This window comes from Pseudomonas sp. 13B_2.1_Bac1 (assembly GCF_025466155.1).
GTDB lineage: Bacteria > Pseudomonadota > Gammaproteobacteria > Pseudomonadales > Pseudomonadaceae > Aquipseudomonas > Aquipseudomonas aylmerensis.
Window position 1 is genome coordinate 57,672 of the sequence record NZ_JANLOH010000049.1, and the last position, 54,585, is coordinate 112,256.

General features: G+C 61.9%; 55 protein-coding genes and 1 pseudogene (1 of these 56 cut by a window edge). 34 read left to right on the forward strand and 22 right to left on the reverse strand.

Annotated elements, in window-relative coordinates:
- Positions 1-116 precede the first annotated feature (116 nt).
- Positions 117-350, forward strand: coding sequence for a 50S ribosomal protein L28 (gene rpmB, locus NTD80_RS11370; RefSeq protein ID WP_003176907.1), 234 nt, complete (start codon positions 117-119; stop codon positions 348-350).
- 11 nt (positions 351-361) lie between these two features.
- On the forward strand, positions 362-517 hold the full coding sequence (gene rpmG / locus NTD80_RS11375) for a 50S ribosomal protein L33 (protein ID WP_003176906.1): 156 nt from the start codon (positions 362-364) through the stop codon (positions 515-517).
- A 70-nt stretch (positions 518-587) separates the two neighbouring features.
- Here rpmG and NTD80_RS11380 read toward each other — a convergent pair whose 3' ends face one another.
- Entirely contained in the window at positions 588-950 is a 363-nt protein-coding gene (locus NTD80_RS11380; protein WP_065902480.1) for a cupin domain-containing protein, read from the reverse strand.
- A gap of 230 nt (positions 951-1,180) precedes the next feature.
- Between NTD80_RS11380 and NTD80_RS11385 the strand changes: the two genes are divergently transcribed.
- Together NTD80_RS11385 and NTD80_RS11390 are read left to right on the forward strand one after the other, a co-directional pair.
- Positions 1,181-2,674: an aldehyde dehydrogenase gene (locus NTD80_RS11385; protein ID WP_262133631.1), complete on the forward strand. Its 1,494-nt coding sequence runs from the start codon at positions 1,181-1,183 to the stop codon at positions 2,672-2,674.
- Between the two features lie 188 nt (positions 2,675-2,862).
- The gene (locus NTD80_RS11390) at positions 2,863-4,005 is read left to right on the forward strand and encodes an MFS transporter (protein ID WP_120450503.1); all 1,143 of its coding nucleotides are present in this window, start codon (positions 2,863-2,865) and stop codon (positions 4,003-4,005) included.
- A gap of 60 nt (positions 4,006-4,065) precedes the next feature.
- On the opposite strand, the gene NTD80_RS11395 is transcribed toward NTD80_RS11390, so the two are convergent.
- Positions 4,066-5,634: a phospholipase D family protein gene (locus NTD80_RS11395; RefSeq protein WP_262133632.1), complete on the reverse strand. Its 1,569-nt coding sequence runs from the start codon at positions 5,632-5,634 to the stop codon at positions 4,066-4,068.
- Between the two features lie 62 nt (positions 5,635-5,696).
- Positions 5,697-7,121 (reverse strand): PLP-dependent aminotransferase family protein, encoded by a 1,425-nt coding sequence (locus NTD80_RS11400; RefSeq protein WP_262133634.1) that lies wholly within the window; start codon positions 7,119-7,121, stop codon positions 5,697-5,699.
- A 166-nt stretch (positions 7,122-7,287) separates the two neighbouring features.
- Between NTD80_RS11400 and NTD80_RS11405 the strand changes: the two genes are divergently transcribed.
- A complete protein-coding gene (locus NTD80_RS11405) occupies positions 7,288-7,512 on the forward strand; it encodes a DUF1127 domain-containing protein (protein ID WP_120450501.1) in 225 nt (74 codons plus the stop codon).
- On the opposite strand, the gene NTD80_RS11410 is transcribed toward NTD80_RS11405, so the two are convergent.
- On the reverse strand, positions 7,513-8,805 hold the full coding sequence (locus tag NTD80_RS11410) for an NAD(P)/FAD-dependent oxidoreductase (protein ID WP_262133637.1): 1,293 nt from the start codon (positions 8,803-8,805) through the stop codon (positions 7,513-7,515).
- A 115-nt stretch (positions 8,806-8,920) separates the two neighbouring features.
- Between NTD80_RS11410 and NTD80_RS11415 the strand changes: the two genes are divergently transcribed.
- Positions 8,921-9,274, forward strand: coding sequence for a YkgJ family cysteine cluster protein (locus NTD80_RS11415; protein ID WP_016975913.1), 354 nt, complete (start codon positions 8,921-8,923; stop codon positions 9,272-9,274).
- A 98-nt stretch (positions 9,275-9,372) separates the two neighbouring features.
- Here NTD80_RS11415 and NTD80_RS11420 read toward each other — a convergent pair whose 3' ends face one another.
- Positions 9,373-9,861 carry an Lrp/AsnC ligand binding domain-containing protein gene (locus NTD80_RS11420; protein WP_003176896.1) on the reverse strand — a complete coding sequence of 163 codons (489 nt, stop codon included), beginning with the start codon at positions 9,859-9,861 and terminating at the stop codon, positions 9,373-9,375.
- Positions 9,862-10,017: 156 nt separating this feature from the next.
- Here NTD80_RS11420 and dadA point away from each other — a divergent pair, with 156 nt between their 5' ends.
- From dadA to NTD80_RS11450, 6 genes are all read left to right on the forward strand, one after another.
- Positions 10,018-11,319 carry a D-amino acid dehydrogenase gene (dadA, locus tag NTD80_RS11425; RefSeq protein ID WP_262133639.1) on the forward strand — a complete coding sequence of 434 codons (1,302 nt, stop codon included), beginning with the start codon at positions 10,018-10,020 and terminating at the stop codon, positions 11,317-11,319.
- Positions 11,291-11,644, forward strand: a complete 354-nt coding sequence (locus NTD80_RS11430) for a RidA family protein (protein WP_034110260.1) — start codon at positions 11,291-11,293, stop codon at positions 11,642-11,644. The genes dadA and NTD80_RS11430 overlap by 29 nt, the downstream gene beginning before the upstream one ends.
- Positions 11,645-11,724: 80 nt before the next feature.
- Complete coding sequence (gene alr, locus NTD80_RS11435) at positions 11,725-12,798, forward strand: alanine racemase (RefSeq protein ID WP_262133643.1); 1,074 nt, start codon at positions 11,725-11,727, stop codon at positions 12,796-12,798.
- Between the two features lie 116 nt (positions 12,799-12,914).
- Entirely contained in the window at positions 12,915-13,463 is a 549-nt protein-coding gene (locus tag NTD80_RS11440) for a cupin domain-containing protein (protein WP_003176893.1), read from the forward strand.
- A 182-nt stretch (positions 13,464-13,645) separates the two neighbouring features.
- Entirely contained in the window at positions 13,646-14,056 is a 411-nt protein-coding gene (locus tag NTD80_RS11445; RefSeq protein WP_106802302.1) for a c-type cytochrome, read from the forward strand.
- A gap of 136 nt (positions 14,057-14,192) precedes the next feature.
- Complete coding sequence (locus tag NTD80_RS11450; protein WP_262133645.1) at positions 14,193-16,115, forward strand: acetyl-CoA hydrolase/transferase C-terminal domain-containing protein; 1,923 nt, start codon at positions 14,193-14,195, stop codon at positions 16,113-16,115.
- A gap of 57 nt (positions 16,116-16,172) precedes the next feature.
- On the opposite strand, the gene NTD80_RS11455 is transcribed toward NTD80_RS11450, so the two are convergent.
- Together NTD80_RS11455 and rep are read right to left on the reverse strand one after the other, a co-directional pair.
- A complete protein-coding gene (locus NTD80_RS11455; protein ID WP_003195447.1) occupies positions 16,173-16,745 on the reverse strand; it encodes a xanthine phosphoribosyltransferase in 573 nt (190 codons plus the stop codon).
- A gap of 58 nt (positions 16,746-16,803) precedes the next feature.
- Positions 16,804-18,813, reverse strand: coding sequence for a DNA helicase Rep (gene rep / locus NTD80_RS11460; RefSeq protein WP_065902456.1), 2,010 nt, complete (start codon positions 18,811-18,813; stop codon positions 16,804-16,806).
- A gap of 267 nt (positions 18,814-19,080) precedes the next feature.
- On the opposite strand from rep, the gene NTD80_RS11465 reads away from it, so the two are divergent.
- Entirely contained in the window at positions 19,081-20,745 is a 1,665-nt protein-coding gene (locus tag NTD80_RS11465; RefSeq protein ID WP_065902454.1) for a putative bifunctional diguanylate cyclase/phosphodiesterase, read from the forward strand.
- A 67-nt stretch (positions 20,746-20,812) separates the two neighbouring features.
- On the opposite strand, the gene NTD80_RS11470 is transcribed toward NTD80_RS11465, so the two are convergent.
- Complete coding sequence (locus NTD80_RS11470; protein WP_262133647.1) at positions 20,813-22,216, reverse strand: NorM family multidrug efflux MATE transporter; 1,404 nt, start codon at positions 22,214-22,216, stop codon at positions 20,813-20,815.
- A gap of 152 nt (positions 22,217-22,368) precedes the next feature.
- Here NTD80_RS11470 and NTD80_RS11475 point away from each other — a divergent pair, with 152 nt between their 5' ends.
- Together NTD80_RS11475 and NTD80_RS11480 are read left to right on the forward strand one after the other, a co-directional pair.
- Positions 22,369-23,289, forward strand: coding sequence for a LysR substrate-binding domain-containing protein (locus tag NTD80_RS11475; RefSeq protein ID WP_065902450.1), 921 nt, complete (start codon positions 22,369-22,371; stop codon positions 23,287-23,289).
- 178 nt (positions 23,290-23,467) lie between these two features.
- Positions 23,468-25,444 carry a methyl-accepting chemotaxis protein gene (locus tag NTD80_RS11480; protein ID WP_262133649.1) on the forward strand — a complete coding sequence of 659 codons (1,977 nt, stop codon included), beginning with the start codon at positions 23,468-23,470 and terminating at the stop codon, positions 25,442-25,444.
- 51 nt (positions 25,445-25,495) lie between these two features.
- Here NTD80_RS11480 and NTD80_RS11485 read toward each other — a convergent pair whose 3' ends face one another.
- Complete coding sequence (locus NTD80_RS11485) at positions 25,496-26,992, reverse strand: YifB family Mg chelatase-like AAA ATPase (RefSeq protein ID WP_106802305.1); 1,497 nt, start codon at positions 26,990-26,992, stop codon at positions 25,496-25,498.
- A gap of 163 nt (positions 26,993-27,155) precedes the next feature.
- On the reverse strand, positions 27,156-27,416 hold the full coding sequence (locus NTD80_RS11490) for an accessory factor UbiK family protein (RefSeq protein ID WP_027608312.1): 261 nt from the start codon (positions 27,414-27,416) through the stop codon (positions 27,156-27,158).
- A gap of 422 nt (positions 27,417-27,838) precedes the next feature.
- Between NTD80_RS11490 and glnK the strand changes: the two genes are divergently transcribed.
- From glnK to sutA, 4 genes are all read left to right on the forward strand, one after another.
- Positions 27,839-28,177 (forward strand): P-II family nitrogen regulator, encoded by a 339-nt coding sequence (gene glnK / locus NTD80_RS11495; protein WP_002555808.1) that lies wholly within the window; start codon positions 27,839-27,841, stop codon positions 28,175-28,177.
- A 34-nt stretch (positions 28,178-28,211) separates the two neighbouring features.
- Complete coding sequence (locus NTD80_RS11500) at positions 28,212-29,552, forward strand: ammonium transporter (protein ID WP_065902443.1); 1,341 nt, start codon at positions 28,212-28,214, stop codon at positions 29,550-29,552.
- Positions 29,553-29,763: 211 nt separating this feature from the next.
- Positions 29,764-30,189: a secondary thiamine-phosphate synthase enzyme YjbQ gene (locus NTD80_RS11505; RefSeq protein WP_106802306.1), complete on the forward strand. Its 426-nt coding sequence runs from the start codon at positions 29,764-29,766 to the stop codon at positions 30,187-30,189.
- 102 nt (positions 30,190-30,291) lie between these two features.
- A complete protein-coding gene (gene sutA, locus NTD80_RS11510; protein ID WP_015886504.1) occupies positions 30,292-30,618 on the forward strand; it encodes a transcriptional regulator SutA in 327 nt (108 codons plus the stop codon).
- Positions 30,619-30,719: 101 nt separating this feature from the next.
- Here sutA and NTD80_RS11515 read toward each other — a convergent pair whose 3' ends face one another.
- From NTD80_RS11515 to lptM, 6 genes are read right to left on the reverse strand one after another with little or no spacing between them, the layout of a single operon-like run.
- On the reverse strand, positions 30,720-31,421 hold the full coding sequence (locus NTD80_RS11515; RefSeq protein WP_262133653.1) for an HAD family hydrolase: 702 nt from the start codon (positions 31,419-31,421) through the stop codon (positions 30,720-30,722).
- Positions 31,418-32,317 carry a tyrosine recombinase XerC gene (xerC, locus tag NTD80_RS11520; RefSeq protein WP_065902437.1) on the reverse strand — a complete coding sequence of 300 codons (900 nt, stop codon included), beginning with the start codon at positions 32,315-32,317 and terminating at the stop codon, positions 31,418-31,420. Before xerC ends, NTD80_RS11515 begins: the two co-directional genes overlap by 4 nt.
- A gap of 2 nt (positions 32,318-32,319) precedes the next feature.
- On the reverse strand, positions 32,320-33,036 hold the full coding sequence (locus tag NTD80_RS11525; RefSeq protein WP_120450487.1) for a DUF484 family protein: 717 nt from the start codon (positions 33,034-33,036) through the stop codon (positions 32,320-32,322).
- Positions 33,037-33,049: 13 nt separating this feature from the next.
- Positions 33,050-33,880 (reverse strand): diaminopimelate epimerase, encoded by an 831-nt coding sequence (dapF, locus tag NTD80_RS11530; protein WP_065902435.1) that lies wholly within the window; start codon positions 33,878-33,880, stop codon positions 33,050-33,052.
- 3 nt (positions 33,881-33,883) lie between these two features.
- The gene (gene lysA, locus NTD80_RS11535; RefSeq protein WP_262133654.1) at positions 33,884-35,131 is read right to left on the reverse strand and encodes a diaminopimelate decarboxylase; all 1,248 of its coding nucleotides are present in this window, start codon (positions 35,129-35,131) and stop codon (positions 33,884-33,886) included.
- 9 nt (positions 35,132-35,140) lie between these two features.
- Entirely contained in the window at positions 35,141-35,308 is a 168-nt protein-coding gene (gene lptM, locus NTD80_RS11540) for an LPS translocon maturation chaperone LptM (protein ID WP_017845169.1), read from the reverse strand.
- Between the two features lie 238 nt (positions 35,309-35,546).
- Here lptM and cyaY point away from each other — a divergent pair, with 238 nt between their 5' ends.
- The 3 genes from cyaY to rnk all read left to right on the forward strand — a co-directional run bounded on the left by cyaY (position 35,547) and on the right by rnk (position 36,646).
- Positions 35,547-35,879 (forward strand): iron donor protein CyaY, encoded by a 333-nt coding sequence (cyaY, locus tag NTD80_RS11545; protein ID WP_065902433.1) that lies wholly within the window; start codon positions 35,547-35,549, stop codon positions 35,877-35,879.
- Between the two features lie 2 nt (positions 35,880-35,881).
- On the forward strand, positions 35,882-36,100 hold the full coding sequence (locus NTD80_RS11550) for a DUF1289 domain-containing protein (RefSeq protein WP_120450485.1): 219 nt from the start codon (positions 35,882-35,884) through the stop codon (positions 36,098-36,100).
- A 132-nt stretch (positions 36,101-36,232) separates the two neighbouring features.
- On the forward strand, positions 36,233-36,646 hold the full coding sequence (gene rnk, locus NTD80_RS11555; RefSeq protein WP_262133655.1) for a nucleoside diphosphate kinase regulator: 414 nt from the start codon (positions 36,233-36,235) through the stop codon (positions 36,644-36,646).
- On the opposite strand, the gene NTD80_RS11560 is transcribed toward rnk, so the two are convergent.
- The 3 genes from NTD80_RS11560 to NTD80_RS11575 all read right to left on the reverse strand — a co-directional run bounded on the left by NTD80_RS11560 (position 36,643) and on the right by NTD80_RS11575 (position 40,376).
- The gene (locus NTD80_RS11560) at positions 36,643-39,483 is read right to left on the reverse strand and encodes a class I adenylate cyclase (RefSeq protein ID WP_262133656.1); all 2,841 of its coding nucleotides are present in this window, start codon (positions 39,481-39,483) and stop codon (positions 36,643-36,645) included. The genes rnk and NTD80_RS11560 overlap by 4 nt on opposite strands.
- Positions 39,484-39,651: 168 nt before the next feature.
- A complete protein-coding gene (locus tag NTD80_RS11565) occupies positions 39,652-39,906 on the reverse strand; it encodes a TIGR02647 family protein (protein WP_010207442.1) in 255 nt (84 codons plus the stop codon).
- A gap of 185 nt (positions 39,907-40,091) precedes the next feature.
- Positions 40,092-40,376 (reverse strand): hypothetical protein, encoded by a 285-nt coding sequence (locus tag NTD80_RS11575; RefSeq protein ID WP_106802312.1) that lies wholly within the window; start codon positions 40,374-40,376, stop codon positions 40,092-40,094.
- 126 nt (positions 40,377-40,502) lie between these two features.
- Here NTD80_RS11575 and NTD80_RS11580 point away from each other — a divergent pair, with 126 nt between their 5' ends.
- Positions 40,503-41,162, forward strand: a complete 660-nt coding sequence (locus NTD80_RS11580) for a glutathione S-transferase family protein (RefSeq protein WP_262133659.1) — start codon at positions 40,503-40,505, stop codon at positions 41,160-41,162.
- A 92-nt stretch (positions 41,163-41,254) separates the two neighbouring features.
- Here the strand turns inward: NTD80_RS11580 and argH are convergent, their stop codons facing one another.
- Positions 41,255-42,649, reverse strand: a complete 1,395-nt coding sequence (gene argH, locus NTD80_RS11585) for an argininosuccinate lyase (protein WP_262133661.1) — start codon at positions 42,647-42,649, stop codon at positions 41,255-41,257.
- A 389-nt stretch (positions 42,650-43,038) separates the two neighbouring features.
- Here argH and NTD80_RS31335 point away from each other — a divergent pair.
- The 8 genes and pseudogenes from NTD80_RS31335 to NTD80_RS11620 form a co-directional block, all read left to right on the forward strand.
- Positions 43,039-43,155: pseudogene (locus tag NTD80_RS31335) on the forward strand (sensor histidine kinase); the annotation flags it as partial.
- The gene (locus tag NTD80_RS11590; RefSeq protein ID WP_065902423.1) at positions 43,152-43,898 is read left to right on the forward strand and encodes a LytR/AlgR family response regulator transcription factor; all 747 of its coding nucleotides are present in this window, start codon (positions 43,152-43,154) and stop codon (positions 43,896-43,898) included. The pseudogene NTD80_RS31335 and the gene NTD80_RS11590, both read left to right, overlap by 4 nt.
- Before the next feature lie 138 nt (positions 43,899-44,036).
- Complete coding sequence (hemC, locus tag NTD80_RS11595) at positions 44,037-44,978, forward strand: hydroxymethylbilane synthase (protein ID WP_262133662.1); 942 nt, start codon at positions 44,037-44,039, stop codon at positions 44,976-44,978.
- A complete protein-coding gene (locus NTD80_RS11600; RefSeq protein WP_065902419.1) occupies positions 44,975-45,724 on the forward strand; it encodes a uroporphyrinogen-III synthase in 750 nt (249 codons plus the stop codon). The genes hemC and NTD80_RS11600 overlap by 4 nt, the downstream gene beginning before the upstream one ends.
- Before the next feature lie 38 nt (positions 45,725-45,762).
- Positions 45,763-46,878 (forward strand): uroporphyrinogen-III C-methyltransferase, encoded by a 1,116-nt coding sequence (locus NTD80_RS11605; protein WP_262133664.1) that lies wholly within the window; start codon positions 45,763-45,765, stop codon positions 46,876-46,878.
- 5 nt (positions 46,879-46,883) lie between these two features.
- Positions 46,884-48,125 carry a heme biosynthesis protein HemY gene (locus NTD80_RS11610; RefSeq protein ID WP_262133665.1) on the forward strand — a complete coding sequence of 414 codons (1,242 nt, stop codon included), beginning with the start codon at positions 46,884-46,886 and terminating at the stop codon, positions 48,123-48,125.
- Positions 48,126-48,362: 237 nt separating this feature from the next.
- Positions 48,363-48,884 (forward strand): disulfide bond formation protein B, encoded by a 522-nt coding sequence (locus tag NTD80_RS11615; RefSeq protein WP_065902411.1) that lies wholly within the window; start codon positions 48,363-48,365, stop codon positions 48,882-48,884.
- Between the two features lie 210 nt (positions 48,885-49,094).
- A complete protein-coding gene (locus NTD80_RS11620; RefSeq protein WP_065902409.1) occupies positions 49,095-49,553 on the forward strand; it encodes an Rsd/AlgQ family anti-sigma factor in 459 nt (152 codons plus the stop codon).
- Between the two features lie 54 nt (positions 49,554-49,607).
- On the opposite strand, the gene NTD80_RS11625 is transcribed toward NTD80_RS11620, so the two are convergent.
- A complete protein-coding gene (locus tag NTD80_RS11625; RefSeq protein WP_262133667.1) occupies positions 49,608-50,285 on the reverse strand; it encodes an FKBP-type peptidyl-prolyl cis-trans isomerase in 678 nt (225 codons plus the stop codon).
- A gap of 193 nt (positions 50,286-50,478) precedes the next feature.
- On the opposite strand from NTD80_RS11625, the gene NTD80_RS11630 reads away from it, so the two are divergent.
- Positions 50,479-51,696, forward strand: a complete 1,218-nt coding sequence (locus NTD80_RS11630) for an AlgP family protein (RefSeq protein ID WP_262133669.1) — start codon at positions 50,479-50,481, stop codon at positions 51,694-51,696.
- On the opposite strand, the gene NTD80_RS11635 is transcribed toward NTD80_RS11630, so the two are convergent.
- The gene (locus NTD80_RS11635; protein WP_262133671.1) at positions 51,693-52,160 is read right to left on the reverse strand and encodes a TIGR02444 family protein; all 468 of its coding nucleotides are present in this window, start codon (positions 52,158-52,160) and stop codon (positions 51,693-51,695) included. The two genes, NTD80_RS11630 and NTD80_RS11635, sit on opposite strands and share 4 nt — an antisense overlap.
- A 50-nt stretch (positions 52,161-52,210) precedes the next feature.
- Between NTD80_RS11635 and NTD80_RS11640 the strand changes: the two genes are divergently transcribed.
- Positions 52,211-54,121 (forward strand): ATP-binding cassette domain-containing protein, encoded by a 1,911-nt coding sequence (locus NTD80_RS11640; RefSeq protein ID WP_065902402.1) that lies wholly within the window; start codon positions 52,211-52,213, stop codon positions 54,119-54,121.
- Positions 54,121-54,585, forward strand: partial view of a mechanosensitive ion channel family protein gene (locus NTD80_RS11645; protein WP_065902400.1) — the 5' portion only. It continues 108 nt past the right edge of the window; 465 of the gene's 573 nt are visible here — the first part of the coding sequence; the start codon lies at positions 54,121-54,123; its stop codon lies off the right edge, out of view. Before NTD80_RS11640 ends, NTD80_RS11645 begins: the two co-directional genes overlap by 1 nt.

Here is a 54,585-nt window from a genome sequence, read left to right on the forward strand (position 1 = left end):
GCTTGTAGGTGTAGCCGGTAAGACCCTAAAGAAACGCGGCGCCTGGCGCCAAATGACTGAGAGATTAAGCGGCCAACCCATGCCGGGTTGGGCATGTGGTTTTAGAGGGCTGAGGCATGTCGAGAGTCTGTCAAGTTACCGGTAAGGGTCCGGTGACTGGGAATAACATTTCCCACGCAAATAACAAAACCCGTCGTCGTTTCCTGCCGAACCTGCAGCATCACCGCTTCTGGGTTGAAGAAGAGAAACGTTTTGTACGCCTGCGTGTATCCGCCAAAGGCATGCGCATCATCGACAAGCGTGGCATTACTGTCGTGCTGGCCGAAATCCGCGCCGCTGGCAAGATCTAAGGAGCTCTATCATGCGTGAATTGATTCGAATGATCTCTAGCGCCGGTACTGGTCACTTCTACACTACCGACAAGAACAAGCGTACTACCCCGGACAAGCTCGAAAAGAAAATGTTCGACCCGCGCGTTCGCAAGCACGTGATCTACAAAGAAGGCAAAATCAAGTAATTGATTTTCCTCCTTGTGAAAAAGCCCGTATCTCACGATACGGGCTTTTTTTTGCCTCGGATTTGCCTGATCAGGCTTTCTGCTCGAACACCACGTAGATCTTGCGGCACGGCTCCAGCACTTCCCAGGTGCCGCTGAAGCCGGCGGGGATCACGAATCGGTCGCCGGCGCGCAAGGTCTTGGCGTTGCCCTCGGCATCGCGCAGCACGGAAACACCCTGCACGATCTCGCAGTACTCGTGCTCGGTGTAATTGACCTTCCATTGCCCGACTTCACCTTCCCAAACCCCGGCACTCATCTGGCCGCATGGACTGTTGTAGTGGTTGTAGATCGTTTGCTCGGGGTCGCCCTTGAGGATTTTTTCCGCGGCGGGGCGGTAGCGGTCTGGGGCGGTGTTGGCCTGGCTGAAGTCGACGATGTCCTGGATGCTCATGTGCGTGTCCCGTCTGGCCTGCGGTTGGAGAGCCCAAAGTCTATGTTTATTAAAATGAACATCGCAAGGGTGTTTACCGGCGTTATGTCAAATATATTGAAACATCCCCAGCCGCTGGTTTAGGGTGGTAGCCGCCTTGAGCCGAACAGCAGGCTGGCCGGGCAAGAATTCTTTGAGGCTGCCGGGGGACATCACCTGGCCCTTGTATTCAATAAGAGGAGGACACTCGCATGACCACCCTGACCCGTGCCGACTGGGAACAACGCGCCAAGGATCTGAAGATCGAAGGTCGCGCCTACATCAACGGCGAATACACCGCCGCCGCTTCCGGCGACACCTTCGAATGCATCAGCCCGGTCGATGGTCGCCTGCTGGCCACCGTTGCCAGCTGTGACGTCGCCGACGCCCAGCGTGCGGTAGAAAATGCCCGCGCCACCTTCAATTCCGGTGTGTGGTCGCGCCTTGCGCCGGCCAAGCGCAAAGCCACGATGATTCGTTTCGCCGCGCTGCTCAAGGACAATGCCGAAGAGTTGGCGCTGCTCGAAACCCTCGACATGGGCAAGCCCATCAGTGACTCCCTCGGCATCGACGTGCCCGGCGCTGCCAACGCGCTGAGCTGGAGCGGCGAGGCGATCGACAAGATCTACGACGAAGTCGCCGCCACCCCACACGATCAACTGGGCCTGGTGACCCGCGAGCCAGTGGGTGTTGTCGGTGCCATCGTGCCGTGGAACTTCCCGCTGATGATGGCCTGCTGGAAACTCGGCCCGGCGCTGTCCACCGGTAACTCGGTCATCCTCAAGCCGTCTGAAAAATCCCCGCTGACCGCCATTCGCATCGCGGCCCTGGCTGTTGAAGCCGGTATCCCGAAAGGCGTTTTCAACGTGCTGCCGGGCTACGGCCATACCGTGGGCAACGCGCTGGCGCTGCACATGGACGTCGACACCCTGGTGTTCACCGGTTCCACCAAGATCGCCAAGCAGCTGTTGATCCGCTCCGGCGAGTCGAACATGAAGCGCGTGTGGCTGGAAGCCGGTGGCAAGAGCCCGAACATCGTGTTTGCCGATGCGCCGGACCTGCAAGCCGCCGCCGAATCCGCCGCCGGGGCGATCGCCTTCAACCAGGGCGAAGTCTGCACTGCGGGTTCGCGCCTGCTCGTCGAGCGCTCCATCAAGGATAAATTCCTGCCGCTGGTGATCGAGGCCCTCAAAGGCTGGAAGCCGGGCAATCCGCTGGACCCGGCGACCAACGTCGGCGCATTGGTGGACACCCAGCAGATGAACACCGTGCTCTCGTACATCGAAGCTGGCCATGCTGACGGCGCCAAGCTGGTGGCGGGCGGCAAGCGCACCCTGGAAGAGACCGGCGGCACCTACGTCGAGCCGACGATTTTCGACGGTGTGACCAACGCTATGAAGATCGCCCAGGAAGAAATTTTCGGCCCGGTGCTCTCGGTGATCACCTTCGACAGCGCTGAAGAGGCGATCGCCATCGCCAACGACACCCAATACGGCCTGGCCGCAGCGGTGTGGACGGCGGATATCTCCAAGGCGCACCTGACTGCCAAAGCCCTGCGCGCCGGTAGTGTGTGGGTCAACCAGTACGATGGCGGCGACATGACTGCGCCGTTTGGTGGCTTCAAGCAGTCGGGCAATGGTCGCGACAAGTCGCTGCACGCGTTCGACAAGTACACCGAGCTGAAGGCGACCTGGATCAAGCTGTAAGCCTGTAGGCAACACCGCCGGCCAAATGTGGGAGCCGGCTTGTGTAGGAGCTGGCTTGCCGGCGATAGCATCACCTCGGTGCAACTGAAAAACCGAGGTGCCTGCATCGCGGGCGAGCCCGGCTCCCACATAAGCCCGCTCCCACGCTGTTTTGTGTGAACTCGAAAATTATCCACAGGAGCGTGGACATGCGTTGGGCGACTTACTTCGCCGTGCTGGCCTCGGTGCTCAGCGTCGGCCTGGCGCTGGGCGTGAGCATGCCGTTGGTATCGCTGCGCCTGGAGGGCTGGGGCTATGGCAGTTTTGCCATCGGCGTGATGGCGGCGATGCCGGCCTTCGGCGTGCTGCTGGGTGCGAAAGTCTCCAGCCGGCTGGCCGCGTGGCTGGGCACCGCCAACCTCATGCGCCTGTGCCTGTGGGCCGGCGCGGTGTCTATCGGCTTGCTGGCGATACTGCCCAGCTATCCGGTGTGGCTGGTGCTGCGCCTGATGATCGGGGTGATCCTGACCATCGTGTTCATTCTCGGTGAAAGCTGGATCAACCAGTTGGTGGTGGAGCAGTGGCGCGGCCGCCTGGTGGCCCTGTATGGCTGCAGCTACGCCTTGAGCCAGCTGTCGGGGCCGTTGCTGCTGGGCCTGATTGGCACAGACCATGACTACGGTTTCTGGGTCGGCGTCGGCTTGTTGATGGTCGCACCGTTGCTGTTGCTGGGGCGCTCCGGCGCGCCGACTGCCGAGTCGTTCAGCGTGACCTTCGGCGACCTGTGGCGCTTCTGCCTGAGCCTGCCGGCGATTGCCTGGGCGGTGGCACTGTTCGCCGCCTTCGAGGCGATGATTCTCACCCTGCTGCCGGTGTATTGCCTGCAACAGGGCTTCACTGCCGAGATTGCCCTGGCGATGGTCAGCACAGTGGTGGTCGGCGATGCGTTGCTGCAGTTGCCCATCGGCGCGTTGGCCGATTACCTGCCACGGCGCACGCTGTTCCTGGGTTGTGCGCTGCTGTTGCTGGTCTCGAGCCTGGCGATTCCGCTGTTGATGCACACGCCGCTGATCTGGCCGGTGTGGGTGCTGTTCGGGGCGAGTGCCGGTGGGTTGTTCACGCTGTCGCTGATCCTGATCGGCGAGCGCTACCGCGATGACGCGCTGGTGCGCGCCAATGCCCACGTGGCGCAGCTGTGGGGGATCGGATGCCTGATCGGCCCTCTGGTGGCCGGTGCCGGCAGCCAGTGGATCAGCGGGCATGCACTGCCGTTGCTGATGGCGGCGGGCTCGCTGGGCCTGGTTGTGCTGTTGCTGCGTCAAGGCGCATTCGGCGCCGCACAACCGGCCTGACTTGAAATGCATTCACCGTAGGCGCTGGCTTGCCAGCGCCCACAGTTGATTTGTGTCGTTTTAGAGCATGCGTTCCAGCCCCACCGAGGTGGCGAACCAGGCATTGAAGCGACGCCACCAACTGCCGGGTTCTTCGGTGATTGTGTGTAACTGGCCGTTATCTTCGGTCACCCACACCACGTTGCCGTCCTGCAGTTTCGCCTCATAGCTCAAGGCTGGGGCCATGCCTTGCAGCGCCAGGTTGCGCACGTGTTCCGCCAGTTCGGGGCTGTCGACCAGCACGCCGACTTCGGTGTTCCACAGCACTGAGCGCGGGTCGAAATTGAACGAGCCGATAAACGATTTCGCGCGATCGAAGATCATCGCCTTGCTGTGCAGGCTGGAGTCCGAGCCGCGAAAGGTGCCGCGTCGGAACAGGTGCGGCCCACTGCCTGCGCTGGGGTCGCCCGGTTGGCGGCGCAGTTCATAGAGTTTCACCCCATGCTCCAGCAGCGCCTTGCGGTAGGGCGCGTAGCCGCCATGCACGGCGGGCACGTCGGTGGCTTCCAGGGAGTTGGTGAGCAGGCTCACCGACACACCGGCGTCGGCGCGCCCGGTCAGGTACACCAGGCCCGGTTGCCCCGGCACGAAGTACGCCGAAATCATCATCAGCTCGTGATTGACGCCCTCAAGTTCCGGCGCCAGCTGTGTGGTGAGCAGCAATCGCGGGTCCGGATCGGCTTTGGCCAATACCTTGCTCGGTGCGTCCCACAGCGCCTGGTTCCAGGCCCAGATCAGCTCGCGGCGCCAAGTGTCCATGCGCGGTTGGGTCTGGTAGGTGCGCAAGCGGTTGTACAGCGCGTGATTCTGCTGGCGCGACTCGGCCAGGGAGTCTTGCAGGCGTACACGGGCAGCGGCCAGGTCGCCTTTGGACGGCGTGTTGGCGACAAAGTCGTCGATGGGCTTGCTCAGCGCGCTGTTCCAGTACTGGTCGAAGCTGTGGCCGAGTTGCTCGGCCACCGGCCCGACGCTGAGCATGTCGATGTCGGTGAAGTTCAGGTTGGGCTCGGCATCGAAATACTCATCGCCCAGGTTGCGCCCGCCAACGATGGCCACGCTGTTATCTGCCAGCCACAGTTTGTTGTGCATGCGCCGGTGTTGCAGCGACAGGTTGAACAGTCGCCCCATGGCCCGCGTCACGCCGGTGCTGCGCCCCAGGTGCAGGGGGTTGAACAGGCGGATCTCGATCTTGGGATGAGCGGCGAGGGTGGCGATGATCTGGTCGAGACCGTCGCTGGTGGTGTCGTCGAGCAGGATGCGCACGCGCACGCCACGGTCGGCGGCCTTGAGCAGTTCATCCACGAGCATCCGCGTGCTGATGCCGTCGTGGACGATGTAGTACTGCAGGTCGAGGCTGGTCTGGGCATTGCGGATCAGCTCAGCGCGGGCCATGAACGCTTCGCTGCTGTTGGGCAGCAGGCGAAAGCCGGAGCGACCTTGATAGGGCGCCGCCTGGGCCTGGATCGAGCGACCGAAGGAAGACTGCTCAGCGGGCAGGGCATCGCTGGGGATGCGTGGGGAATCGATGGTTGCGCAGCCGCCCAGCGTCAATGCGCCCAGCAGTAAAAACGGTAAAAGCCGTCGAATCATCAAGGGCACTGCTTCCAGGTCAGGGCGGTTGTGGGTATATGACGGCTATTTTCGGTGAAAGGTCAGTCTGCAACCTCGGCCAGCATCTTGATTGCGGCGGCACCGACCTTGCGTACCGCTTCTTCGATCTGCGGGGTTGGCTTGGCAGCGTAGTTCATGCGCAGGCAATTGCGGTACTTGCCGGACGCAGAAAAGATACTGCCTACCGCCACCTGTACACCTTGTTCCATCAGGACGCGGTTGAGCTTCAAGGTATCGAAGCCTTCCGGCAGCTCGACCCACAGCATGAAACTGCCTTGCGGGCGGCTGGCGCGGGTACCTGCCGGGAAATAACGGCTGACCCAATCAAGCATCAAGTCGCGATTGCGCTGGTATTGGGTGCGCATCCGCCGCAAATGCGGTTCGAAATGGCCGCCCTTGAGAAACTCTGCAATCGCAATCTGCGGCTGGGTGGCGGTGGAGCCGGTGCTGATGTATTTCATGTGCAGCACCCGCTCGAGGTAGCGTCCCGGCGCGACCCAGCCAATGCGCAGGCCCGGCGCGAGGGTTTTCGAGAACGAGCTGCACAGCAGCACGCGGCCGTCTTCGTCGAAGGATTTGATGGTGCGCGGGCGCGGGTAGCTGTAGGCCAGTTCGCCATACACATCATCTTCGATGATGGCCACGTCGAAACGCTGGGCCAGGGTCAGCAACGCCCGTTTGCGCACCTCGGGCATGATGTAGCCGAGCGGGTTGTTGCAGTTGGGGGTCAGCTGGATGACCTTGATCGGCCACTGCTCCAGCGCCAGTTCCAGGGCTTCGAGGCTGATCCCGGTGAGCGGGTCGGTGGGGATTTCCAGGGCTTTCATGCCCAGGCCCTTGAGGGTCTGCATGGCGCCGTGAAAGCTCGGCGAGTCCACTGCGACGATGTCGCCCGGCTCGCAGATCGCGTGGATGCTGGCCGACAGCGCTTCATGGCAGCCGGTGGTGATCACGATGTCTTCGGCGGTGAGTTGGCAACCGGAATCCAATGACAGCCGTGCAATCTGCGCGCGCAGCTCCATACAGCCAAGGATGTTGTCGTAATACAGCCCTGGCAGATCCTGGCGCCGGCTGACGCGTGCAAGGCTGCGCAGCAGCGGCTTCAGGGTGGGCGACAATACATCCGGCATGCCGCGACCCATCTGTATGACATCTTTGCGCGGTACTGCGCGAATCAGCTCGAGCACCTGGTCCCACTGGGAAATCTCCACCGGCCGTTGGGCCGGGCGACCGATCTCGGGCAAGGCCGGCAGCTCACGGCTGACCGGTACAAAGTAGCCGGACTTGGGCTTGGGCATGGCCAGACCGTTGTCTTCGAGCATCCGATACGCCTGCTGCACGGTGCTAAGGCTGACCCCATGTTCGACGCTCAAGGCCCGCACGGAGGGAAGTCGATCACCGGGGCGATAGAAGCCTTGCTCGATGCGCGTGCCCAGCAGTTCGGCGAGATTGATGTAAAGCGTCATGGCGGTCGCTCCCGGGAGACCAGTACAGATACGGGGAAAATACAGGATTCAGCCGCGCATAGGCAGTGTCTGTATGGATTTAATAAAAGTTGGTTGAATCTGTAATGGTTTTGCCCGCTCACCCATTCTAGTCACTCATGGCAACAGGCAATTGAGGGGCAAGACAATGAACGGCATGAGCGATGTGCGACTGATGTTACACAGTCAGGAATTGCAGGCAGGGCAGGAGCGGGCGACGGCGCCGCGCGATATCAGTCGCTGGAGTCTGTTCTGGCACCGCCGCCACACGCGCAAGGCCTTGCTGCACCTGACCCGCGAGCAATTGCGTGATGTCGGATTGTCTGCTGAACAGGCGCGCCAGGAGGGGTTGAAACCGTTCTGGCGGGATTGATCAGAGCAGCTCTTTGAAGCGATGCCAGAGCATGCCCAGCGCCAGCAGCGGCGAGCGCAAGTGCTTGCCGCCGGGGAAGGTGATGTGCGGCACCTGGGCGAACAGATCGAAACGCCCCTGTTGCTGGCCGCTGATGGCCTCGGCCAATAGCTTGCCCGCCAGGTGCGTGGCGTTGAGGCCGTGGCCCGCATAGGCCTGGGCGTAATACACATTGGGTTGATCGGCGAGCCGGCCGATCTGCGGCAGGCGGTTGGCGCCGATACCGATCATGCCGCCCCACTGGTAATCGATGTTCGCCTCGGCCAGCTGGGGGAACACTTGCAACATCTTCGGCCGCATATAGGCGCCGATATCCTTGGGATCGCGTCCGGAATAGTGGCAGGCACCGCCGAACAGCAGGCGACGGTCGGCGGACAGGCGGAAGTAATCCACCGTCACGCGTTGGTCGCACACCGCCATGTTCTGTGGCAACAGCTCGGCGGCCTGGGCTTCGCTCAACGGCTCCGTGGCGATGATGTAGCTGCCGGCGGGCAACACTTTGCCGCTCAAGTGGGGGTTGAGGCCATTGAGGTAGGCATTGCAGGCCAGTACCAGGGTCTTGGCGCGTACATTGCCGTGGGCGGTGTGTACGTTGACTTCAGGGCCGTAGTCGATGCGCGTGACTTCGGACTGTTCGAACAGCTTCACGCCCAATTGCTGCGCGGCGGCGGCTTCACCCAGCGCCAGGTTCAACGGGTGCAGATGGCCGGAGCCCATGTCGATCATGCCGCCCACGTAGCGTTGGGAGCCGATCACACTGCCCATTTCGCTGGCTTGCAGCAGGCGCACCTCATGGCGATAGCCCAGGCTGCGCAGTTCTTCGGCGTCTTCGGCGAGGCCTTGCAGGTCCCGCGGTTTGTTGGCCAGGTCGCAGTAGCCCCAGGTCAGGTCGCAGGGGATCTGGTAGCGCTCGACGCGTTCACGCACGATCTCCACGGCTTCCAGGCCCATCAGCTTTATCTGTCGCACGCCGTCGCTGCCGATGATCGGGGTGAATTGCTCCAGGCCGTGGCCGACGCCGCGAATCAGCTGGCCGCCATTGCGCCCACTGGCGCCCCAGGCGATCTTGCGCGCTTCCAGCAACACCACGCTGAAGCCGCGCTCGGCCAGCTCCAAGGCGGTGTTGAGCCCGGAGAAACCACCGCCGACCACGCACACATCGGCGCGCACATCACCCGTCAACACCGGGTAATCGGGCTGCGGCACGCTGCTGGCGGCGTAGTAGGAATTGGTGTGCCGGGCGCTGGCAGTCATCGGGAGCATCCCTGTTTGGAAAATTTGACGCAGGATACAGCGGTCGGACGAAGCTGTCTGCGCAGAGCGTTTTGCGTCAGAATCCACGCCTATTCGCCGTTCGGTACGTGTTTCGATGAGTTGCAACAGTCAGAAAATCAGCGCGCTGCGTCGACAGATTCCTTCGTTCGAGTGTGTCCCCGGTTGCCATGATTGCTGTGGGCCGGTGACGACTTCGCCCGAGGAAATGTCGCGCCTGCCACGCAAGACTGCCGCCGAGCAGGACGCGGCCATGGATGAGCTGAACTGTGTGCACCTGGGCCCCAATGGCTGCACCGTGTATGACGAGCGCCCGCTGATCTGTCGCCTGTTCGGCACGACGAAGACCTTGCCATGCCCGAATGGGCGGCGGCCGGTGGAGCTGATTCACCCGCGGGTCGAGAAGCAGATTCACGAATACATGGCGAGCACCCGGCAGGTGCTGGTGTAACCCGCTCAAGCGGTAGACGCAGGCCTGCCGATGAAGATATCGACGGTAAAATCGCTAGCGCCGGCAAGCCGGCGCCTACAGTGATCTGCGCTGTGAGGTCAGTCCGGGATCGGCAGGTTCAGGCTCTCTTTCACCTCTTCCATCACGATATAGCTCTTCGACTCCCGCACGTGGGGCAGCTTGAGCAGGATATCGCCGAGCAATTTGCGGTACGAGGCCATCTCGGAAATCCGCGCCTTCACCAGGTAGTCGAAGTCGCCTGACACCAGGTGGCATTCCAGCACGTGGGGCAGTTTCAGCACGGCGCGGCGGAACTCTTCAAAGGTATCGCCGGACTTGTAATCCAGGCTGATCTCGACAAATACCAGCAAACTCCCCTTCAAGTGCTGCGGATTGAGCCGTGCGTTGTAGCCCATGATGATCCCTTCACGCTCCAGCCGACGGACCCGCTCGGTGCACGGCGTGGTCGACAGCCCGACCTTTTCTCCCAGCTCCGTGAACGAAATACGCCCATCGGTCTGCAAGATGCGCAGGATATTGCGGTCGATCTTGTCCAGCTCCCGCTTGGTCTGGGTGTTGGTACGCATAGGGGATACGCCTCTGTGAAAAGGGTTTTTGCCGAGAATTGTCGCCAAATATAGGCATTTATATAGTGAAATGCACTGGCGATTGCTTTTTATACTGCGCCCATCATTGCTCGAATAACACACGTCAGCGGCTAAGCCCGTGATGAGGATATAAAAATGCGCGTTCTGGTCTTGGGTAGCGGCGTCATTGGTGTGACCAGTGCCTACTATTTGGCTCGGGCCGGTTTCGAGGTGGTTGTCGTCGACCGCCAGCCCGCCGCGGCCATGGAGACCAGTTTCGCCAACGCCGGCCAGGTGTCCCCAGGTTATGCGTCGCCATGGGCCGCGCCGGGCGTGCCGCTCAAGGCCATCAAGTGGTTGCTGCAGCGCCACGCGCCCCTGGCCATCAAGGCCACCGCCGATATCGATCAATACCTGTGGATGGCGCAGATGCTGCGCAATTGCACCGCCAGCCGTTATGCGGTGAACAAAGAGCGCATGGTCCGCCTGTCCGAGTACAGCCGCGACTGCCTCGACGAATTGCGCGCCGAGACCGGCATTGCCTACGAAGGCCGCAGCCTGGGGACTACCCAGCTGTTCCGCACCCAGGCCCAGTTGGATGGGGCTGCCAAGGACATCGCGGTCCTCAAGGAGTCCGGCGTTCCGTTCGAACTGCTCGATCGCGCCGGCATTGCCCGCGTTGAACCCGCCCTGGCCAGCGTCACCGATATCCTCGCCGGTGCCCTGCGCCTGCCGAACGACCAGACTGGCGACTGCCAGATGTTCACGACGCGCTTGGCCGACATGTGCAAGCAGTTGGGTGTGGAGTTCCGTTTTGAACAGGACATCCAGCGCCTCGACTACGCCGGCGACCGCATCAACGGCGTCTGGATCGACGGCAAGCTGGAAACGGCCGACCGCTACGTGCTGGCGCTGGGCAGCTACTCGCCGAAGTTGCTCAAGCCGTTGGGGATCAAGGCCCCGGTGTACCCGCTCAAGGGTTACTCGCTGACCGTGCCGATCATCAATCCGGCGATGGCCCCGACGTCGACCATTCTCGACGAGACCTACAAGGTCGCGATCACCCGTTTCGACAACCGCATTCGCGTCGGCGGCATGGCTGAAATAGCCGGTTTTGACCTGTCGCTTAACCCGCGTCGGCGCGAAACCCTGGAGATGATCGTCAACGACCTTTATCCTCAGGGCGGCGATTTGACCGAAGCCACATTCTGGACCGGCCTGCGCCCGACCACCCCCGACGGCACGCCGATTGTCGGTGCCACCCCGTTCAAGAACCTGTTCCTGAATACCGGCCACGGCACCCTCGGCTGGACCATGGCCTGTGGCTCCGGTCGTTTGCTGGCTGATTTGATGGCGAAGAAAACACCGCAAATCAGCGCCGAAGGTCTCGATATTTCCCGTTATGGCAACCACCAGGAGTCCGCAAAACATGTCAATCCAGCGCCAGCTCACCAATGAGCGCATGAGCCAGATCGTCGTTCACAGCGGTACCGTGTATCTGGCCGGGCAAGTCGGCGACGACATGAATGCCGGGATTGAACAGCAGACCCGTGAAACCCTGGCCAATATCGAGCGGCTGCTCGACCTGGCCGGTACCGACAAGACCAAGCTGCTGTCGGTGACGATTTACCTGAAGGACATCGACGCCGATTTCGCCGGCATGAATGCGGTATGGGACAAGTGGCTGCCCAAAGGCGTCGCTCCGGCCCGTGCCACGGTCGAGGCGAAGCTGTGCGAGCCGCAAATCCTGGTCGAGCTGTCCGTCGTGGCCGCGCTGCCTTAAACAACGATCCCTCTCCCGGTGCCGAAGTGGTTGGTCGGTGCCGGTTTTTTCTTCACTCTGCCGCCTAGAAGCCTGCCGCCATGCGTCCTGCCCGTGCCCTGATCGACCTTGAAGCCCTGCGCCACAACTACCAATTGGCCCGTGAAGTGACCGGGGCAAAAGCCCTCGCCGTGGTCAAGGCGGATGCCTATGGCCATGGCGCCGTTCGCGTTGCCCAGGCGTTGGAAGCCGAGGCGGATGGGTTTGCCGTGGCGTGCATCGAGGAGGCATTGGAGCTGCGCGCTGGCGGCATTCGTGCGCCGGTGTTGCTGCTCGAAGGTTTTTTTGAAGCCGACGAGTTGCCGCTGATCATCGAGCACGATTTCTGGTGCGTGGTGCATTCGCTGTGGCAATTGGAGGCGATCGAACAGGCCGTGTTGAGCAAGCCGCTCACCGTGTGGCTCAAGCTGGATTCGGGCATGCACCGCGTCGGCCTGCATCCCAAGGATTACCACGAGGCCTACCAGCGGCTGCTGGCCAGCGGCAAAGTGGCCAAGATTGTATTGATGAGCCACTTCGCCCGCGCCGATGAACTCGATTGTGTGCGCAGCAATGAACAGGTGGCGGTGTTCGACGCGGCGCGCCAGGGCTTGTCGGCCGAGGTCAGCCTGCGCAATTCGCCGGCGGTGATGGGCTGGCCGAATGTCTCCAGCGATTGGGTACGCCCGGGCATCATGCTCTACGGCGCGACGCCGTTTGGCGAAGACCAGGCCATCGCCGCGCGTTTGCAGCCGGTAATGACCCTGGAATCCAAAGTCATCTGCGTGCGCGAGCTGCCGGCTGGCGAGCCGGTGGGCTATGGCGCCAAGTTCATCACGCCAAAACCGATGCGCATCGGCGTGGTCGCCATGGGTTACGCCGATGGCTACCCGCGTCATGCGCCGACCGGTACGCCGGTGCTGGTGGCAGGGCAGCGCAGTCAGTTGCTGGGGCGCGTGTCCATGGACATGCTGTGCATCGACCTCACCGACGTGCCTCAAGCGGGCCTGGGTTCCACGGTGGAGTTGTGGGGTAAAAACATCCTCGCGAGTGATATCGCGACCGCCGCTGAGACCATTCCCTACCAGATCTTCTGCAACCTGCGTCGGGTGCCAAGGCTCTATTCCGGCACTTGATCGCACGCTACGAACACCGCTGCCCGGGATTTAGGCCCAAGTGTTGTAAATACTGAACGCTGTCGCCATGATAACGCTCAACTACAACAAAGCCTGAATCCTAGGAGGCACCTGCATTGGACGTCGGCGAACGACTGCAATCCATCCGTAAACTGAAGGGTCTTTCCCAGCGTGAGCTCGCCAAGCGCGCGGGTGTCACCAACAGCACCATTTCGATGATCGAAAAAAACAGTGTCAGCCCCTCGATCAGCTCCTTGCGCAAGGTGCTGGGCGGCATCCCCATGTCGATGGTCGAGTTCTTTTCCGAGGAGATCCTCCAGGAAATACCGACGCAGATCGTCTATAAAGCCAATGAGCTGATCGACATCTCTGACGGCGCCGTCACCATGAAACTGGTCGGCCGCGCACACCCGAGCCGGGCCATTGCCTTTCTCAATGAAATCTACCCGCCGGGCGCCGACACAGGCGAAGAAATGCTCACCCACGAAGGCGAAGAAACCGGGATTCTGGTGGAAGGTCGCCTGGAACTGGTGGTCGGTCTTGAAACTTTTGTGCTCGAAGCCGGCGATAGCTACTACTTTGAAAGCACCAAGCCGCATCGTTTTCGCAACCCGTTCGACGTGCCGGCGCGACTAATCAGCGCAGCCACACCCGCGAACTTTTAACAATAGAGGCGCCCTGCCAGCGTTGCAGAGGTTCCCGTGGCAGTATTCCGTGAGGCTTAATCTCCCTTTATTTAATAGGGTTGTTTCGGCCAGACGGGCTAACCGTTATACTTTCGCCGCCTGCGAAACCGTGGCCGCAGGCGTGAATAGCCACCATTGAGGGTGAACGCGTGAACCTAATTATGAAAATGCTGGCTGCACCAGCAACCGTACTGGCCCTATGGGCTGTCAGCGCTCAAGCTGCGACCAATGATGAAATTGCCAAACGCCTGGAGCCGGTCGGCCAAGTCTGCGTCCAGGGCCAGGAATGCAAAGGGATGGAAGTGGCGGTAACCGCTGGCGGAGGCGCTGCGAAGACGCCGGACGACATCATTGCCAAGCACTGTAACGCCTGCCACGGCACCGGCCTGTTGGGCGCGCCGAAGATTGGCGACACCGCGGCCTGGAAAGAACGTGCCGATCACCAGGGCGGCCTTGATGGCATCCTGGCCAAGGCCATCACCGGCATCAACGCCATGCCGCCTAAAGGCACCTGCGCGGATTGCACGGATGATGATCTGAAGGGCGCGATCAAGAAGATGTCCGGCCTGTAACCGCCGATCTTCGGCAAAAATGCCGCTTACGAGCGGCTTTTTTGTGCCTGCAATTTGTGTTTCGAGTCTGGTCTTTGCAGCAAAGACCCGCCACTCTCTGTCCAACCCCTAATCATGGAATGTTCAGGAGGGTCGGATGGTGCAGTTGTGTTCAATCGAGCAAGCAGTTGACGACGTACTGGCGCGCTTGCCGGCGCATATCCACATGGGCATGCCCCTTGGGCTGGGCAAGCCGAACCTGTTTGCCAATGCCTTGTACCGGCGCATCGCCAAGTTACCGGACCGGGCGCTGACGATCTACACCGCGTTGAGCCTGGGCCGTCCGACCTTGGGCGACGGCCTGCAGAAGCGTTTTCTCGAACCCTTCATCGAACGCGTGTTTGGCGATTACCCCGAGTTGGACTTCCTCGCCGACCTGCAGAAGGACAGCCTTCCAAAAAATATCCACGTGCAGCAGTTCTTCATGCAGCCCGGCAGCCTGCTTCACAGCACCTCGGCTCAGGAGGATTACGTCAGCAGCAACTACAGCCATGCGGCCCGCGACATCAACGCCGCCGGCCTGAACCTGGTGGCGCAACTGGTGGCGAGCAGCGCCGAACACCCTGATCGCCTGAGCCTGAGCTGCAACCCCGATATCACCCTCGACCTGTTGCCGATGATCGCCAAGCGCCGCGCCGCCGGGGAAACCATCCTGGTGGTCGGTCAGGTTCACAGCGATTTGCCCTACATGCCCGGTGATGCCGAGCTGGGCATGGATGAATTTGACTACCTGCTCGACGAAAAGGACAACACCACGCTGTTCTCCACGCCGAACATGCCGGTGGGGTTCCAGGATCACTTTATCGGCCTGCATGCGAGCACCCTGGTACGTGATGGTGGCACCTTGCAGATCGGCATCGGCTCGATGGGCGATGCGCTGACAGCTGCGCTGTTGGCGCGCCAGGCCGACAACGAGTCCTACCGCTTGCTGCTGACGGATCTGGATGTGTACCAGTGGGCGCCCCTGATCAGCCACGAAGGCGGTGTCGACCCGTTCGCCCGTGGCCTTTATGGCTGCAGCGAAATGTTCGTCAACGGCTTGCTGGTGTTGGCAGACGCGGGGATCGTGCGGCGCAAGGTGTACCCGGACGTGGCGACCCAGGAGCAGGCGAATGCCGGCCTGATCGATGATGCCGCGCAGCCCGACGGTGTGTCGATCCATGGCGGTTTCTTCCTCGGGCCGCGCAGTTTTTACCAGCGCCTGCAGGAAATGACCCACGCCAAGCGCCTGGAATTCAACATGACCCGCATCAGCTACATCAACGAGCTGTATGGCCAGGAAGACCTCAAGCGCCTGCAGCGCCAGGACGCGCGGTTTATCAACAGCGCGATCATGGTGACGTTGCTCGGCGCCGGGGTGGCGGACCAGTTGGAAGATGGCCGCGTGCTCAGCGGCGTCGGCGGGCAGTACAACTTCGTGGCCCAGGGGCATGCGCTGGAAGGCGCGCGTTCGATCCTGATCCTGCGCAGCTGGCGCGAGTCGGCGGGGGAGGTCAGTTCGAATATCGTCTGGGAGTATGGCCACTGCACGATTCCGCGGCACCTGCGCGATATCGTCATTACGGAGTACGGCATTGCCGACCTGCGCGGTCAGACCGATGCCAAGGTGATCGAGGCCTTGCTCAACATCACTGACTCACGTTTCCAGGCTGACTTGATCGAGCAGGCGCAAAAGGCCGGCAAGTTGCCCAAGGATTTCGAGCTGGACCCGCGTTTCAGCGATAACACGCCGGAGCGCCTCAAGGGCATCCAGGCACGGCATCGTCGGCTGTTTCCGGAATATCCGCTGGGCAGTGACTTCACGGACGAGGAGCGGGACCTGCTGCGGGCATTGAATTGGCTCAAGAGCAAATTCAAGCTGACGGAGATCCTGGAGCTGGGCAAGGCGGCGTTGGATGCGCCGGAGCCGGAGGCGTTTCCCAAGCATCTGCAGCGGATGCGCCTGGATAAGCCGGAGGGGCTGAAAGAAGATTTGTATCAGCGCTTGCTGCTGGCCGGCCTACAAGCCACCGCGCATTAAAACCCGCCACAAACCTACTGTAGGAGCCGGCAAGCCGGCTCCTACAGGGTTTTGCGATTATTCGATGAAGGTGACCACACCACCGGCGAGGGATTTGACCCGTGCCAGGGATTCCACTCGGTATCCCTGCGCATCCAGCTCCGCACGGCCGCCCTGGAACGACTTCTCGATCACAATCCCCAAGCCGGCCACAGTGGCGCCGGCTTGCTTGATGATCGAAATCAGCGCCTGGGACGCCTTGCCGTTGGCCAGGAAGTCATCGATCACCAGCACGCGGTCGCTGCTGGTGAGGTGACGCGGCGAGATCGCGACGGTGCTTTCGGTTTTCTTGGTGAAGGAATACACCGTCGCCGACAGCAGGTTTTCGGTCAAGGTCAGCGATTGCTGCTTGCGCGCGAAGATCACCGGTACGCCGAGGTTCAGGCCGGTCATGATCGCCGGGGCGATGCCGGAGGCTTCGATGGTGACGATCTTGGTGATGCCCGAGTCCTTGAACAGCGCGGCGAATTCGTCGCCGATCAGTTTCATCAGCGCCGGGTCGATCTGGTGGTTCAGAAAGGCGTCGACCTTGAGTACCTGATCGGAAAGCACGATGCCTTCTTCGCGAATTTTCTTGTGCAGTGCTTCCACGGAAAGCTTCCTCTAATGGCGCGTTGTGCGCCGAAAGTAGATTAAAAAGTAGTCGATTCTAGCGCTTTAACATCGCGCGTATATCCGCCAGGGCGGTGTTGCCGCGAACGGCCTTCACCTCGGTCGGGGTGTCGTCATTGCCTTCCCAGGCCAGGTCGTCCGGTGGCAGCTCATCGAGGAACCGGCTGGGGGCACAATCGATAATTTCGCCGTATTGCTTGCGCTTGGCGGCAAAGGTGAAGGCCAACGTCTGACGCGCGCGGGTAATGCCCACGTAGGCCAGGCGCCGTTCTTCCTCGATGGTGTCGGCTTCGATGCTGGAGCGGTGCGGGAGGATTTCCTCTTCCATGCCCATGATGAACACGTAGGGGAATTCCAGGCCCTTGGACGCATGCAAGGTCATCATCTGCACACCTTCGGCGCCGTCTTCTTCTTCCTGCTGGCGTTCGAGCATGTCGCGCAGCACCAGTTTGCCGATGGCGTCTTCGACGGTCATCTCGCCGTCTTCGTCTTTTTCCAGGGTGTTCTTCAGCGCCTCGATCAAGAACCAGACGTTGCCCATGCGGTAATCCGCAGCCTTGTCGCTGGAGCTGTTGGTGCGCAGCCAGTTCTCATAGTCGATGTCCATGACCATGCTGCGCAGCGCGCTGATCGGGTCTTCGCCGGCGCACTGCTCGCGCACCTTGTCCATGAAGCGCTTGAAGCGCGACAGGCGATCGGTGAAACGCGAGTCCAAGTGTTCGCCCAGGCCGATTTCATCGGTGGCGGCGTACATCGAAATCTTGCGTTCGGTGGCGTAGTTGCCGAGCTTTTCCAGGGTAGTCGAACCGATTTCCCGGCGTGGGACGTTGATCACCCGCAGGAAGGCGTTGTCGTCGTCCGGGTTCACGATCAGCCGGAAGTAGGCCATCAGGTCCTTCACTTCCTGGCGTCCGAAGAAGCTGTTGCCGCCTGACAGGCGATACGGCACCTGGTGGTGCTGCAGCTTCAGCTCGATCAGCTTGGCCTGGTAGTTGCCGCGATACAGGATCGCGAAGTCGCTGTACGGCCGGTCGGTGCGCAGGTGCAGGCTGAGGATCTCGACGGCCACGCGCTCGGCTTCGGCGTCTTCGTTGCGGCAGCGGATCACGCGGATCTCGTCGCCATGACCCATCTCGCTCCACAGTTGTTTTTCAAACTCGTGGGGGTTGTTCGAGATCAGCACGTTGGCGCAGCGCAGGATGCGGCTGGTGGAGCGGTAGTTCTGCTCCAGCATCACCACTTTCAGGGACGGGTAGTCGTCCTTGAGCAGCATCAGGTTTTCCGGGCGGGCGCCGCGCCAGGCGTAGATCGACTGGTCATCGTCGCCGACCACGGTGAACTGGTTGCGCGTGCCGATCAGCAGCTTCACCAGCAGGTATTGGCTGGCGTTGGTGTCCTGGTATTCGTCCACCAGCAGGTAACGCACCTTGTTCTGCCACTTTTCGAGAATGTCGGCGTGCTCCTGGAACAGCTTCACCGGCAGCAGGATCAGGTCGTCGAAGTCCACCGCGTTGAACGCCTTGAGCGTGCGCTGGTAGTGGGTATAGACAATGGCGGCGGTCTGCTCCTTGGGGTTGCGCGCGGCTTCCAGGGCTTCGGCGGGCAGGATCAGGTCGTTTTTCCAGGCGCCGATCATGTTCTTGATCTCGTCGACGCCGTCGTCGCCCGCGTATTCCTTCTGCATGATGTCGGTCATCAGGGCCTTGACGTCGGTCTCGTCGAAGATCGAGAAGCCCGGCTTGTAGCCCAGCCGCACATGCTCCTTGCGGATGATGTTCAGTCCCAGGTTGTGGAAGGTACACACGGTGAGGCCACGGCCTTCGCCACCCTTGAGCAGGGTGCCGACACGCTCTTTCATTTCCCGCGCCGCCTTGTTGGTAAAGGTCATGGCGACGATGTACTGGGCGCGGATGCCGCACTGCTGGATCAGGTGCGCGATCTTGCGGGTGATCACGCTGGTCTTGCCGGAGCCTGCGCCGGCGAGCACCAATAGAGGGCCGCCGACGTAGTTCACGGCTTCTTGCTGCCGGGGATTGAGTCGGGACATACAGAGTTCAGGGAGTCGTTGTTCAAAAGGGCGGGCATTTTAACAGGCTGGCAGGATTCTGCTCTGTCAGAACGACAGTGTGACGTACCACTCGATCTAAATTTGCCGGTTTTGATACTTTGCCGCAGGATGTCTGAGGCTTTTTGTGATTAGCTGCCACTAACCTTTACAGATGGCGTATTTGATAACCCCTATCATTGGTGATTATCAGGCCGCACGTCATAATGCCCGCCGCCAACGAAATTTTGCAGAGTCTAGGGAGCTAGCTTGTCTACGCCTGTCGAACCCTTGCGTTTGCTGCTACTGGCCGATGAGCCAGCGTGGGCAGCGTTGTTGCGCGAGTGCCTGGCGCCGATGGGCGATGGGGCTGTGCTGATCAGCGCACCAAACTGGGAGTCCGTGAGTCGTCTGTTCGATGACGATCACAGCGCCGTTCTATTGACCACGCCCAGCCTGCAACCCGGCCCTGGCCGTTGCAGCCTGCCGTGCGTGCTGTTGCTGGAGCAGGAGCCCCTGGTTTCGCCCCTGGGCGTCAGTGACTGGCTGGTTCGTGCGGTATTGGACGCCGACACCTTGCGCCGCTGCCTGCGCCACGTTCGCGAGCGCGGCTTGCTGGAAAATACCCTGCAGCGCCTGGCCGAACAGGACCCGCTGACCGGTATCGCCAATCGCCAGGGCTTCCAGACCCTGCTGGCTGCGCGGCTGGCCGAGAATGAAGGTCGCGGCCTGGCCCTCGGTCACCTGGACCTCGATAATTTTCGCCATGCCAACGACGCCCTCGGCCACCAGGCCGGTGACCGCCTGATCCTGCAAGTGGTCTCGCGGCTCAAGAGCCAGCTCGAGGCGGGCGACCAGCTCGCGCGTCTTGGCAGCGATGAATTCGCCCTGCTGATCGACACCCGCCGCGCACCCCAGCGTGCCGAGTGGATGGCCGAGCGCATCACCGAAGTGATGGCCGAACCTTACTGGGTGGATGGCGAAAGCCTGCTGATCGGCTGCAGCCTGGGCGTCGCGCATGCCCGCGCACGCGCCGGTGCAGACCCGCTGATGTGGCACGCGCATATCGCCATGCAACAAGCCAAGAGCACCCAGGGCTGCACCTTTCATATCTTCAACGAACGCATCAACCGCAACGCGCGCAGCCTGGCCGACCTGGAAACCGAGCTGCGTCGCGCCTTGCGCCGCGACGAGTTGGAGCTGCACTACCAGCCGCGCCTGGACCTGGACGACGGCCATATCGTCGGCCTCGAAGCCTTGGTGCGCTGGCGCCACGGCGAGCGCGGCCTGTTGCCGCCCAGCGAGTTCGTACCGCTCGCCGAGCAGAGCGGGTTGATTGTGCCACTGGGTTACTGGGTGATTTCCCGGGCCCTGCGTGACATGCAGGACCTGCGTGAACGCGGCCTGCCGCCGTTGCACATGGCGGTCAATCTGTCATTTCGCCAGTTCCAGGACAGTCAGTTGCTCTCAACCCTCAGCCGGCTGATCAGTGAGCGCGGAGTGGAAGCGCAGTGGCTGGAATTCGAACTCACCGAAACCGCCGTGATGCGCCGCAGTGATCTGGTCAAGCAGACCATGGACGCCCTCGGCCGCTTGGGCGTGCGGTTTTCCCTGGATGATTTCGGCACCGGTTTCTCATCCTTCGTGCACCTCAACAGCCTGCCGATCGCCTTGCTGAAGATCGACAAAAGCTTTGTCGGCGGCATGGAAGAGCGCGAAGAGAACCGCAAGCTGGTGCACGCGATGATCAACCTGGCGCACAACCTCAACCTGGAAGTGGTGGCTGAAGGCGTGGAAACCCCTGAGCAACTGGCGCTGCTGCGCTTGTTCGGCTGCGACCAGGCCCAGGGTTACCTGATCAGCAAACCGCTGCCGTTGCCGGAGCTTGTGGAGTACCTGACCTTCGGCAAAGGCCAGCAGGCCTTGCTCGGCTGAATCGAGTCTCGAACCCCACCAACGGTAGGAGCTGGCTTGCCAGTTCCTACATTGATCCATGCAGCCTTCAGTCCGCCTGGACAGCCTGCAGGGAGCTGTAGGTCTGCGGCTCCTGCCGAATCATGCGCTTCATCTTCGCCTCAAACGCCCAGGTCAGGCTGAGCGCCGCACATGCGAGGCCCAGCGCCAGCCCCCACCACACACCGGTCGGCCCCCAGCCCAGGGTAAAGGCCATCAGCCAGGCCGACGGAGCGCCGATCAACCAATAGCAACCCGCGCCGATCAGGAAGGTGGTCTTGGCGTCTTTCAGTCCGCGAATGCAGCCCATGGCAATGGTTTGCACGCCGTCGAACAGTTCAAACCACGCGGCCACGGCCAGCAGGCTGACGGCCAGAACGATCACGTCGTGGAACGCCGGGTCGTTGGGGTCGATCAACAGTCCGATCAGTGGAACGGAAAACAGCCACAGCACCGCGGCGAATCCCAACATCACCGCTGCGCCAAATCCGATGCCGACGCGACCGGCCAGGCGTGCATGCAGCAACTGCCCGGCGCCGTAATGTTGGCCGATACGCATGGTCACCGCGTAGGACATCCCCGCCGGCACCATGAAAGCCACCGAGACAATTTGCAACGCCACCTGGTGCGCGGCCAGCTGTGTGCTGCCCATCGTGCCCATGCACAGTGCGGCGAAGGCAAACAGCCCGACTTCCACCGCATAGGTGCCCCCAATCGGCAGGCCGAGGCGCCACAATTCCCGCAGGTACTGGGTGTTGAGGCGCAGCAGGCCGGTGCTCAGCGGGTAGGCGGCATAGGTGCGATTGCGGTGGATGTAGACCATCAACGCCAACGCCATGCCATTGGCGACGAGGGCCGTGACCAGGCCGATGCCCATCAGGCCCAGTTTCGGCAGGCCGAACATGCCTTCGATCAATGCGTGGTTGAGCAGGTAGTTGGCCACCGCGCCGCCGAGGCTGATGACCATCACTGGCTTCGCCTTGCCAATCGCGCTGGTGAAACCGCGCAAGGCCATGAAGCTCAAGAAGCCCGGCAACGCGAACGGCAGGATCGTCAGGAACTGCCCTGCGGCGTGCACGTTGGTTTCGGTCTGGCCAAACATCAGCAACAGCGGCTTGAGGTTCCACAGCAGCAAACCGGCCGCCAGGGCCATCAGCCACGCGAGCCATAGCCCGGCCTGGGTCAGGCGGGTGGCGCCTTCGATATCGCCCGCGCCGTGGCGGATGGCGACCAGGGTGCCCACGGCGGCAATCACGCCGATGCAAAAAATCGACACAAATGAATAGCTCGCCGCCCCCAGGCCACCACCGGCCAGGGCCTCGGGGCTCAGGCGCGCCATCATCAGGGTGTCGGTCAGCACCATCAGCATGTGCGCCAACTGTGAGGCAATCAACGGCCCTGACAGCCGCAGAATGGCCCAGAGTTCGGTACGTGCCGGATGCTGCATGATCATCACGCTCAAAAAGTCAGAGGGTTGGGGGAGGGTTGATTCTCGGCGCTCTCAGCGCATTGCACAAAGGGATAAATGCGATCGCTTGCATGATTAAAACTCATGCCTGTTTGATTCTGGTAGGGTTTTGGCATTGCGCTGTCGGAGCTTTCCCTATGTCTCGTCGTCTTCCTCCGCTTTACGCGTTGCGTGCCTTTGAGGCCGCTTCCCGACACAACTCCTTCACCCGTGCGGCCGAGGAGCTGTCGATTACCCAAAGTGCGGTCAGCCGACATATCCGCACCCTCGAAGAGCACTTCGCCTGCCGGCTGTTCCAGCGCAGCGGCCGCAACCTGCAGCTCACCGAAGCCGCGCGCCTGTTGTTGCCTGGGGTGCGCGAGGGCTTCGCCGCGCTCGAACGTGCCTGCCATACCCTGAACGCCGAAGATGACATCCTGCGCATGAAGGCGCCGTCGACCCTGACCATGCGTTGGCTGCTCGCACGACTCAGCCGTTTTCGGGCGTTACAGCCGGGCAACGAAGTGCAATTGACCAGTGCCTGGATGAGCGTGGACGAGGTGGACTTCAACCAGGAGCCCTTCGACTGCGCGGTGCTGCTGAGCTACGGGCATTTTCCGGCGGACTGGGAGGCCAGCTACCTGTTTCCTGAACTGTTGATCCCCGTCGGCGCCCCGAACCTGTTGGCGGATGGGCCCTGGGATGCCGCCCGGCTGGCCACCGCCGAGTTGCTGCACCCGACGCCGGACCGGCGCGATTGGCGCAATTGGCTGGAGCGCATGGGGTTGTCATCCCAGGTGTCGCTCAAGGGCGGGCAGGTGTTCGATACCCTCGAGCTGGGCATGATCGCTGCCGCGCGAGGCTACGGCGTGTCGATGGGCGACTTGCTGATGGTGGCTGAGGACGTGGCCCAAGGGCGGTTGAGCCTGCCGTGGCCGACCGCCGTGGCCAGTGGTGAAAATTATTACCTGGTGTGGCCGAAGACCCGCCCCGGCGGCGAGCGTTTACGCCGGCTGGCAGACTTCCTACAGGGAGAAGTGCGGGCGATGGTTTTACCGCCGGTCGAGCGCCTCGATTGAGTGGCCCAAGGCACGGGTGCGCAACCGTTTGCGAGATACCCCTGTGATTCGCTCAAGTATTTCCCGCGTCCGCCGAAGTAGGTGTGTTGGAACCATCGTGCACCAACGCTTCCCATTAGATAATTTGCCGAGCAGCGCTATGAGATCAGGATGATCCTGGCCTCGGCCAGGAGCCGTCATGTCTCAACCTCGCGCCCGGATTGCCTCACAGTTAGGCCTCGCATTAGCCGTGATACTGGCTGTTGTCATCAGCGGTAGTACGGTATTCGCCTTGCGTTCCCTGGACTCCGCCAACCTCGACACCCGCGAAGAGCACCTGGCCAGCGAGGCGCGGCTGCTCGCCGATCAACTCAACACCTTCCACAGCACCTTGCGCGAAAGTACCCAGCGCTTGAGCGGGCTGTTTGAAAAGCGCTTCGGCGCCGGGTTGAGCGTGCATGCGGATCAACCGGTTACCGTCGCCGGGATGCAGACGCCAGGCCTGTACCTGGGCAATGACGTGTTGAACAACGATTTCGATGAGGTCGATGAATTCAAGGACACCTCCGGCGGCGTGGCCACGGTATTTGTGCGCAGTGGCGAAGACTTCATTCGTGTCAGCACGTCCTTGACCAAGCAGGATGGCAGTCGCGCCATCGGCACGGTGCTGGATCATCAGCACCCGGCGTATCAGCGCCTGCTTGCCGGGCAGAGTTATGTGGGCCGTGCGGTGCTGTTCGAACGTTCCTACATGACCCAGTACACACCGGTGCGCGACGCGGCCGGCAAGGTGATCGCGGTGCTGTTTGTCGGCTTCGACTACACCGACGCGCAGAATGCCCAATTCGAAAACCTCAAGCGCTTCCGCATCGGCAAGACCGGCTCCCTTGCGTTGCTGGACGAACAGAAGCGCTGGCTGGTGCCGCCCGCTGGTGTGCAGGCACTGGATCAGGCAATCCCGGTGATGCTCGACCTGGCGAATAAGCCGGGCGAGGGCCGTTTCTGGAGCGACAAGAACGAAGACTTTTACAGCGTCTCGGTGCCCTTCGAAGGCGGCCCGTGGTCGGTGGTCGCGAGCATGCCCAAGGCTGAGATCCGCGAAGTCACCTGGGCCGTGGGTATCCGCCTGGTGATCGGCAGCGTGCTGGCGATGCTGTTCGCGGTCGGCGCGGCGGTGTGGCTGTTGCGCAGCAAACTGCAGCCGTTGAGTGATCTGGTGAGTCAGGCCGAGGCCTTGGGTGCCGGTGATTTGAGTGCACGCTTGAACGTGTCCAGCCATGACGAAATCGGCCAGTTGGCACGCAGCTTCAACCAGATGGGCGAGGCGCTGTCGACCATGGTTTCGCACATTCGCAGCGCAGCCGAAGAAGTTAATAGCCGTGCCCAGGCCTTGTCCGGTTTGTCCGGCGGAGCTTATGAGGGCATGGAGCAACAGTCGGGCGAAATCACCAGCATGGCCGGCGCGGTGGAAGAGTTCAGCGCCACCTCGCTGAACATCGCCGACAACATGGGCAATACCGAGCGCCTGGCGCAGGAAAATGCGCAGCAGACTCGTATTGGCCGTACCTCGATGCAAGAGGCGTCGTCGTCTCTTGAGCACATCGCCACTGCGCTGAACAGCACCGCCACGGTGATCAACACCCTTGGCCAGCGCTCCCAGGAAATCGGCGGGATCGTCGGCGTGATTACCTCGATCGCCGAACAGACCAACCTGCTGGCGCTCAACGCCGCCATCGAAGCCGCGCGGGCCGGTGAACAGGGCCGCGGGTTTGCCGTGGTCGCCGACGAAGTGCGCAACCTGGCGTCGCGTACCCGCCAGGCCACTGATGAGATTTCCGGGATGATCCAGAGCATCCAGCAGGAAACCGGCAATGCCATCAGCACCATGGAGCACGGCAATGTGTTGATGCAGGAAGGCCTGTCGCGCAACGCCGACGTGGCCTCGGCCCTGGCGCGGATCGACGAGCAGAGCCGCTCGGCCGGCCAGCAGTTTGCCGCGATCACCACCGCCACCCAGGAGCAGAGCAGCACCGCGACCTTGCTCAGCAGCAACTTGCAAAGCATTGCGCTGGCCAACAGCGAGCAGCGTGAAGTGGTGTCGAACCTGGCGATTACGGCCAAGGAGTTGGAGACGCTGGCAGCGAGCTTGCGGCATGAGGTGGATCGGTTTCGCTGAAACTGGATTGGCGCACACTTCCCGCCCAGGCCCTGCTGATGCTCACAAGGCTCAGGTGATCGCTGCCGGACGATATTGCAGCGCCTCTTGCAGGTGATGGCGAGCGATAGTGTCTGCTTGTTCCAGGTCCGCCAGCGTGCGCGCTACCTTGAGCAGCCGGTGCGCCGCGCGCAGCGACAATGTCAGTCGCTCGCAAGCGGTCTCCAGCCAGCTTTCGTCGACCTTTGCCAGCGTGCAATGCTTGCGCAGCCCCGGTAGATCCAGGAAGGCATTGGCGCAGCCCTGGCGCTTCAGCTGACGCTCCCGGGATTCGGCAACCTGCGCCGATGCCTTCGCCGTGTTATCGCCATCCTGCAGGGCCGGGTTCAGCGCGGTGGTCTCCCGGGCGACGGTGACGTGCAAGTCGATCCGGTCCAGCAGCGGCCCGGAGAGTTTGTTGCGATAGCGCTGAATCTGCTCCGGTGTGCACCGACAGCGCCCGCTGGGATCGCCCATGTAACCGCAGGGGCAGGGGTTCATCGCCGCCACCAGTTGAAAGCGCGCCGGAAAACTCACCCGGTCGCGGGCGCGAGAAATCACGATATGCCCTGATTCAAGGGGCTCGCGCAGCACCTCCAGGACCTTGCGATCAAACTCCGGCAACTCATCCAGGAACAACACCCCGTGATGGGCCAAGGTGATCTCCCCGGGCTGCGGCTTCGAGCCGCCACCCACCAATGCGGGGCCTGATGCAGAGTGGTGCGGCTGACGAAACGGCCGGTGCGGCCAATGGCTCAGCGGCGCGAGGCTGACCACTGACTGAATCGCTGCCACTTCCAGGGCTTCCTGTTCGCTCAGCGGGGGCAATAACCCAGGCAGGCGGCTGGCGAGCAAGGTCTTGCCGGTGCCGGGCGGCCCGCTCAGCAACAGGTTGTGCGCGCCTGCAGCGGCAACCAGCAGTGCACGCTTGGCCATTGACTGGCCTTGCACTTCGCTCAGGTCCGGGTACGGCTTGTTCAGGTACAGCAGTCCATCGGACTTGTAGGGCTCAATCGGCGCATGCCCATTCAGGTGTGCCACCACTTGGAGCAAATGGTCGACTGCAATGACCGTCAGCCCGGACGCCAGGCACGCTTCCTCTGCATTCGCCCGAGGCACTATCACGGTGCGTCCGGCCTTGCGTGCTGCCAGCGCCGCGGGCAGCACGCCTTTCACCGCTCGCACCGCGCCGGACAGTGCCAGTTCGCCCAGGCATTCCACGTTATCCAGGGTCAGCGCCGGCACCTGCACGCTGGCCGCCAGGATCCCCAAGGCAATCGCCAGATCAAAACGCCCGCCGTCCTTGGGCAGGTCGGCGGGTGCGAGGTTGAGGGTGATCCGGCGGTCGGGGTATTTCAGTGCTGAATTGAGAATGGCACTGCGTACACGGTCCTTGCTTTCCTTGACTGCGGTTTCCGGTAGACCCACCAGAGTCAGGGACGGCAACCCATTGGCCATATGCACTTCGACGGTGACGGCAGGGGCTTCGACGCCAATTTGGGCGCGGCTGTGGACAATGGCGAGGGACATGCTCGTTCCTTGAAAGGGAGGGCCGCTTCCTGCGGTTTTTCAAGGGTAGACGAGGTGGAATAGAGCGGGGCGTGGAGGTTTTACAGAACGTATCCAGAGAACGACGCAGAACAAATGTGGGAGCGGGCAAGCCTGCTGCCACATTTTGACCCCGTTGCGTCAGTTACTCGGCCGGGGGTGTCAACCGCGCTTCCAGCTCAGCCACTTTGGCTTCCAGGCTCTCCAACCGTGCACGTGTGCGGGCCAGCACGACCATCTGGCTATCAAACTCTTCGCGGCTCACCAGGTCGAGTTTGCTGAAGCCGCTCTGCAGCAGAGCCTTGAACTGGCTTTCGATTTCATTGCGGGGCAGCGGGGTGTCGCCGCTGAACAGGCGAGAGGCGTGGCCGCTCAGGGCATCGAGGAGATCTTTGGGCGCGAGCATGGGAAATATTCCGGAAAACTGTTGGCCGGCAGTGTATCACGCAGCGTCTATAGTGATTTTCACGGCCTGCCGCGCACGCTTTTCGCGCAGCCGGCCGTAGGGCTGCGCACTGTTTTTGTGCGCATTGCGTTCGCCAGAAAGCCCCGCAGGTGGGCGTAAGTGAGCAAAGGACTGATTTCAGTGATTTTTACGGAGCTGGCAAGGTTTCTGCTTAGACGATCATGACCCATGCACTGATGCAGTCGCTGTGACGAATGCAGTGCGCCGACGGATCAGGGGTACAGGTTTCGTCACCAGTGGTTCGCTGACGTCGCCACGGCAATTGCCCTTGCGACGACGCGTTACAAAGCCAGGCACTGCGCTTAGACTTGAGACGGGTTTGTTTTCCTGGGGCAAGTCCACCAATTCGGGAGAGAGTTTTCATGAAGCTAGTCACTGCCATCATCAAGCCGTTCAAGTTGGACGATGTACGCGAGTCGTTGTCCGAGATCGGCGTGCAGGGCATTACCGTTACTGAGGTCAAAGGCTTCGGTCGGCAGAAGGGTCACACCGAGCTGTATCGCGGCGCGGAATACGTGGTCGATTTCCTGCCGAAGGTGAAGATTGATGTCGCCATTGACGACAAGGATCTTGACCGGGTTATCGAGGCGATAACCAAGGCCGCCAACACCGGCAAGATCGGTGACGGCAAGATCTTCGTGGTCAATCTGGAACAGGCTATTCGCATCCGTACCGGCGAAACCGATACCGACGCAATCTAAGCCGCCAAACCCCAACGCCCCAGGAGAAAACAATATGACTCTGCGTAAATTCGCAGGGCTCGGAGCCCTGTTGTCCATCGTAATGCCCAGCCTGGCCATGGCGGCAGACGAAGTGGCTGCTCCAGTCCTCAATTCCGGCGACACTGCATGGATGCTCACATCCACTGCGCTGGTGCTGTTCATGACCATTCCAGGCCTGGCGCTGTTCTACGGCGGCATGGTGCGTTCCAAAAACATTCTGTCCGTGATGATGCAGTGCTTCGCCATCACCGGCCTGATCACCATCCTGTGGTTCGTGTACGGCTACAGCATGGCGTTCGACACCACCGGGATGGAAGCGGGCGTCGTCAACTTCAACTCGTTCGTCGGCGGCTTGTCCAAATTGTTCCTGTCGGGTGTGACCCCTGCGAGCATCACCGGCCCTGCGGCGCTGTTCCCTGAGGCGGTGTTCGTCACCTTCCAGATGACCTTCGCGATCATCACCCCGGCGCTGATCGTCGGTGCCTTCGCCGAGCGTATGAAATTCTCCGCGATGCTGATCTTCATGGGCGTCTGGTTCACCCTGGTCTACGCACCGATTGCCCACATGGTCTGGGGCGGCCCGGGTTCGTTGCTGGGCGACTGGGGCGTGCTGGACTTCGCAGGCGGCACCGTGGTGCACATCAACGCCGGTGTGGCTGGCCTGGTGGCGTGCCTGGTACTCGGCAAGCGCAAAGGCTTCCCGACCACTCCAATGGCGCCGCACAACCTCGGTTACACCCTGGTGGGTGCCGCGATGCTGTGGGTCGGCTGGTTCGGCTTCAACGCCGGCTCCGCAGCGGCAGCCAACGGCACTGCCGGCATGGCGATGCTGGTCACCCAGATCGCTACCGCTGCTGCAGCGCTGGGCTGGATGTTCGCCGAGTGGGTCACCCACGGTAAGCCAAGCGCACTGGGCATTGCCTCGGGTGTGGTCGCTGGCCTGGTGGCAATCACGCCAGCCGCTGGCACCGTGGGCCCGATGGGCGCCCTGGTGATCGGTCTGGCTGCCGGTGTGGTGTGCTTCTTCTGCGCCACGACGCTGAAACGCAAGCTGGGCTACGACGACTCCCTGGACGCCTTCGGCGTACACGGTATCGGCGGTATCCTCGGCGCAATCCTGACCGGCGTGTTCGCTGCCCCTTCGCTGGGCGGCTTCAACGCGGCCACCACTGACATCGCGGCGCAAGTCTGGATCCAGTGCAAAGGCGTCGGCTTCACTGTGATCTACACAGCCATCGTGACCTTCATCATCCTCAAGGTGCTGGACGTGGTGATGGGCCTGCGTGTGACCGAAGAAGAAGAGGCGGTCGGCCTCGACCTGGCGCAACACAACGAGCGCGGCTACAACTTGTAAGTACGCGAAAAAAAGATGCCCGGCTTGCCGGGCATTTTTTTGCCTGGCGTTTGTCAGTCATAACAAGCTGTGTCGGTTTTTGCGCCCAGTTTGTGATGGGGCGCACGCGGCACTTTCCAGCGTGCGAATGTCTTACAGGCATGTAGGCGTATTCGGCACTTTGTTTTTTCCCAGAGCGCGCTAGAATGCGCGCCGATGGGCGGAGAACTGTATGTGGCAACAGACCCTGATCACCCTGCGGGCAAAGCCCCGGGGCTTTCACCTGGTAACCGACGAGTTACTTGCCGGCCTGCCTGAATTGAAGGCATGTCGCGTGGGCCTGTTGCATCTGTGGCTGCAGCACACCTCGGCCTCGTTGACCGTCAACGAGAATGCCGACCCGGCGGTTCGTCGTGACTTCGAGCGTTTCTTCAATTCGCTGGTGCCGCAGGGCCGGGCAGGATTCGAGCACAACGACGAAGGCCCGGACGATCTGCCGGCGCACTTCAAGGCCAGTCTCCTGGGCTGCCAGCTGAGTTTGCCGGTGAAGAACGGCCGCTTGGCGATGGGGACCTGGCAAGGTGTTTATCTGGGCGAGCACCGTGATCATGGCGGTGCTCGTAAAGTCCTCGCCACTCTGCACGGTGATGGGGCATAAGCCACTGGTTATCCAGTGGATGTTGATTTTTTTCCGGCGACCTCGACAGAGGGTGAAGCTGGGCTATAACTAATCTGCTTTTCGCAAGTCATGAGGTAGAACATGAGCGACGATGATCTGGAAAACGACGAACTGGAAGTAGGTGACGAAGACGACACCGAAGAAGGTCTTGAAGCGGCGGCTGAAGACGTTGCTGACGACGACGGTGGCGATGATGCGCCTGTTCCGGCTGCCAAGGGCAAGGCCAAGGCTGCTGTTTCGGTAGACGAACTGCCGAGCGTCGAGGCCAAGAACAAAGAGCGCGATGCGCTGGCCCGTGCGATGGAAGAATTCCTCGCTAAAGGCGGCAAAGTGCAGGAAGTCGAGGCCAACGTGGTGGCAGATCCACCGAAGAAGCCAGATAACAAGTACGGCAGCCGACCTATCTGAGGTCTGCCACCTGCTTGCTGAAAGAGCCCGCCGTCGCTGCGGGCTTTTTCATGCCTGCAGCAAACTGGCTGGCCCACCGCATTCCTGTGTGGGCGCTGGCTTCAGTGTGTATGCCAACTGCGCAGCAGTGGCGGCAGTTCGGTCAAGCTGCGAATCTCGGCATCCGGGCGCTTATCACCTTCCCATGGCTTGCCTGTCGGGTTGAACCACACTGCACGCAGGCCCGCCTGCTGCGCCCCGGCGATGTCATCACCTGGGTGGTCGCCCACGTGCACCGCCTTGCTGGCGTCCACGCCACCGCGCTGCAACGCTTCCTGAAACAATCGCGCATCCGGCTTGGCGATGCCGACATCTTCGGCGCGCAGCGCAAAGTGAAAGTAGTCCGCCAGGCCCACGCGTTGCACATCAGCATTGCCATTGGTGATCACTCCCAGCAAAAAGTGCTGGCGCAAGGCTTGCAGCATCGGCTCGGCTTCCGGGAATACGCTGAGCTGGTGGCGTGCGTGGATGAATGCCTCGAAGCACACATCGGCCATTTCCGTGGCCTCGGGCTGTGGATAACCGGCCTCTTCAAAGGCGTGCATCAGCACCCGGTGGCGCAGGATGCTGATGCGGTATTTCAGTTCGGGATGACGCTCCAGCACGTGTTGGCGCAACTGGGCGAAATGCTCCAGGGGCAAGTCGCCGACCTTGGCGGCGTTCACCGCCAGCCATTCGCGCATCGACGCCTCGGCGCTGATGATGACGGGTACGTTGTCCCAGAGTGTGTCGTCCAGGTCGAAGGTGATCAGCTTGATACTCATGAGTCGCCGCCCTTGATGCGTTTGGCCCGTGGATGGGCGCTGTCGTACACCGTTGCCAGGTGCTGGAAGTCCAGATGGGTATAGATCTGCGTAGTCTTGATATCGGAGTGGCCGAGCAGCTCTTGTACCGCGCGCAGGTCCTGGGACGATTCCAGCAGATGGCTGGCAAAGGAGTGCCGCAGCATATGCGGATGCAGGTTCTGGCCCAGCTCGCGCTCGCCGGCAGCCTTGACCCGCACCTGGATGGCCCGAGGCCCCAGGCGCCGGCCTTGCTGGCTGATAAACACGGCGTCGTCCACCGGGTTGGCCAGGGCGCGTAGCGGCAACCAGAGTTGCAGCGCCTCGCGGGCCTTCCTGCCGACCGGCAGCACACGGGTCTTGCTGCCTTTGCCAAGCACTTGCACCAGGCCGTCCGCCAGGTCCAGTTGATCCAGGTTGAGGCCGGTCAGCTCCGACAGGCGCAGGCCAGAGGAATAAAACAGCTCGAGGATCGCCTGGTCGCGGTGGGCGAGGAAGTCATCCTCTACCGCACCCTCCAGCAGTTGCAGGGCGCGATCGGTGTCGAGGGTCTTGGGCAGGCGCCGCTCGCCCTTGGGCGGGGACAGGCCGTTGGCCGGATCGTGGTCGCACAGGCCTTCGCGGTTGAGGTAGTGATAGAGGCCGCGCACCGCCGACAGTAGGCGCGACAGGCTGCGCGAGGACTGGCCCTGCTGGTGCAGGCGCGCGATCAGGCTGCGCAGGCCCTGGATATCCAGGGCTTTCCAGCTGCTGATCTGGTGTTTTTCGCAGTACGCCAGGACCTTGTTCAAGTCCCGTCGATAAGCTTCCAGGGTATGGGGCGACACCTGGCGCTCGTTGCGCAGGTGAGCGCAATAAGCGTCCAGTTGCCGTTCCATGGCTAGCGCACCGCGCGCAGGGCGGTGGTGAAGCGCGGTAATACCCGGCCCAGCACTTCGGCGATATAGGTCAGGAACAGCGTGCCTACCGAGCTTTTGTAGTGTTGCGGGTCACGGCTGGCGATGGCCAGTACGCCGTGCAGGCCTTGATGGCTGAGCGCGACCACGGCGGTGGAGCCGATCTGCTTGCGCTGTTCGGCGCCAAACAGGAAGTCCAGTTCGTGCTCGCGCAAGGTACCGCTGATGGTCTTGCCTTCGGACAACAGGCCGCCGATCGCGGTTTGCGCATCGCCACCGCTGACCCAGCGACCCACCGGCATCGGGTTGTCGCTGAACAGGATCAGGCTGACAAAGGGCACCTGGAAGTCCTGGCGCAGGCTGTCTTCGACGGCGATCACCGTTTCTTCCAGGCTGGTGGCGTCCATCAGGGTCAGAATCAGGCGGCGGGTCTTGTCGAAAAGGCGGTCGTTGTCGCGGGCCACGTCCATCAACTGCGAGAGACGATGGCGCATTTCGATATTACGCTCGCGCAGGATCTTCATCTGCCGCTCCACCAGCGACACGGTATCGCCGCGCTGGTGAGGGATGCGCAGGGCCGGCAGCAGCTCTTCGTGCTCGACGAAGAAATGCGGATTCGCCTCAAGGTACGCCGCGACGGCAGCGGCCTCCAGACTTTCGCTCGGGGTAGCTTGTGCGGGTACTTGAGGCTTATCGGTCATTAGCTTTGCTCACTCATAGACGGACCTGTCCTTCGTATACACGCGAGGCCGGCCCGGTCATCATCACCGGGTGGCCAGGGCCTGCCCATTCGATGGACAGGCGTCCACCGGGCAGGTCGATCAGCAGCGGCGAATCCATCCACCCCTGGCTGATCGCGGCCACGGCAGCGGCGCAAGCACCGGTACCGCAGGCCTGGGTTTCGCCGGCGCCGCGTTCCCACACACGCAATTGCGCGCGGGTACGGTCGATCACCTGCAGGAAGCCCACGTTGACCCGTGCCGGAAAGCGCGGGTGGTGTTCGATCTTCGGCCCCAATTCATGCACGGGCGCGTTGTTGATATCGTTGACCCGCAGTACGGCATGGGGGTTGCCCATGGACACCGCGGCGATATCGACAGTCTTGCCGTCCACGTCCAGCGCATAGCTGGTGGCCTGCTCGGTGGCCTGGAACGGAATGTCCGCCGGTACCAGGCGAGGGGCGCCCATGTTGACGCTGATCTGGCCGTCGCTGCGGATATCCAGCTCGATCACGCCGCTCTTGGTCTCGACGCGAATCTGCCGCTTGGCGGTCAGGCGCTTGTCCAGCACAAAGCGGGCGAAGCAGCGCGCCCCGTTGCCGCACTGTTCCACTTCGGAACCGTCGGAGTTGAAGATCCGGTAACGGAAGTCCACCTCCGGGTTGCTTGGTGCCTCGACGATCAGCAATTGGTCGAAGCCAATCCCGGTATGCCGGTCGCCCCACTGTTTAGCGTGCTTGGGCAGGATGTGCGCGTGCTGGCTGACCAGGTCGAGGACCATGAAATCATTGCCCAGCCCGTGCATCTTGGTAAAACGCAGCAGCATGGCTTACTCCGGCAGCAGGCTTTCGCCAGCATACAACTCGGCTACCGTCTCGCGGCGACGCACTTCGAACGCTTGATCACCGTCCACCAGCACCTCGGCGGCACGGCCGCGGGTGTTGTAGTTGGAACTCATGACAAACCCGTAGGCACCGGCCGAATGCACGGCCAGCAAGTCGCCTTCCTCCAGTGCGAGCTGGCGGTCCTTGGCCAGGAAGTCGCCGGTCTCGCAGATCGGGCCGACGATGTCGTAGGTGCGCGGCGCGCTGTCGCGAGGTTTCACGGCAGCGACGTCCATCCAGGCCTGGTACAGCGCCGGGCGGATCAGGTCGTTCATCGCCGCGTCGACGATGGCGAAATCCTTGTGCTCGGTGTGCTTGAGGTACTCGACCTGGGTCAGCAGCACGCTGGCGTTGGCGACGATGTAGCGGCCCGGCTCGAACATCAGCGTCAGGTCGCGGCCTTCGGTGCGTTCGCGCACGGCCTGGATGTAGTCGGCAATCAGCGGCGGTTCTTCGTCGCGATAACGTACGCCGACACCACCACCCAGATCGATGTGGTGCAGGTAGATGCCGCACTCGCCCAGGCGATCGATCAACGCCAACAGGCGGTCGAGGGCATCCAGGAACGGCGGCAGGGTGGTCAGTTGCGAACCGATGTGGCAATCGACACCCAATACTTCCAGGTTCGGCAGCTGGGCGGCGCGGATGTACACGTCCTCGGCGTCGGCAATGGCGATGCCGAACTTGTTCTCTTTGAGACCGGTGGAAATGTACGGGTGGGTGCCGGCGTCGACGTCCGGGTTGACGCGCAGGGAAATCGGCGCGCGAACGCCCATCTCGGCGGCCACGGTCTGCAGGCGTTCCAGCTCATCGGTGGATTCGACGTTGAAGCAGTGCACGCCCACTTCCAGGGCGCGGCGCATGTCTTCGCGGCTCTTGCCGACGCCGGAGAACACGATCTTGTCAGCCTGGCCGCCAGCGGCCAGTACTCGTTCCAGCTCGCCACGCGACACGATGTCGAAACCAGCGCCCAGGCGCGCCAGGACATTCAGTACGCCGAGGTTGGAGTTGGCTTTCACCGCGTAGCACACCAGGTGCGGCACGCCGTTCAGCGGATCGGTGAACGAGCGGTACTGCGCTTCGATATGCGCGCGCGAGTACACGTAGGTCGGGGTACCAAAGCGCTCGGCAATCGCGGACAACGCCACGCCTTCCGCGAACAGCTCGCCGTCCCGGTAGTTAAAAGCGTCCATGATCTTCCCTTAGTAGGTGTCGTGCTTATGCGCTTTGGCGGGTTTTTGCGACGATTGCGCCTGTTCATTCGGATCTTTGCTGTCATCGGGCAGGTACAGCGGGCCTTTTTGACCACAGGCACTAACGAGGCAGGCGACCGCGACGAGCGCAGCAAGGGAAGAGATCAGGCGCTTCATGGCGAAATCCTTGAATATGCATTAATTGCGCCCGAGTATACCGACCACCCGCCAGCTTGCCTATGCGCTGGAATACCCGTCCAGCGGGGGTTTGCCGAGATAGTCGGGAAACGTCCTACGCTCGATGGGGATATTTCATTCCGTCGATCGTGATGAAATCGGTATCCTTTGCAATCGGCGGGGCTCGCCCGTATCGTGCGGCGCTTGAGCAAAACCAGACACTTTTGAGGTTGCCACAATGAGTTTGACCGAAGCCCGTTTTCACGACCTGGTGGATTCGACCCAGCAGGCACTGGAAGATATTTTCGACGACAGCGGCCTGGACGTGGACCTGGAAAACTCGGCCGGCGTGCTGACCGTCAAGTTCGAGAGCGGCCAGCAGTTGATCTTCAGCCGCCAGGAGCCGCTGCGTCAGTTGTGGCTGGCGGCGCGCTCCGGTGGCGTGCACTTCGACTACGAAGAAGAAAGCGGCAAATGGCAGTGTGACAAGAGTGAAGAGCTGTTGGGCGAGATGGTCGCGCGCCTGGTCCACGAATATACCGGCGCCGAGCTGGATTTCGACGAGATCTGACCGTGACCCAGCCTGCACCTGTCCGCCCGCCGAAGCCGCTGTTCAGTAACGTCAGCCCGGCGGTGCCGTCACCTTGTATCAGTTTGTGTCGTCTGGACGAGCATAAAGTCTGCCTTGGTTGCTTCCGCCACGTGGAAGACATCCGTGAATGGCGCTCCGCCGACGATGCCCGGCGCCGGGTCATCTGCCTGGATGCCGAGCAGCGCAGGGCGCGCGCCTGAGGTCGTCTTGTTTATTTGTGACGCTGTGGTAGTGTCCGGGTACGCCTCAACTCATCGAGGCCCGTGAGAACCCCGCCTTTTCCTGGCGGGGTTTTGCTTTTTTTGTGCAGAAAAAAGGAGTCTGCCTGAATCATGACCACCGCACCGTCCATCATTCTTACCCGTCTTGACGTGCAGCGTCTGGAGCAACTGATCGACCGCTTGGGCGACGAGTCTCCCGGCGTCGAAGCGTTGCAAGCCGAACTCGACCGCGCCGAAGAGGTGGTCGGTCACGATGAAGTGCCTGCGGGTGTCGTGACCATGAACTCCAGCGTGCATTGCCGTGAGCAAGGCAGCGGCAAGGACTACCACCTGACCCTGGTCTACCCCAAGGACGCCAATGCCGACGAAGGCAAGATCTCGATCCTGGCGCCGGTCGGCAGCGCGTTGCTCGGCCTGCAGGTGGGCCAGCATATCGACTGGCCAGCGCCAGGCGGCAAGACGCTCAAGCTGGAATTGCTCAGCGTTGAAGGCCAGCCCGAGGATGGCGGCGCCTTTCCTCTCTAAATCTGGCTCAGCGCCGCATTGAGCGACAGCTCCAGCTCGGCTTTGTAGCGCAGGTACAAATTGCTCGGGCTCTGTACATCACCGAGCAGGCCCGACAGGTCCAGGTCGGTGATGTAGCAGCGGTATCGTTCGGCTTCCCGACGTTGCCCGACAATTTCCTGTGCGACCACTGCAAACAGCTGGTCGCCAAACTCCAGTTCGCAAAACTCCCGCTGATTGCAGTACAGGGTAATGCCCACTTGGCCGGGCGCCGCCTTGCCAATAATCGCCTGCACGTCATAAAACGGTTTGTTTGTCGGGTTTTGCGGCGCCGGCCGCGGCTCGATGCCGCGGGCGCGACTGCTGCCCGACGGCAACAGCTGGTAATAAAAGACTTGCACCTCGCCCAGCGGTTGTTGCGGGTCCAGCGGTGACAGCGCATCCCGGCGATAAATGATCGATTGCAGGAAGCGCTGCAACGGCGCCAACAAGCTCTGCTCATCATGGAACGGCAAGCGTTGCTGCCAGAGCGCGTTGAACTCATCCAGCACATACAGCTCGGCGAAACCCTCGTTGACCCGGTAGAACACCTGCACGCAATCGGCCATGCCCATCGGCAGCAACAAGGCCAGGTCGTGGTCTTCCAGGGCCATGGCGTCCAGGTGCAGCGGGCTGTAGCTGGCCAGTTCTTCGCTGAGGTAGGCAATCAGCGCGTCCTGGGTCGCCAGCGACACATGGGTGGCCTGGCCCGGCGTCAATTCCATCACGTGATAGTGCTGTTGTACCTGGAGCAGGTAGCGGTGATTGCCCTGGCCGAGCAGCAGGTTCTGCGCGGTGTCGAAGATTTCTTCGACACGCTGGGCAATGAACTGCGCACGGTTGTGACAGAAGCAGCGCACCCGCAACCGCGGCAGATGGTCGGCCGGCAGTTGGTTGAGGTAGTCGCGCAGGCAGTCGAGCAGCGCATGGGGGCCGTCGTAACGACTGACCATCACCTCGTTCCAGCTATTGAGCGTGACCTGGTCCAGGGTCAGCACCAGGTTGTCGCGCACCCCGGCATAACTCAGCGAGTCGGTACGCTCGGTGGTCATCAGGATATTCAGGTCGCGGTGATGCTTGAGCGGGTCGACGCCGACGTTGATCAGCAACAACACCTCCTCGGGCACCGCCGAGCGCAGCAGGCGTGCCTCATCGACGCTGGCCAGCGGCAGGGCGATGGTCTGTTGCAGGCTGCCGAGCAGGTTGAACAGCTCGAACTCGGTCATGTCGCTGACGCCTGGATGCAGCGCCAGGCGGGTGCTGCTGTCGATCACGCCGTTGCGGTGGCACCAGGTGAGCATTTCCAGCAGGTCACGGCTGCGCTTGATCGGCGCGAAGTGTTCCCATTCCAGGGCCGTGAGGTTGCCGTTGTACAAGCCCCAATGGTGCTGGCCCGGCTCCTTGCGATTGGGCGACTGCACCAGGGTGAGGGTGTCTTCGGCCAGGTCCGGGGCGATGCCGGGGTTGATGAATTCGACCTTGCCGGCCTTGCGTTCGAAGGCGGCATACAGGCGCCGGCCCAGCACATTGAGGTCGCGCTTGTTGATCAGGCTGACGGTCTGTTCGGTGCGGGCAAACTGAGTCAGGAAGCGATAGCTGTAGTTCAGCTCGTTGACCAGGGCGCGGCGCTCGGACGCCACCTGGCGTACTTTCCACTGGCTGCGGCTGTCCAGCAGCGCCAGCTGGCGTTGGTCCCAGCCCCACTCATGTGCCAGGCGCTCCAGCAACAGTCGCTGCCAGCTGGTCGCGCGCTGGCCGACGGTCAGCTTGCGGTTGACTTTCAGATATAGCGCCCGCCGTACCAGTTCCAGGCGTTCCGGCTCGTGACGGGCCTTGAGGTATTCCTCGATGCGACGGTAGACCACGATGTACGGGTCGAGCTCATCCAGGTCCATCTGGTTGGCGAACACCGCGCGCTTGAAGCGCAGGCTCAGGCACTGCACGTTCGGGTGCTCGCTGGCGTAGACCTCGGTCAGCAGCAGCTTGAGCACCGACTTGTAGGGTGACTCGATGCCCTTGAACAGCTGCCACAGCCCGGCGCCGATGAATTCGCCCGGAGGAATGTGCGCCAGGTGGCCGAGGTCGAGGGTTTCATCGGCGCGGATAAAGCGCTTGGAAATCAGCGTATGGGTGAACTCGGCATAGCGGGTCTCTTCGTATACCGGCACGAGCCACCAGATCGGCGTGCGCCCGGCCAGCCAGATGGCGGTGCGGTAGAACTCGTCCAGCAACAGGTAATGCTGGGTGGTGCCGCAGTCGTCGGAGCTCAGTTGCGTGTCGCGCTCGCCGAGCACAAAGCGCGTCGGCTCGATCAGGAAGAAGTGCGCTTCGGCGCCCATGCTCAGGGCCCAGGCTTCCAGCAGCTGGCATTTTTTGCGCAGTTCGGCCAGCTCGGTTTCGCCGAGGTCCGGCGCATGGCACACCCACACGTCCATATCGCTCTGATCAGCCTGGGCCAGGGTGCCAAGGCTGCCCATCAGGAACAATCCATGAATCGGCCGTGGCGGGTTGCCATGGCGTGGCTTGTAGGAGAACGAGCGGGTCAGACGCTGGGCTTCGGTCAGGGCTTGGGGGTCGGGTTCGAAATTTGAGAGCCCCGCAGGCGTGCTGCCCGAGACATAGCCTGGCAGCAGCGGGTGATTGACGTGAAAGAACAGCGGCAACAGGGTCAACACGCTTTGCTGGCGTGGCGTCAGCCCCTCGACGGCCCGGGCCATGCGGCCTTCATTGAGGGCCATGAAACGCGCGCGCAGTTGGGCCAGTACCTTGCGGTCAATGCCTTCGTCCAGGTCGGGGCGGATTTCGTGGGTGCGGGTCATGTCGAATTCGTTGGCTCGCAGGGCCCAACGTGGGCGGCCGTGTCGGAGTTTACAGCCAGTAGCGTAGGAGGTTTAGAGGGAAATTGTTTTTGGCGCCAGAATTTTGTGGCGTCCACGGCAACGCCCCCGGAATCCGCAGAGCGCGGACTCCATGGGCGGTCTCAGGGATCAGGCAGCTTCTTTGGTGGTGGCAGTGGTGAGGATGGTCAGCAGCGTTTGAGCCTGCTCTGCAGCGTCCCGGCCAAGGCTGGTCAGGTAGCCCCCGTCTGGCTGGTCGATAAGTCCTTTCGCATGAAGGCGTTTGGCAGCGGCGATGGCAGTGGGAGCGGCGGTCTGGTGGACTTTCAGACCTTCCTTGGTGCTGTCCAAGGGGAAGAGTACAAGGATTTCCAGTTCGGCAACCAACTCAGGGGTATACGACATAAGGACTCCAGACTTTCTAAAATTTATTAGAGGCTAGCAGGGCATAAGGTGAACGCACTTTGCCGGGCTGTCCAGTAGGAGCAAGCGCGCTCGCGAAAAACCTGAGAGCGCCGCGTGTATTCAGGCTGCTCGCGTTGGCGTTGACGATTTTCGCGCGCAGGCTGGCTCCTGCCAGGTCTGGTGACTTAGTTGTTTTCCGGAGGCAGCTCTGGCAGTGCCCGCAGCGCTGTTTCGTACCATTCGGTATCGAATGCGCGGTCTTCTTCGAGCATCTTGTCGATTTCCACGGCCAGCACATGGGCCATGAGATTCAGAATGTCGTCGCGCTCATAGCCCACCAGCGTCAGCTTGTTGAAGGTGGCTTTGGCGGCAGGCGGGTTGTCGCTTTCGATCTGGTTTTCGATGGCTTGGGTCAGCGTACTTTCGGTGAACTCTTCTTCGTCGCTGTCGATATCGGTCGGCTCGCTCATGGCAGGCTCCTGTAGGAAAGGGCGCCAGTCTACCCCCATTCAAGCGGTTGATGCTGCTGGCAAGGCCAGGCCCGGGGAGCTATAACGCTTGCAGCCAACCCCATTCCCGGCCTGGAGGCAATCGCAATGCTCAAGCTCTACGGATTCTCGGTCAGCAACTACTACAACATGGTCAAGCTGGCGTTGCTGGAGAAAGGGCTGCCTTTCGAAGAGGTGCCTTTTTACGCCGGGCAAACCCCCGAAGCCCTGGCGGTCAGCCCGCGCGGCAAGGTCCCGGTGCTGGGCGTGAAGCAGGGCTTTATCAACGAAACCAGCGTGATCCTCGAATACATCGAGCAAACCCAGGAAGGGCTTTCGCTGCTCCCGGCCGAGCCGTTCCAGCGCGCCCAAGTGCTGGCGCTGTGCCGAGAAATCGAGCTGTATATCGAATTGCCGGCTCGCGCCTGTTTCGCCGAAGCCTTTTTCGGCATGCCGGTGCCGGAGGCGATCAAGGAAAAATCCAAGGCGGAGTTGTTGCTCGGGGTTGGCTCATTACGTCGGCACGGTAAATTCGCGCCGTTTGTGGCGGGGGAGAGCTTCACGATTGCGGATCTGTATTTCATGTACAGCGTGAACCTCGCCTGCGCGGTGGGCGAGAAGCTGTTTGGCCTGGATCTGCTGGCTGAGATGCCGAAGGCTAAAGCGTTGCTGGAACGTTTGCACGGGATGCCCAACGCGCAGAAAGTGGCGGCGGACAGGGAAGCGGCGATGCCGGCGTTCATGGCCATGGTGGCGGCGAAGAAATAGCGACGCTCACACTTGTAGGAGCCGGATTGCCGGCGATGGCGGCCTCAAGATCAACTGCGATCTCAAGGACCTCATCGCCGGCAAGCGAGTGCTTAGCGGCTGGCGAGCAGGGCCTGGCCGCGCGCGACGGCAGCCTTCACCTGCGCCGGTGCAGTGCCGCCCACGTGGTTGCGGGCATTCACCGACCCTTCCAGGGTCAGTACCGCGAACACGTCCTGCTCGATCTGGTCGCTGAACTGACGCAGCTCTTCCAGGCTCATTTCCGCCAGGTCCTTGCCGGTGTCCACGCCGTATTTCACGGCGTGGCCGACGATTTCGTGGCAGTCACGGAACGGCAGGCCACGGCGCACCAGGTAGTCCGCGAGGTCGGTCGCGGTGGAGAACCCGCGCAACGCCGCTTCACGCATGATCGCGTGCTTGGGCTTGATCGCCGGGATCATGTCGGCAAACGCGCGCAACGAGTCGCGCAGTGTATCGGCGGCGTCGAACAGCGGTTCCTTGTCTTCCTGGTTGTCCTTGTTGTAGGCCAGTGGCTGGCCTTTCATCAGGGTCAGCAGGCCCATCAGCGCGCCGAACACGCGGCCGCTTTTGCCGCGCACCAGCTCGGGCACGTCGGGGTTTTTCTTTTGCGGCATGATCGAGCTGCCGGTGCAGAAGCGGTCCGGCAGGTCGATGAACTGGAATTGCGCGCTGGTCCACAGCACCAGCTCTTCGGAGAAGCGCGACAGGTGCATCATCGCGATGCTCGCGGCGGCGCAGAATTCGATAGCGAAGTCACGGTCCGACACGCCGTCCAGGGAGTTACCGCCCACGGCGTCAAAACCCAGCAGTTGCGCGGTGTATTCGCGGTCGATCGGGTAGGTGGTGCCGGCCAGTGCGGCGCTGCCCAACGGCATGCGGTTGGCGCGCTTGCGGCAATCCACCAGGCGCTCGTAGTCGCGGCTGAGCATCTCGAACCAGGCCAGCAGGTGATGGCCGAAGGTCACGGGCTGTGCGGTCTGCAGGTGGGTGAAGCCGGGCATGATGGTGTCCGATTCACGCTCGGCCTGCTCCAGCAGACCTTTTTGCAAGCGAGTGATTTCGGACAGGATCAGGTCGATTTCGTCACGCAGCCACAGGCGAATATCGGTAGCCACCTGATCGTTGCGGCTGCGGCCGGTGTGCAGCTTCTTGCCGGTCACACCGATGCGGTCGGTGAGGCGGGCCTCGATGTTCATGTGCACGTCTTCCAGGTCGACGCGCCAGTCGAACGTACCGGCTTCGATCTCGCCGCGAATCGTGGTCAGGCCGTCGATGATGCTGTCGCGCTCGGCGTCGGTCAGCACGCCGACCTTGGCCAGCATCGTCGCGTGGGCGATGGAGCCCATGATGTCGTGGCGGTACAGGCGCCGGTCGAAGGTGACGGAGGCGGTGAAGCGGGCGACGAAGGCGTCGACGGGTTCACTGAAGCGGCCGCCCCAGGACTGGTTGGTCTTGTCGGTGCTCATGGATTCGCTCGTGATCTGCTTAATAAAGAGGCATGGAAGTGTGCCGGCGATAATAACAGGGTTGCCCGTTGAGGCGGTGCTGCGGGTCGTCGGCATTTTTATTTGTGCAAAGCTGGCTAAGTGCCTTGCCGTCGAACGCGTCCGGGAAGAGACTGGGACAAGGCTTTATTGAAACGATATTTGACGATTGAGCAATGTCGTCTCAGTGAGCGTCTACAGTTGGACTGATAGTGTGTGAATGCACCAAAGTCGGGTGATGCGGTCATAGCCCAGACTAACCATTAAAAAGGGGGGTATTCGGATTGTGTATCAGCAAACCCTACGACAGTGCCCACAGGCAGCAGGTCTTGGGCGCTATTGAACAGGTCCGGGTAAATATGGGTGCCGCTGTCGGGGCACTTTTTGCCGCTCGCGCTAGTCTTAGCGTGGATCGCTGTGACGCAAGTCACCGCACCTGTCTACGCTATCCTTGTGCGAGACTCACGCAGGAATCCAGCGCAATATGAATGTCCTGATCGTTGATGACGAACCCCAAGCCCGCGAGCGACTGAGCCGTTTGGTCAGTGAACTCGAGGGTTATACAGTCCTTGAGCCGAGCGCCACCAACGGGGAGGAGGCGTTGGCGTTGATCGACAGCCTCAAGCCCGATGTGGTGCTGCTCGATATCCGCCTGCCGGGCCTTGATGGCCTGCAAGTTGCCGCCCGCCTGAGTGAGCGAGAATCGCCACCTGCCGTGGTGCTGTGCGCGGCCCAGGAGGAGTTTTCCGCCGACACGCTCGAAGCCAGCGGTGTCAGCTTCCTTACCAAACCCGTGGCTGGCGAGGCGTTGCTCAAGGCGCTGAAAAAGGCCGAGCGGCCCAATCGTGTCCAGCTCGCCGCACTGACCCAGCCCGCCGCCCAAAGTGGTAACGGGCCACGCAGCCACATCAGCGCCCGTACACGCAAAGGTATCGAGCTGATTCCGCTGGGCGAGGTGGTCTATTTCATTGCCGATCACAAGTACGTGACCCTGCGCCACCAGGGCGGCGAAGTGCTGCTCGATGAACCGCTGAAGGCGCTCGAGGATGAATTCGGCGACCGCTTCGTGCGGATCCACCGCAACGCGCTGGTGGCCCGCGAGCGAATCGAACGCTTGCAGCGCACACCCCTGGGGCATTTCCAGTTGTTCCTCAAAGGGCTGAATGGCGATGCATTGATCGTCAGCCGACGCCATGTCGCCGGTGTGCGCAAGATGATGCAACAGCTTTAGCCCGGGGCCTGCGGCGATGCCTGTACCTCTTATCCCGGTGCGACGCGGCCAGGGAGGCCCCGCACTTGCTGATTCAAATCAAAGCGTATTTGCCTGAGCTGTTATTATCTGCCGTATCTATTCAGTACGGATTGATCCATGTCCTCTCGCGAAATCCGCATCGCCACCCGTAAAAGCGCCTTGGCCTTGTGGCAGGCCGAATACGTCAAAGCACGCCTTGAGCAGGCCCATGCCGGCCTCAAGGTGACCCTGGTGCCCATGGTCAGTCGCGGCGACAAGCTGCTCGACTCGCCGCTGTCGAAGATCGGCGGCAAGGGCCTGTTCGTCAAGGAACTGGAAACCGCGCTGCTGGAAAACGAAGCCGACATCGCCGTGCATTCGATGAAAGACGTGCCCATGGATTTCCCTGAAGGCCTGGGCCTGTTTTGCATCTGCGAGCGTGAAGACCCGCGCGACGCCTTTGTTTCCAACACCTACGCGTCGTTGGATGAGCTGCCGCTGGGCAGCATCGTCGGCACGTCCAGCCTGCGTCGCCAGGCACAGTTGCTCACTCGCCGCCCGGACCTGCAGATTCGTTTCCTGCGCGGCAACGTCAACACCCGCCTGGCCAAGCTGGATGCCGGCGAATATGACGCGATCATCCTCGCCGCGGCCGGCTTGATCCGCTTGGGTTTCGAAGACCGCATCACCTCGGCCATCAGTGTCGAGGACAGCCTGCCGGCCGGTGGGCAAGGCGCAGTGGGCATCGAATGCCGCACCGCCGACGCTGAAATTCACGCCTTGCTCAAACCCCTGGACCACCACGACACCGAAGTGCGCGTCACGGCCGAACGCGCCCTGAACAAGCACCTCAACGGCGGCTGCCAGGTGCCGATTGCCTGCTACGCCGTGCTCGAAGGCGACAATCTGTGGCTGCGTGGCCTGGTAGGCGATCCGGATGGCGGCACCCTGCTGACTGCCGAGGTGCGTGGTCCGCAGCGTGATGCCACGGCCCTGGGGATCCAGGTGGCGGAAGAGCTGCTGGACAAGGGCGCTGGCGCCATCCTGCAAAAAGTCTATGGCGAGGCCGGCCCGCAGTGACCGGATGGCGACTGCTGCTGACGCGGCCCGCCGAGGAATCAGCAGCCCTGGCTTCGGCATTATCAGACGCCGGAATCTTCAGCAGCAGCTTACCCTTGCTGGACATCGAGCCCTTTGCTGTTACCCCCGAGCAGCAGGCCGTGTTCCGCCACCTCGACCGTTACTGCGCAGTGATCGTGGTAAGCAAGCCGGCCGCGCGACTTGCCGTGCAACAGCTGACCCAAGCCTGGCCGCAGCTGCCATGGTTCAGCGTCGGCGGCGCCACCGCGCAGGTGTTGGCCGAGCACGGCCTAAACGTTGACTACCCCCAGTCTGGCGATGACAGCGAGGCCTTGCTTCAATTGCCTGCGTTGCGCGAGGCTATCGCGCGCCCGGATGCGCGGGTGTTGATCCTGCGCGGCGAGGGGGGGCGGGAGTTGCTGGCTGAGCGTTTGCGTGAGCAAGGTGCTAGTGTCGACTATCTGGAGTTGTATCGTCGTTTCTTGCCGGACTATCAGGCGGGAGTACTGATGCAACGCATCCAGTTGGAACGCCTGAACGGCCTGGTGGTCAGCAGTGGGCAGGGTTTCTTGCACTTGCAGGCCCTGGCTGGCGCCGATTGGTCTCAGGTGGCCCGGCTTCCGTTGTTCGTGCCCAGTCCGCGAGTCCAGGAGATGGCGCGGGCCGCAGGCGCAGAAAAAGTGGTGGATTGTCGCGGCGCGAGTGCCGCGGCTTTGTTAGTGGCGTTGGGCAGCTGTGTCTTGTGACGGCCGCCCCCACTCTCTGATACGCAAAGGACGGATACGTGAGCGAAACAGCCTTGCCTAAAGATGAAACCCAGCCCGCACTCGATGCGCCGGTTGAGTCACCGGTCACCGCGCCGCGCCGTGGCAATGGCCTGGCAATCGTCGCCCTGCTGCTGGGTGCTGCCGGCGTTGCCGCAGGCGGTTGGGGGATCGTGCAGGTCCGCGCCTTGCAAGCCAGCAGCCAGCAACAGCTGGGGCAGGTGCAGACCCTCGACGACCAGTCCCAGACCCTCAAGCAAAGCCAGCAGCAGCTGGCGGCGCGCCTGGCCCAGTTGCCGGGTGCCGATGAGCTGGAGGAGCGTCGCCGTCTGGTCGCGCAACTGCAGGGTGACCAGCAACGCTTGAGTCAGCGGCTGGAAACCGTGCTGGGTGCCAGCCGCCAGGATTGGCGTTTGGCTGAGGCCGAGCATTTGATCCGCCTGGCGAGCTTGCGCCTGTCGGCCCTGCAAGACATCAACAGTGCCCAGTCGCTGGTGCAGGGCGCCGACGAGATCCTTCGCGAGCAAAGCGATCCGGGCTCGTATGCCGCTCGCGAGCAATTGGCCAAGAGCCTGGCCGCGCTGCGCAGTACTGAGCAGCCAGACCGCACCGGGCTGTACCTGCAATTGGCGGCCTTGCGTGACCAGGTCGTGCAACTGGCGGCCATCGCCCCTGAATATCAACTGACCGATCCCGCTTCCCAAGGGCGCCCGACCACCGATACCGAAAGTCGTTGGAGCCAGTGGTGGGAGCAGATCTCGCGGTACTTCCGCATCGACTTCAACCCGGACGACAACATCCGTCCGTTGCTGGCCGGCCAAGGCCTGAACCAGGTACGCCTGGCCCTGAGCCTGGCCCTGGAGCAAGCACAGTGGGCCGCGCTCAATGGCGAGTCGGCGGTCTACAGCCGCTCGCTGGGCGAGGCGCGCAGCGTGCTGCAGGACAACTTCAACCAGGACAACCCGCAAAGCAAGGCGATGCTGGCACGTATCGCCGAGCTTGAGCCCAAGGCCGTCTCGGTGGTGACCCCGGACCTGGCCGCGAGCCTGGCTGCCGTGCAGGCGTACCTTGACCGTCGTCATCTGTCTGCCGACGAAGCCAAGGCGGCCGCGGGCACGCCGGCAACCCAGGAGTAGAGCCGATGAAGCGTTTCTATGTGATCCTGGTGCTGGCGATTGCGATCGCCCTGGCACTGGCCGTGGGCATTTCCAAGCACACCGGCTACGTGCTGATTACCTACCCGCATGTGCTGCATTACGAGTCGAGCCTGTGGGCCACCTTGGTGGCCGTGTTTGCCATCGGCCTGGCGATCTATCTGATCCGCGTGTTGTTGAGCCTGGTGACCACCTCCGGTGGGGTGGTCAACCCGTGGTCGCGGCGTAACCGCAGCCGCCGCGTGCAGATTGCCATCGAACAAGGTCAGATGGACCTCGCCGAGGGCCGCTGGGCCAGCGCCGAGCGCCATTTGCACCGTGCCGCCGAAGCCGAGCGCCAGCCATTGCTGTATTACCTCGGCGCCGCTCGTGCCGCCAATGAGCAAGGCCGCTACGAAGAGGCTGACGGCTTGCTGGAACGTGCCCTGGAGCGTCAGCCCCAGGCCGAGCTGGCGGTTGCCTTGAGCCACGCGCAGTTGCAGCTGGACCGAGGCGATACGGAGGGCGCGTTGACCACCTTGCAGGCGATGCACGAACGTCACCCGCACAATGCGCAGGTGTTGCGTCAATTGCAGCGCCTGCATCAGCAGCGGGGTGACTGGTCATCAGTGATCCGCCTGCTGCCGGAACTGCGCAAGGACAAGGTGCTGCCTGCCAGCGAGTTGGCCGAACTCGAGCGCCGCGCCTGGGGTGAAAACCTGAGCCTGGCTGCACAGCGCGAAGACCAGGGTGAAGCGGGCTTGCAGTCACTTGAGCGGGCCTGGCAACAACTCACCTCTGCGCAGCGGCAGGAGCCGCAATTGGTCCTGGCCTATGCCGAGCAGTTGCGTCAGTTGGGTGCCGACGCGGAGGCCGAAGAAGCGCTGCGTGGCGCGATCAAGCGCGGCTACGACAGTCACCTGATCCGCCTCTACGGCCTGTTGCGTGGCAGTGATCCCGCCCGCCAGTTGAAGTTTGCCGAAGGTTGGCTCAAGGACCATCCCGGCGATGCCAGCCTGCTGTTGACGCTGGGCCGCTTGTGCCTGCAAAACAGTCTGTGGGGCAAGGCGCGTGATTACCTGGAGAGCAGCCTGCAGGTACAGCGCAATCCGGAAGCCTGTGCCGAACTGGCGCGGCTGCTGGCCCAACTGGGCGACACTGAGCGCAGCAACCAGCTGTTCCAGGAGGGGCTGGGCCTGTTGGATAGCCGCTTGCTGGCATCACCGCTGCCGGTTCCTGCGCGGATTTGAAGTAGGATGTTATCCAAGGGTTGGCTCAGACAGGTCTGACGGCCAACCCTTCAATGTCTCGTAAACGCGTTGGCTAGAGCCTTTATAGGCATGCTCCTACGTTCAATAGCTTGAAGTCTTCCATCCTCTGACGGGTTGTCCTTATCCTCTTGCGGAATCGTCTGCTCTTGCATGTATTGAAAGGGGTCGGGCCTTTCCTCTACCGTATTGACCTATATTTCGCGGTGCGGATAAAGCATGTCTTTGGCCCCTTCACGTTCCTTGTTTTTCCTTGCATTCCTGGCAGGTGGGCTGACGTTGGGTGCGTCCTTCTACCTGGAATTTGGCGCGTCGTTGCGGCCTTGTTTCCTGTGCCAGTTGCAACGGGTCTTCCTGGCGGCCTTTACGCTGATCAACCTGGCCGCCGCGCTCTACAGCCCCAAGCGCTCTGCCATCTACCTGTACGGTCTGGCGAGCATGGGCTGCGCGTTACTCGGCGCCATCACCGCCGTGCGCCAGGTACTGTTGCAAAATGCCGCACCCGACCAGGCTGGCGACTGCTGGCCGAGCCTGCAATACATGATCGAAAACCTGTCGCTGTGGCAGGCATTGCAATCGGCCGTCAAAGGCACGGTCGATTGCGTTGATATCAACTGGACGTTGTTCGACCTGAGCCTCCCCGAGTGGAGCCTGCTGTTCTTCCTGGGCATGCTGATCCTGGGCGCTACGCAGTTTTCGCGGCTGATTTCGAGCCAGCGTTTGCGTCCTGCTCGGCACTGAAAGGCCGTCACACTTTGCAGAAGGGGATTAAACACTTGTATGAACTTTCTCTCCTGCGTACCTTGAAGCCACAGTCATGCGGGCATAATCTGGCCCGCACGCGTTAATGAAACCGTTTGTCAGATGTGGCCTTGTCCGGCTGCCGCTTTAATCCTTGAAGTGTTGCGCGGGCACCAGGCAGCAGCGCCCCTATAGGGAAGAGAGATCATCATGCTGGAAAGTTGTCAGAATGCTCAGGAACGCTGGGGTGGGGTGCACAAGCTGATCGACAGCTGGTTGAAGGCACGTCACGAACTGGTTCGGGCCTTTGATGCTCTCGGCGCCAAGCCCGAGGCACTGGCTGAGAACCGCGAACCGTTGCAGGATTTCTGCGCTGTGTTGGTGGACTACGTATCGGCTGGACATTTCGGTGTCTACGAGCAACTGACCAAAGAAGCGGAAGCTTTTGATGATCAGCGTGGTCTGGAATTGGCCGAGACCCTTTACCCGCGTATCGACGTGATCACCGAAAAATTGCTCGCGTTCACCGACCTGTGTGATGCCGGTAATTGTGTCGCCGAAAAATTCAAGGAGCTGGGTGGCCTGCTCCATGAGCGTTTCGAATTGGAAGATTGCCTGATCGAAGTGCTGCACAACGCCCACAAGGAAGAGGCGGCCACCCAGGCCTGACCTTTGCTGGCGGGATAAAAAAACGGTGCGCATTGCGCACCGTTTTTTATTGGGTCAGTGACGAGTGCCGAGCAATTCGATCTCGAACACCAGCGGCGTATACGGCGGGATCAACTCGCCGGCGCCGTCGGCGCCATAAGCCTGGGCTGACGGAATCACCAGGCGCCATTTCGCGCCCACTGGCATCTGTTGCAGCGCGCTGCTCCAGCCGCTGATCACGCTGTCGAGGCGAAACCATTGGGGCTGCGTGCTCTGATCGAACACCGTGCCATCGGGAAGGCGTCCCACGTATTTCACTTGAACCTGATCACTGGCCAACGGCTTGTTGCCCGTGCCGGCAGTGAGTTCGGTGAGCAGGATGCCATCCGCCAGTTCGCGCACACCTTTTGCGGATTTTTCCTTGGCTAGAAATTGCTGTTCGGCGGCCAGTGCTTTTTCACTCTGGGGTGCCTGCGCGTCGGCTTCGGTTTGCGCTTCGTGCTGGGCCAGAAGCTGCTCGATACGCGCGTTATCCAGCGCCAGCGGTTTGCCTTGATAGGCCTGCTTGAGGCCGTCGATCAAGGCCTGGATCTGCAAGTCCGGAACCTCCTGGCGCAGGCGTTCGCCGAGGCTGGCACCCAGGCTGTAGGCGAGGTCGTGTTGATCCTGCTCGGTGGTTTTCGCCGGTGATTGCTCGCCCGCATTGGCCATCGAGATTGCCAGGCCAAGCACAAGAAAAAGGTAACGCGACATGAGCATTTCTCCCGCCGAAAGTGCGACGGATTATGCCAGTGTGGGAGCGTAAAAAGTGCCGCGCATTTTCGTTATATCGATAAGAATTTTCGTACGTTGCAACGCAAGGCAAACGATACTGTCAACATGCCCTAGCGGCGGTAAGAGCAGAGGGCTAGTATGAGCCGCACCCACGTCAGCCAGGAGGTAAACCATGTCGGCCAAACAGAAGCCTGTTAATACCCCGTTGCATTTACTCCAACAACTTTCGGGCAGCTTGCTCGAACACCTGGAAAGCGCCTGTTCCCAAGCGTTGGCCGATGCAGAAAAGCTGCTCGCCAAGCTGGAAAAACAACGCGGTAAAGCGCAAGAAAAGCTGCACAAATCCCGCACCAAACTGCAAGACGCCGCGACTGCCGGCAAGGCCAAGGCACAAGCCAAAGCCAAAGACGCTGTCAAAGAACTTGAGGACTTGCTGGACGCCCTCAAGGATCGCCAAGCTGAAACCCGCACTTACATTTCCCAACTCAAAAAAGATGCTCAGGAAAGCCTGAAACTGGCCCAGGGCGTTGGTCGTGTGAAGGAAGCCGTGGCTAAAGTGCTGGGCGCTCGTACCCCTGCAAAAGCCGTTGCCGCCAGCTCGGCGAAAAAGCCGGCAAGCAAGGCTGTTGCTGCGAAAGCACCTGCCAAGCCAGCTGCCAAAACCGCTGCTGCAAAACCAGCCGCCAAGCCAGCTGCTAAAACCGCTGCTGCGAAACCAGCCGCCAAGCCAGCTGCTAAAACTGCTGCTGCGAAACCAGCCGCCAAGCCAGCTGCTAAAACCGCTGCTGCGAAACCAGCCGCCAAGCCAGCTGCTAAAACCGCTGCTGCGAAACCAGCCGCCAAGCCAGCTGCTAAAACCGCTGCTGCAAAACCAGCCGCCAAGCCAGCTGCCAAAACTGCTGCTGCAAAACCAGCCGCCAAACCAGCTGCTAAAACTGCTGCTGCAAAACCAGCCGCCAAGCCAGCTGCTAAAACCGCTGCTGCAAAACCAGCCGCCAAGCCAGCTGCTAAAACTGCTGCTGCAAAACCAGCCGCCAAGCCAGCTGCTAAAACCGCTGCTGCAAAACCAGCCGCCAAGCCAGCTGCTAAACCTGCTGCTGCAAAACCAGCCGCCAAGCCAGCTGCTAAACCTGCTGCTGCAAAACCAGCCGCCAAGCCAGCTGCTAAACCTGCTGCTGCGAAACCAGCCGCCAAGCCAGCCGCTAAACCTGCTGCTGCAAAGCCAGCCGCTAAGCCAGCTGCAAAACCCGCTGCAGCCAAGCCAGCTCCGGCAAAGCCAGCGACCCCGGCAGCACCTGCGACTACCGCAGCGTCCAGCGCTCCAACCGCACCGACCAGCAGCACTCCTGCGCCGGTAGCGCCAAGCACCACCCCAACCAGCGCTTCCTAAGCGCCGGTGACCGCGACGCGCAGCTGCTGCAGCGCGTTGTGGTCAAGGTTGGCGGCATCCTCAGCCGCCAGTCCTTCAAGCCATCGCGGTTGCCCCGCCACGTCATCACCCGGCCATGCTTGCGCCAGCGCTTCCAGGCGCTTGAGCAGCGTGCGTTCGGCATCCAGTTCCAGGGCCTTGACCCGTTCGCGTAACGCCGCCACTGCCTCATCCTGCTGCGCCATGGCCCGCCATTGTGTGCGCACGTGCCGTAACGGTCCGACCACCTGTGCCTGCCAGGGCCCGGCAATCTGTTTCAGTGCCAGGATGCGTTCGGGTGTCGGCGCTACAGCGCGCCGTTCCAGCCACGCGCCGCAGAGCAACAGGCACACATCTGCACCTTGCGCCTGCATGCGCAGGCAAGCGGCTTCGCACCCTGGGCGGGCGTAAGTCGAGAGGGCAAAGCTCCATAGGTCAGCGCACATATTCACACCCAAGCCAGCGGCCAACGAAGCTGGTAGACTCCGCCGCCATTATGATCCGACTTCAAAGCCTAACATTACAGCGTGGCCCGCAACGTCTTCTTGAAGACGCCGAGCTGACCCTGCACGCCGGTCACAAAGCCGGCCTGATCGGCGCCAACGGCGCCGGCAAATCCACGTTGTTCGCCTTGTTGCTGGGTGAGCTGACCCCGGATTCCGGGGACTGCCTGCTGCCGGCTGACTGGCGCATCGCCCACATGCGCCAGGAGATCGATACCCTGGACCGCATCGCGATCGACTACGTGCTCGATGGCGACCTGCGCCTGCGCCAGGTGCAACACGACCTGGCCGAGGCCGAGAAAGCCCAGGACGGCGCGGCCCAGGCCCGCCTGCACTCGGAACTCGACAGCGCCGACGGCTACACGGCCGACGCCCGCGCCCGCAAGATGCTCGCCGGGCTGGGTTTCACCAACGAACAAATGGACCGCCCGGTCGCCGACTTCTCCGGCGGCTGGCGCATGCGCCTGAACCTGGCCCAGGCGCTGATGTGCCCCTCGGACCTGTTGCTGCTCGATGAACCGACCAACCACTTGGACCTCGATGCGATCCTGTGGTTGGAAGACTTCCTCAAGAGCTACCCAGGCACCTTGCTGCTGATTTCCCACGACCGGGATTTCCTCGATGCCGTGGTCGACAATATCGCCCACGTCGAACAGAAGAAAATCACCCTCTACCGTGGCGGCTACACTGCGTTCGAACGCGCGCGTGCCGAGCGCCTGGCCCAGCAGCAACAGGCCTACGAGAAGCAACAGGCGCAACGTGCGCACATGGAAAGCTACATCGCCCGGTTCAAGGCCCAGGCCACCAAGGCCCGCCAGGCCCAGAGCCGGATCAAGGCCCTGGAGCGCATGGAAGAGCTGTCGGCGGCCCACGTCGATTCGCCGTTCGATTTCGTGTTCCGTGAGTCGGTGAAAATCTCCAGCCCGCTGCTCGACCTTTCGGATGCACGCCTGGGTTATGGCGACAAAACCATCCTGGAGAAGGTCAAGCTGCAGCTCACGCCGGGTGCACGCATCGGTTTGCTCGGGCCTAACGGTGCGGGCAAGTCGACGCTGATCAAGAACCTGTCCGGCGAGTTGCAGCCCCTGGCCGGGCGCCTGACCCGTGGCGAGAACCTGGTAGTGGGCTATTTCGCCCAGCATCAGTTGGACTCCCTCGACTCCAAGGCCAGCCCGTTGCTGCACCTGCAGCGCCTGGCGCCGACCGAGCGCGAGCAGACCCTGCGCGACTTCCTCGGCGGTTTCGACTTCCGTGGCGCGCGCATCGATGAACCGGTGCTGAATTTCTCCGGCGGCGAAAAAGCCCGCCTGGCCCTGGCCTTGATCGCCTGGGATCGCCCGAACCTGCTGCTGCTCGACGAACCGACCAACCACCTGGACCTGGAAATGCGCCTGGCGCTGACCATGGCCTTGCAGGAGTTCAGCGGTGCGGTATTGGTGGTGTCTCACGATCGCCACTTGCTCAAGAGCACCACCGACAACTTCCTGCTGGTGGCGGATGGCAAAGTCGAAGAGTTCGACGGCGACCTGGATGACTACGCGCGCTGGCTGACGGATTACCGTCTGCGCAACGCGCCGGTCAGCAACACCCCGGTCAACCCGGACAAGACCGACAAGAAAGCCCAACGCCAGGCCGCTGCTGCGTTGCGCCAACAGTTGGCGCCGCACAAGCGTGAAGCCGATAAGCTGGAAGCCGAGTTGGGCAAGGTGCACGAGCGCCTGGCCAAGATCGAGACCAGCCTGGGCGACAGCGCCGTGTACGAGGCTGCGCGCAAGGATGAGCTGCGCGACCTGCTTGCCGAACAGGCCAAGCTCAAGGTGCGTGAAGGGCAGCTGGAGGAAACCTGGATGGAAGCCCTCGAGTTGCTGGAAACCCTGCAGGCGGAGCTGGAGGCGCTGTCCTGATGGAAGCGTTGCAGCTGCCGATACCGACGCAATGGGTCGAGCCCGTATGGATCGGTGTGCAAATCCTGCTGATCCTGCTGGCCGGCTACCTCGCCCAGCGCTTTGTCGCCAAGGGGCTGACGCGCCTGGGCGAACGCTACCCGCTGCCGCCGCAATTGCTGATGCCGCTGCGCGGCGGCTTGCGCTGGCTAATCATGGGCAGTGCGCTGATCTTCGTGCTGGGCCGCCTGGGAGTGTCTGCCACGGTGTTGTGGACCGCGCTGTCGGGCTTCGTGGCGGTGGCGGCGGTGGCGTTCTTCGCCATGTGGTCGGTGCTCTCCAACCTGCTGTGCGCGATTCTGATCTTCACCGTCGGGCCGTTTCGCCTCGGTGATATCGTCGAGTTGGTGGATACCGTCGACAAACCCGGCGTGAAGGGCCGGGTGGTGGCGATCAACCTGCTCTACACCACGCTGGTCGAAGTG

What these genes read in the sequence shown, in the direction of transcription:
- rpmB (WP_003176907.1), top strand. Translation starts at nt 117, where the DNA reads ATGTCGAGAGTCTGTCAAGTTACCGGTAAGGGTCCGGTGACTGGGAAT.
- rpmG (WP_003176906.1), top strand. Translation starts at nt 362, where the DNA reads ATGCGTGAATTGATTCGAATGATCTCTAGCGCCGGTACTGGTCACTTC.
- NTD80_RS11380 (WP_065902480.1), bottom strand. Translation starts at nt 950, where the DNA reads ATGAGCATCCAGGACATCGTCGACTTCAGCCAGGCCAACACCGCCCCA.
- NTD80_RS11385 (WP_262133631.1), top strand. Translation starts at nt 1,181, where the DNA reads ATGACCACCCTGACCCGTGCCGACTGGGAACAACGCGCCAAGGATCTG.
- NTD80_RS11390 (WP_120450503.1), top strand. Translation starts at nt 2,863, where the DNA reads ATGCGTTGGGCGACTTACTTCGCCGTGCTGGCCTCGGTGCTCAGCGTC.
- NTD80_RS11395 (WP_262133632.1), bottom strand. Translation starts at nt 5,634, where the DNA reads ATGATTCGACGGCTTTTACCGTTTTTACTGCTGGGCGCATTGACGCTG.
- NTD80_RS11400 (WP_262133634.1), bottom strand. Translation starts at nt 7,121, where the DNA reads ATGACGCTTTACATCAATCTCGCCGAACTGCTGGGCACGCGCATCGAG.
- NTD80_RS11405 (WP_120450501.1), top strand. Translation starts at nt 7,288, where the DNA reads ATGAACGGCATGAGCGATGTGCGACTGATGTTACACAGTCAGGAATTG.
- NTD80_RS11410 (WP_262133637.1), bottom strand. Translation starts at nt 8,805, where the DNA reads ATGACTGCCAGCGCCCGGCACACCAATTCCTACTACGCCGCCAGCAGC.
- NTD80_RS11415 (WP_016975913.1), top strand. Translation starts at nt 8,921, where the DNA reads ATGAGTTGCAACAGTCAGAAAATCAGCGCGCTGCGTCGACAGATTCCT.
- NTD80_RS11420 (WP_003176896.1), bottom strand. Translation starts at nt 9,861, where the DNA reads ATGCGTACCAACACCCAGACCAAGCGGGAGCTGGACAAGATCGACCGC.
- dadA (WP_262133639.1), top strand. Translation starts at nt 10,018, where the DNA reads ATGCGCGTTCTGGTCTTGGGTAGCGGCGTCATTGGTGTGACCAGTGCC.
- NTD80_RS11430 (WP_034110260.1), top strand. Translation starts at nt 11,291, where the DNA reads ATGTCAATCCAGCGCCAGCTCACCAATGAGCGCATGAGCCAGATCGTC.
- alr (WP_262133643.1), top strand. Translation starts at nt 11,725, where the DNA reads ATGCGTCCTGCCCGTGCCCTGATCGACCTTGAAGCCCTGCGCCACAAC.
- NTD80_RS11445 (WP_106802302.1), top strand. Translation starts at nt 13,646, where the DNA reads ATGAAAATGCTGGCTGCACCAGCAACCGTACTGGCCCTATGGGCTGTC.
- NTD80_RS11450 (WP_262133645.1), top strand. Translation starts at nt 14,193, where the DNA reads ATGGTGCAGTTGTGTTCAATCGAGCAAGCAGTTGACGACGTACTGGCG.
- rep (WP_065902456.1), bottom strand. Translation starts at nt 18,813, where the DNA reads ATGTCCCGACTCAATCCCCGGCAGCAAGAAGCCGTGAACTACGTCGGC.
- NTD80_RS11470 (WP_262133647.1), bottom strand. Translation starts at nt 22,216, where the DNA reads ATGATCATGCAGCATCCGGCACGTACCGAACTCTGGGCCATTCTGCGG.
- NTD80_RS11475 (WP_065902450.1), top strand. Translation starts at nt 22,369, where the DNA reads ATGTCTCGTCGTCTTCCTCCGCTTTACGCGTTGCGTGCCTTTGAGGCC.
- NTD80_RS11480 (WP_262133649.1), top strand. Translation starts at nt 23,468, where the DNA reads ATGTCTCAACCTCGCGCCCGGATTGCCTCACAGTTAGGCCTCGCATTA.
- NTD80_RS11485 (WP_106802305.1), bottom strand. Translation starts at nt 26,992, where the DNA reads ATGTCCCTCGCCATTGTCCACAGCCGCGCCCAAATTGGCGTCGAAGCC.
- NTD80_RS11490 (WP_027608312.1), bottom strand. Translation starts at nt 27,416, where the DNA reads ATGCTCGCGCCCAAAGATCTCCTCGATGCCCTGAGCGGCCACGCCTCT.
- glnK (WP_002555808.1), top strand. Translation starts at nt 27,839, where the DNA reads ATGAAGCTAGTCACTGCCATCATCAAGCCGTTCAAGTTGGACGATGTA.
- NTD80_RS11500 (WP_065902443.1), top strand. Translation starts at nt 28,212, where the DNA reads ATGACTCTGCGTAAATTCGCAGGGCTCGGAGCCCTGTTGTCCATCGTA.
- NTD80_RS11505 (WP_106802306.1), top strand. Translation starts at nt 29,764, where the DNA reads ATGTGGCAACAGACCCTGATCACCCTGCGGGCAAAGCCCCGGGGCTTT.
- sutA (WP_015886504.1), top strand. Translation starts at nt 30,292, where the DNA reads ATGAGCGACGATGATCTGGAAAACGACGAACTGGAAGTAGGTGACGAA.
- NTD80_RS11515 (WP_262133653.1), bottom strand. Translation starts at nt 31,421, where the DNA reads ATGAGTATCAAGCTGATCACCTTCGACCTGGACGACACACTCTGGGAC.
- xerC (WP_065902437.1), bottom strand. Translation starts at nt 32,317, where the DNA reads ATGGAACGGCAACTGGACGCTTATTGCGCTCACCTGCGCAACGAGCGC.
- NTD80_RS11525 (WP_120450487.1), bottom strand. Translation starts at nt 33,036, where the DNA reads ATGACCGATAAGCCTCAAGTACCCGCACAAGCTACCCCGAGCGAAAGT.
- dapF (WP_065902435.1), bottom strand. Translation starts at nt 33,880, where the DNA reads ATGCTGCTGCGTTTTACCAAGATGCACGGGCTGGGCAATGATTTCATG.
- lysA (WP_262133654.1), bottom strand. Translation starts at nt 35,131, where the DNA reads ATGGACGCTTTTAACTACCGGGACGGCGAGCTGTTCGCGGAAGGCGTG.
- lptM (WP_017845169.1), bottom strand. Translation starts at nt 35,308, where the DNA reads ATGAAGCGCCTGATCTCTTCCCTTGCTGCGCTCGTCGCGGTCGCCTGC.
- cyaY (WP_065902433.1), top strand. Translation starts at nt 35,547, where the DNA reads ATGAGTTTGACCGAAGCCCGTTTTCACGACCTGGTGGATTCGACCCAG.
- rnk (WP_262133655.1), top strand. Translation starts at nt 36,233, where the DNA reads ATGACCACCGCACCGTCCATCATTCTTACCCGTCTTGACGTGCAGCGT.
- NTD80_RS11560 (WP_262133656.1), bottom strand. Translation starts at nt 39,483, where the DNA reads ATGACCCGCACCCACGAAATCCGCCCCGACCTGGACGAAGGCATTGAC.
- NTD80_RS11565 (WP_010207442.1), bottom strand. Translation starts at nt 39,906, where the DNA reads ATGTCGTATACCCCTGAGTTGGTTGCCGAACTGGAAATCCTTGTACTC.
- NTD80_RS11575 (WP_106802312.1), bottom strand. Translation starts at nt 40,376, where the DNA reads ATGAGCGAGCCGACCGATATCGACAGCGACGAAGAAGAGTTCACCGAA.
- NTD80_RS11580 (WP_262133659.1), top strand. Translation starts at nt 40,503, where the DNA reads ATGCTCAAGCTCTACGGATTCTCGGTCAGCAACTACTACAACATGGTC.
- argH (WP_262133661.1), bottom strand. Translation starts at nt 42,649, where the DNA reads ATGAGCACCGACAAGACCAACCAGTCCTGGGGCGGCCGCTTCAGTGAA.
- NTD80_RS11590 (WP_065902423.1), top strand. Translation starts at nt 43,152, where the DNA reads ATGAATGTCCTGATCGTTGATGACGAACCCCAAGCCCGCGAGCGACTG.
- hemC (WP_262133662.1), top strand. Translation starts at nt 44,037, where the DNA reads ATGTCCTCTCGCGAAATCCGCATCGCCACCCGTAAAAGCGCCTTGGCC.
- NTD80_RS11610 (WP_262133665.1), top strand. Translation starts at nt 46,884, where the DNA reads ATGAAGCGTTTCTATGTGATCCTGGTGCTGGCGATTGCGATCGCCCTG.
- NTD80_RS11615 (WP_065902411.1), top strand. Translation starts at nt 48,363, where the DNA reads ATGTCTTTGGCCCCTTCACGTTCCTTGTTTTTCCTTGCATTCCTGGCA.
- NTD80_RS11620 (WP_065902409.1), top strand. Translation starts at nt 49,095, where the DNA reads ATGCTGGAAAGTTGTCAGAATGCTCAGGAACGCTGGGGTGGGGTGCAC.
- NTD80_RS11625 (WP_262133667.1), bottom strand. Translation starts at nt 50,285, where the DNA reads ATGTCGCGTTACCTTTTTCTTGTGCTTGGCCTGGCAATCTCGATGGCC.
- NTD80_RS11630 (WP_262133669.1), top strand. Translation starts at nt 50,479, where the DNA reads ATGTCGGCCAAACAGAAGCCTGTTAATACCCCGTTGCATTTACTCCAA.
- NTD80_RS11635 (WP_262133671.1), bottom strand. Translation starts at nt 52,160, where the DNA reads ATGTGCGCTGACCTATGGAGCTTTGCCCTCTCGACTTACGCCCGCCCA.
- NTD80_RS11640 (WP_065902402.1), top strand. Translation starts at nt 52,211, where the DNA reads ATGATCCGACTTCAAAGCCTAACATTACAGCGTGGCCCGCAACGTCTT.